The 53,621-nt window shown below is 73.0% G+C and carries 58 protein-coding genes and 1 pseudogene (2 of these 59 running past the window's edge); 36 read left to right on the forward strand and 23 right to left on the reverse strand.

Features of this window, described 5'->3' with window-relative positions; translation table 11 throughout:
• From fdh to ABLE53_RS06055, 4 genes and pseudogenes are all read right to left on the reverse strand, one after another.
• Positions 1 to 1,883: pseudogene (fdh, locus tag ABLE53_RS06045) on the reverse strand (formate dehydrogenase); its annotated part reaches 799 nt to the left of the window's first position; the annotation flags it as partial.
• A gap of 12 nt (positions 1,884 to 1,895) precedes the next feature.
• The gene (locus tag ABLE53_RS24895) at positions 1,896 to 2,462 is read right to left on the reverse strand and encodes a hypothetical protein (RefSeq protein ID WP_484555210.1); all 567 of its coding nucleotides are present in this window, start codon (positions 2,460 to 2,462) and stop codon (positions 1,896 to 1,898) included.
• Complete coding sequence (locus tag ABLE53_RS06050) at positions 2,462 to 3,487, reverse strand: hemerythrin domain-containing protein (RefSeq protein WP_348857836.1); 1,026 nt, start codon at positions 3,485 to 3,487, stop codon at positions 2,462 to 2,464. Before ABLE53_RS06050 ends, ABLE53_RS24895 begins: the two co-directional genes overlap by 1 nt.
• A 114-nt stretch (positions 3,488 to 3,601) precedes the next feature.
• Entirely contained in the window at positions 3,602 to 4,087 is a 486-nt protein-coding gene (locus tag ABLE53_RS06055; RefSeq protein WP_348857837.1) for a MarR family winged helix-turn-helix transcriptional regulator, read from the reverse strand.
• 198 nt (positions 4,088 to 4,285) lie between these two features.
• On the opposite strand from ABLE53_RS06055, the gene ABLE53_RS06060 reads away from it, so the two are divergent.
• A complete protein-coding gene (locus tag ABLE53_RS06060) occupies positions 4,286 to 4,945 on the forward strand; it encodes an acetate uptake transporter family protein (protein WP_348857838.1) in 660 nt (219 codons plus the stop codon).
• 123 nt (positions 4,946 to 5,068) lie between these two features.
• Positions 5,069 to 5,953: a sigma-70 family RNA polymerase sigma factor gene (locus tag ABLE53_RS06065; RefSeq protein ID WP_348857839.1), complete on the forward strand. Its 885-nt coding sequence runs from the start codon at positions 5,069 to 5,071 to the stop codon at positions 5,951 to 5,953.
• A 46-nt stretch (positions 5,954 to 5,999) separates the two neighbouring features.
• On the opposite strand, the gene ABLE53_RS06070 is transcribed toward ABLE53_RS06065, so the two are convergent.
• Positions 6,000 to 6,380, reverse strand: coding sequence for a YciI family protein (locus ABLE53_RS06070; protein ID WP_348857840.1), 381 nt, complete (start codon positions 6,378 to 6,380; stop codon positions 6,000 to 6,002).
• Positions 6,381 to 6,666: 286 nt separating this feature from the next.
• Here ABLE53_RS06070 and ABLE53_RS06075 point away from each other — a divergent pair, with 286 nt between their 5' ends.
• From ABLE53_RS06075 to ABLE53_RS06135, 13 genes are all read left to right on the forward strand, one after another.
• Positions 6,667 to 8,073, forward strand: coding sequence for a DNA-binding protein (locus ABLE53_RS06075; RefSeq protein WP_348857841.1), 1,407 nt, complete (start codon positions 6,667 to 6,669; stop codon positions 8,071 to 8,073).
• A 27-nt stretch (positions 8,074 to 8,100) separates the two neighbouring features.
• Positions 8,101 to 10,338, forward strand: a complete 2,238-nt coding sequence (gene katG / locus ABLE53_RS06080) for a catalase/peroxidase HPI (RefSeq protein WP_348857842.1) — start codon at positions 8,101 to 8,103, stop codon at positions 10,336 to 10,338.
• 182 nt (positions 10,339 to 10,520) lie between these two features.
• Positions 10,521 to 10,982, forward strand: a complete 462-nt coding sequence (locus ABLE53_RS06085) for an MSMEG_3727 family PQQ-associated protein (RefSeq protein ID WP_348857843.1) — start codon at positions 10,521 to 10,523, stop codon at positions 10,980 to 10,982.
• Between the two features lie 13 nt (positions 10,983 to 10,995).
• Entirely contained in the window at positions 10,996 to 12,684 is a 1,689-nt protein-coding gene (locus ABLE53_RS06090; RefSeq protein WP_348857844.1) for a PQQ-dependent dehydrogenase, methanol/ethanol family, read from the forward strand.
• A 32-nt stretch (positions 12,685 to 12,716) separates the two neighbouring features.
• Entirely contained in the window at positions 12,717 to 13,229 is a 513-nt protein-coding gene (locus ABLE53_RS06095; RefSeq protein WP_348857845.1) for a hypothetical protein, read from the forward strand.
• A gap of 40 nt (positions 13,230 to 13,269) precedes the next feature.
• Complete coding sequence (gene pqqA, locus ABLE53_RS06100) at positions 13,270 to 13,398, forward strand: pyrroloquinoline quinone precursor peptide PqqA (protein WP_348857846.1); 129 nt, start codon at positions 13,270 to 13,272, stop codon at positions 13,396 to 13,398.
• 64 nt (positions 13,399 to 13,462) lie between these two features.
• On the forward strand, positions 13,463 to 14,371 hold the full coding sequence (gene pqqB / locus ABLE53_RS06105) for a pyrroloquinoline quinone biosynthesis protein PqqB (protein WP_348857847.1): 909 nt from the start codon (positions 13,463 to 13,465) through the stop codon (positions 14,369 to 14,371).
• Positions 14,372 to 14,380: 9 nt separating this feature from the next.
• Positions 14,381 to 15,115, forward strand: coding sequence for a pyrroloquinoline-quinone synthase PqqC (pqqC, locus tag ABLE53_RS06110; protein WP_348857848.1), 735 nt, complete (start codon positions 14,381 to 14,383; stop codon positions 15,113 to 15,115).
• Positions 15,102 to 15,380 (forward strand): pyrroloquinoline quinone biosynthesis peptide chaperone PqqD, encoded by a 279-nt coding sequence (pqqD, locus tag ABLE53_RS06115; RefSeq protein WP_348857849.1) that lies wholly within the window; start codon positions 15,102 to 15,104, stop codon positions 15,378 to 15,380. Before pqqC ends, pqqD begins: the two co-directional genes overlap by 14 nt.
• Positions 15,373 to 16,539 (forward strand): pyrroloquinoline quinone biosynthesis protein PqqE, encoded by a 1,167-nt coding sequence (pqqE, locus tag ABLE53_RS06120; protein ID WP_348857850.1) that lies wholly within the window; start codon positions 15,373 to 15,375, stop codon positions 16,537 to 16,539. Before pqqD ends, pqqE begins: the two co-directional genes overlap by 8 nt.
• A 333-nt stretch (positions 16,540 to 16,872) precedes the next feature.
• The gene (locus tag ABLE53_RS06125) at positions 16,873 to 18,279 is read left to right on the forward strand and encodes a phospholipase D-like domain-containing protein (RefSeq protein WP_348857851.1); all 1,407 of its coding nucleotides are present in this window, start codon (positions 16,873 to 16,875) and stop codon (positions 18,277 to 18,279) included.
• Positions 18,280 to 18,364: 85 nt separating this feature from the next.
• Complete coding sequence (locus ABLE53_RS06130; protein ID WP_348857852.1) at positions 18,365 to 19,138, forward strand: alpha/beta fold hydrolase; 774 nt, start codon at positions 18,365 to 18,367, stop codon at positions 19,136 to 19,138.
• A complete protein-coding gene (locus tag ABLE53_RS06135; RefSeq protein WP_348857853.1) occupies positions 19,135 to 20,466 on the forward strand; it encodes a cytochrome P450 in 1,332 nt (443 codons plus the stop codon). Before ABLE53_RS06130 ends, ABLE53_RS06135 begins: the two co-directional genes overlap by 4 nt.
• A 15-nt stretch (positions 20,467 to 20,481) precedes the next feature.
• Here ABLE53_RS06135 and ABLE53_RS06140 read toward each other — a convergent pair whose 3' ends face one another.
• The gene (locus ABLE53_RS06140; RefSeq protein WP_348857854.1) at positions 20,482 to 21,345 is read right to left on the reverse strand and encodes a helix-turn-helix domain-containing protein; all 864 of its coding nucleotides are present in this window, start codon (positions 21,343 to 21,345) and stop codon (positions 20,482 to 20,484) included.
• Positions 21,346 to 21,445: 100 nt separating this feature from the next.
• Between ABLE53_RS06140 and ABLE53_RS06145 the strand changes: the two genes are divergently transcribed.
• Positions 21,446 to 22,156, forward strand: a complete 711-nt coding sequence (locus ABLE53_RS06145) for an SDR family NAD(P)-dependent oxidoreductase (RefSeq protein WP_348857855.1) — start codon at positions 21,446 to 21,448, stop codon at positions 22,154 to 22,156.
• Positions 22,157 to 22,181: 25 nt separating this feature from the next.
• A complete protein-coding gene (locus ABLE53_RS06150) occupies positions 22,182 to 23,060 on the forward strand; it encodes an LLM class flavin-dependent oxidoreductase (protein WP_348857856.1) in 879 nt (292 codons plus the stop codon).
• A gap of 6 nt (positions 23,061 to 23,066) precedes the next feature.
• On the opposite strand, the gene ABLE53_RS06155 is transcribed toward ABLE53_RS06150, so the two are convergent.
• The gene (locus tag ABLE53_RS06155) at positions 23,067 to 24,167 is read right to left on the reverse strand and encodes an esterase-like activity of phytase family protein (RefSeq protein ID WP_348857857.1); all 1,101 of its coding nucleotides are present in this window, start codon (positions 24,165 to 24,167) and stop codon (positions 23,067 to 23,069) included.
• Between the two features lie 120 nt (positions 24,168 to 24,287).
• Here ABLE53_RS06155 and ABLE53_RS06160 point away from each other — a divergent pair, with 120 nt between their 5' ends.
• Complete coding sequence (locus ABLE53_RS06160; protein WP_348857859.1) at positions 24,288 to 25,139, forward strand: oxygenase MpaB family protein; 852 nt, start codon at positions 24,288 to 24,290, stop codon at positions 25,137 to 25,139.
• A gap of 35 nt (positions 25,140 to 25,174) precedes the next feature.
• Here the strand turns inward: ABLE53_RS06160 and ABLE53_RS06165 are convergent, their stop codons facing one another.
• Both ABLE53_RS06165 and ABLE53_RS06170 read right to left on the reverse strand, forming a co-directional pair.
• The gene (locus ABLE53_RS06165) at positions 25,175 to 26,404 is read right to left on the reverse strand and encodes an HNH endonuclease signature motif containing protein (RefSeq protein WP_348857860.1); all 1,230 of its coding nucleotides are present in this window, start codon (positions 26,402 to 26,404) and stop codon (positions 25,175 to 25,177) included.
• 133 nt (positions 26,405 to 26,537) lie between these two features.
• Positions 26,538 to 26,990, reverse strand: coding sequence for a GNAT family N-acetyltransferase (locus tag ABLE53_RS06170; RefSeq protein ID WP_348857861.1), 453 nt, complete (start codon positions 26,988 to 26,990; stop codon positions 26,538 to 26,540).
• Between ABLE53_RS06170 and ABLE53_RS06175 the strand changes: the two genes are divergently transcribed.
• Positions 26,989 to 28,038 carry a phosphotransferase gene (locus ABLE53_RS06175; RefSeq protein WP_348857862.1) on the forward strand — a complete coding sequence of 350 codons (1,050 nt, stop codon included), beginning with the start codon at positions 26,989 to 26,991 and terminating at the stop codon, positions 28,036 to 28,038. The two genes, ABLE53_RS06170 and ABLE53_RS06175, sit on opposite strands and share 2 nt — an antisense overlap.
• Here ABLE53_RS06175 and ABLE53_RS06180 read toward each other — a convergent pair.
• Complete coding sequence (locus ABLE53_RS06180) at positions 28,027 to 29,220, reverse strand: MFS transporter (protein ID WP_348857863.1); 1,194 nt, start codon at positions 29,218 to 29,220, stop codon at positions 28,027 to 28,029. The two genes, ABLE53_RS06175 and ABLE53_RS06180, sit on opposite strands and share 12 nt — an antisense overlap.
• Before the next feature lie 107 nt (positions 29,221 to 29,327).
• On the opposite strand from ABLE53_RS06180, the gene ABLE53_RS06185 reads away from it, so the two are divergent.
• The 3 genes from ABLE53_RS06185 to ABLE53_RS06195 all read left to right on the forward strand — a co-directional run bounded on the left by ABLE53_RS06185 (position 29,328) and on the right by ABLE53_RS06195 (position 31,743).
• The gene (locus ABLE53_RS06185; protein WP_348857864.1) at positions 29,328 to 29,705 is read left to right on the forward strand and encodes a YciI family protein; all 378 of its coding nucleotides are present in this window, start codon (positions 29,328 to 29,330) and stop codon (positions 29,703 to 29,705) included.
• A gap of 4 nt (positions 29,706 to 29,709) precedes the next feature.
• The gene (locus tag ABLE53_RS06190; protein WP_348857865.1) at positions 29,710 to 30,945 is read left to right on the forward strand and encodes an RNA polymerase sigma factor; all 1,236 of its coding nucleotides are present in this window, start codon (positions 29,710 to 29,712) and stop codon (positions 30,943 to 30,945) included.
• 84 nt (positions 30,946 to 31,029) lie between these two features.
• Complete coding sequence (locus ABLE53_RS06195) at positions 31,030 to 31,743, forward strand: HAD family hydrolase (RefSeq protein ID WP_348857866.1); 714 nt, start codon at positions 31,030 to 31,032, stop codon at positions 31,741 to 31,743.
• A gap of 44 nt (positions 31,744 to 31,787) precedes the next feature.
• Here the strand turns inward: ABLE53_RS06195 and ABLE53_RS06200 are convergent, their stop codons facing one another.
• Positions 31,788 to 32,129 carry a TraR/DksA family transcriptional regulator gene (locus ABLE53_RS06200; RefSeq protein WP_348857868.1) on the reverse strand — a complete coding sequence of 114 codons (342 nt, stop codon included), beginning with the start codon at positions 32,127 to 32,129 and terminating at the stop codon, positions 31,788 to 31,790.
• A 63-nt stretch (positions 32,130 to 32,192) separates the two neighbouring features.
• Between ABLE53_RS06200 and ABLE53_RS06205 the strand changes: the two genes are divergently transcribed.
• Positions 32,193 to 33,209 carry an acetamidase/formamidase family protein gene (locus ABLE53_RS06205; protein WP_348857870.1) on the forward strand — a complete coding sequence of 339 codons (1,017 nt, stop codon included), beginning with the start codon at positions 32,193 to 32,195 and terminating at the stop codon, positions 33,207 to 33,209.
• A gap of 104 nt (positions 33,210 to 33,313) precedes the next feature.
• On the opposite strand, the gene ABLE53_RS06210 is transcribed toward ABLE53_RS06205, so the two are convergent.
• The 3 genes from ABLE53_RS06210 to ABLE53_RS06220 form a co-directional block, all read right to left on the reverse strand.
• On the reverse strand, positions 33,314 to 34,162 hold the full coding sequence (locus tag ABLE53_RS06210; RefSeq protein WP_348857871.1) for an alpha/beta fold hydrolase: 849 nt from the start codon (positions 34,160 to 34,162) through the stop codon (positions 33,314 to 33,316).
• Positions 34,163 to 34,205: 43 nt separating this feature from the next.
• Positions 34,206 to 34,559 (reverse strand): nuclear transport factor 2 family protein, encoded by a 354-nt coding sequence (locus tag ABLE53_RS06215; protein WP_348857873.1) that lies wholly within the window; start codon positions 34,557 to 34,559, stop codon positions 34,206 to 34,208.
• Positions 34,560 to 34,646: 87 nt separating this feature from the next.
• The gene (locus ABLE53_RS06220; RefSeq protein ID WP_348857874.1) at positions 34,647 to 35,873 is read right to left on the reverse strand and encodes an MFS transporter; all 1,227 of its coding nucleotides are present in this window, start codon (positions 35,871 to 35,873) and stop codon (positions 34,647 to 34,649) included.
• A gap of 61 nt (positions 35,874 to 35,934) precedes the next feature.
• Here ABLE53_RS06220 and ABLE53_RS06225 point away from each other — a divergent pair, with 61 nt between their 5' ends.
• Positions 35,935 to 36,306 carry a MerR family transcriptional regulator gene (locus ABLE53_RS06225; protein ID WP_348857875.1) on the forward strand — a complete coding sequence of 124 codons (372 nt, stop codon included), beginning with the start codon at positions 35,935 to 35,937 and terminating at the stop codon, positions 36,304 to 36,306.
• Positions 36,307 to 36,354: 48 nt separating this feature from the next.
• Here ABLE53_RS06225 and ABLE53_RS06230 read toward each other — a convergent pair whose 3' ends face one another.
• The 3 genes from ABLE53_RS06230 to ABLE53_RS06240 are packed head-to-tail and all read right to left on the reverse strand — an operon-like array spanning position 36,355 to position 38,290.
• Complete coding sequence (locus tag ABLE53_RS06230) at positions 36,355 to 37,023, reverse strand: response regulator (protein WP_348857876.1); 669 nt, start codon at positions 37,021 to 37,023, stop codon at positions 36,355 to 36,357.
• An 8-nt stretch (positions 37,024 to 37,031) separates the two neighbouring features.
• Positions 37,032 to 38,156 carry a sensor histidine kinase gene (locus ABLE53_RS06235; protein ID WP_348857877.1) on the reverse strand — a complete coding sequence of 375 codons (1,125 nt, stop codon included), beginning with the start codon at positions 38,154 to 38,156 and terminating at the stop codon, positions 37,032 to 37,034.
• A complete protein-coding gene (locus tag ABLE53_RS06240; protein WP_348857878.1) occupies positions 38,153 to 38,290 on the reverse strand; it encodes a hypothetical protein in 138 nt (45 codons plus the stop codon). Before ABLE53_RS06240 ends, ABLE53_RS06235 begins: the two co-directional genes overlap by 4 nt.
• Between ABLE53_RS06240 and ABLE53_RS06245 the strand changes: the two genes are divergently transcribed.
• The 5 genes from ABLE53_RS06245 (at position 38,289) to ABLE53_RS06265 (ending at position 42,612) form a co-directional block, all read left to right on the forward strand.
• A complete protein-coding gene (locus tag ABLE53_RS06245; RefSeq protein ID WP_348857879.1) occupies positions 38,289 to 39,239 on the forward strand; it encodes an ATP-binding cassette domain-containing protein in 951 nt (316 codons plus the stop codon). The two genes, ABLE53_RS06240 and ABLE53_RS06245, sit on opposite strands and share 2 nt — an antisense overlap.
• A complete protein-coding gene (locus ABLE53_RS06250; protein ID WP_348857880.1) occupies positions 39,236 to 40,090 on the forward strand; it encodes an ABC transporter permease in 855 nt (284 codons plus the stop codon). The genes ABLE53_RS06245 and ABLE53_RS06250 overlap by 4 nt, the downstream gene beginning before the upstream one ends.
• A gap of 32 nt (positions 40,091 to 40,122) precedes the next feature.
• Positions 40,123 to 40,857 carry a VOC family protein gene (locus tag ABLE53_RS06255; protein WP_348857881.1) on the forward strand — a complete coding sequence of 245 codons (735 nt, stop codon included), beginning with the start codon at positions 40,123 to 40,125 and terminating at the stop codon, positions 40,855 to 40,857.
• A gap of 68 nt (positions 40,858 to 40,925) precedes the next feature.
• The gene (locus ABLE53_RS06260; protein WP_348857882.1) at positions 40,926 to 41,144 is read left to right on the forward strand and encodes a hypothetical protein; all 219 of its coding nucleotides are present in this window, start codon (positions 40,926 to 40,928) and stop codon (positions 41,142 to 41,144) included.
• 103 nt (positions 41,145 to 41,247) lie between these two features.
• Positions 41,248 to 42,612 carry a cytochrome P450 gene (locus ABLE53_RS06265; RefSeq protein WP_348857883.1) on the forward strand — a complete coding sequence of 455 codons (1,365 nt, stop codon included), beginning with the start codon at positions 41,248 to 41,250 and terminating at the stop codon, positions 42,610 to 42,612.
• Here ABLE53_RS06265 and ABLE53_RS06270 read toward each other — a convergent pair.
• Positions 42,579 to 43,574, reverse strand: coding sequence for a helix-turn-helix transcriptional regulator (locus tag ABLE53_RS06270; RefSeq protein WP_348857884.1), 996 nt, complete (start codon positions 43,572 to 43,574; stop codon positions 42,579 to 42,581). The genes ABLE53_RS06265 and ABLE53_RS06270 overlap by 34 nt on opposite strands.
• Before the next feature lie 88 nt (positions 43,575 to 43,662).
• Between ABLE53_RS06270 and ABLE53_RS06275 the strand changes: the two genes are divergently transcribed.
• From ABLE53_RS06275 to chrA, 5 genes are all read left to right on the forward strand, one after another.
• Positions 43,663 to 44,346, forward strand: a complete 684-nt coding sequence (locus tag ABLE53_RS06275; protein ID WP_348857885.1) for a histidine phosphatase family protein — start codon at positions 43,663 to 43,665, stop codon at positions 44,344 to 44,346.
• A gap of 72 nt (positions 44,347 to 44,418) precedes the next feature.
• Positions 44,419 to 45,672: an L-2-hydroxyglutarate oxidase gene (lhgO, locus tag ABLE53_RS06280; protein WP_348857886.1), complete on the forward strand. Its 1,254-nt coding sequence runs from the start codon at positions 44,419 to 44,421 to the stop codon at positions 45,670 to 45,672.
• 149 nt (positions 45,673 to 45,821) lie between these two features.
• On the forward strand, positions 45,822 to 46,451 hold the full coding sequence (locus ABLE53_RS06285) for an NUDIX hydrolase (protein WP_348857887.1): 630 nt from the start codon (positions 45,822 to 45,824) through the stop codon (positions 46,449 to 46,451).
• Between the two features lie 71 nt (positions 46,452 to 46,522).
• Positions 46,523 to 47,167, forward strand: coding sequence for a LysE family translocator (locus ABLE53_RS06290; RefSeq protein WP_348857888.1), 645 nt, complete (start codon positions 46,523 to 46,525; stop codon positions 47,165 to 47,167).
• A gap of 157 nt (positions 47,168 to 47,324) precedes the next feature.
• The gene (gene chrA, locus ABLE53_RS06295) at positions 47,325 to 48,470 is read left to right on the forward strand and encodes a chromate efflux transporter (protein ID WP_348857889.1); all 1,146 of its coding nucleotides are present in this window, start codon (positions 47,325 to 47,327) and stop codon (positions 48,468 to 48,470) included.
• A gap of 1 nt (position 48,471) precedes the next feature.
• Here chrA and cynS read toward each other — a convergent pair whose 3' ends face one another.
• From cynS to mobA, 5 genes are read right to left on the reverse strand one after another with little or no spacing between them, the layout of a single operon-like run.
• Positions 48,472 to 48,930 (reverse strand): cyanase, encoded by a 459-nt coding sequence (gene cynS, locus ABLE53_RS06300; RefSeq protein WP_348857891.1) that lies wholly within the window; start codon positions 48,928 to 48,930, stop codon positions 48,472 to 48,474.
• 42 nt (positions 48,931 to 48,972) lie between these two features.
• Positions 48,973 to 49,557, reverse strand: a complete 585-nt coding sequence (locus tag ABLE53_RS06305; RefSeq protein WP_348857892.1) for a bacterial proteasome activator family protein — start codon at positions 49,555 to 49,557, stop codon at positions 48,973 to 48,975.
• Between the two features lie 10 nt (positions 49,558 to 49,567).
• Positions 49,568 to 50,551, reverse strand: a complete 984-nt coding sequence (locus ABLE53_RS06310; RefSeq protein WP_348857893.1) for an NAD(P)H-quinone oxidoreductase — start codon at positions 50,549 to 50,551, stop codon at positions 49,568 to 49,570.
• A 53-nt stretch (positions 50,552 to 50,604) separates the two neighbouring features.
• Positions 50,605 to 50,955 carry a DUF6457 domain-containing protein gene (locus tag ABLE53_RS06315; RefSeq protein ID WP_348857894.1) on the reverse strand — a complete coding sequence of 117 codons (351 nt, stop codon included), beginning with the start codon at positions 50,953 to 50,955 and terminating at the stop codon, positions 50,605 to 50,607.
• Between the two features lies 1 nt (position 50,956).
• Entirely contained in the window at positions 50,957 to 51,535 is a 579-nt protein-coding gene (mobA, locus tag ABLE53_RS06320; RefSeq protein ID WP_348857896.1) for a molybdenum cofactor guanylyltransferase, read from the reverse strand.
• Positions 51,536 to 51,593: 58 nt separating this feature from the next.
• Here mobA and ABLE53_RS06325 point away from each other — a divergent pair, with 58 nt between their 5' ends.
• Entirely contained in the window at positions 51,594 to 52,364 is a 771-nt protein-coding gene (locus tag ABLE53_RS06325) for a carbon-nitrogen hydrolase family protein (protein ID WP_348857898.1), read from the forward strand.
• Positions 52,365 to 52,390: 26 nt separating this feature from the next.
• Positions 52,391 to 53,621 carry the 5' portion of a hypothetical protein gene (locus tag ABLE53_RS06330; RefSeq protein ID WP_348857899.1) on the forward strand. The gene runs 266 nt beyond the window's last position, so the window shows 1,231 of its 1,497 coding nt (coding positions 1-1,231); the start codon lies at positions 52,391 to 52,393; its stop codon lies beyond the right edge, outside the window.

Genomic DNA, 53,621 nt, shown 5'->3' on the forward strand with positions numbered 1-53,621 from the left:
CACCAGACGTAGGCCTTGCGCTCGCTCCACGGCTTGCCGTCGGGATCGGCCGAGGCGCGGTTGTAGAGCAACCGTCGGTTGGCCGGCCAGGCCCAGCCCCACTCGGGAGCGACCCAGCTCTGCTCGCCGGCGGGCTTGCGTCGGGCCGCTTGGTTGACGCCGTCGCTGTAGACGCCGCAGTAGATCCAGCAGCCGCACGCGGTCGAGCCGTCCTCGTTGAGCTGCTCGTAGCTGGACAGCGGGTCGCCGTTGGCGTCCCAGCCGTTGATCTCGGCGACGACCGCCTCGGCCTCGGGCTCGGCGTGCCGCCCCTTGGTCGGGTAGTCCCAGGTCAGATCGAGGATCGGCCGGTCGCGGGGGTCGGTCGACGCGGCCAGCTTCTCCCGGATCCGCCGGCCGAGGTGGAAGGTGAACCACAGGTCGCTGCGGGCGTCGCCCTCGGGCTCGACCGCCTGGTGGTGGAACTGCAGCAGCCGCTGGGTGTTGGTGAAGCTGCCGTCCTTCTCCGTGTGCGCCGCGGCCGGCAGGAAGAAGACCTCGGTCCCGATGTCCTCCGTGCGCAGCTCGCCGGTCTCGATCTCCGGGCCGTCCTTCCACCAGGTCGCGCTCTCGATGAGGGAGAAGTCGCGGACGACGAGCCAGTCGAGCTTCGCCATCGCCAGCCGCTGCAGCTTGGCGTTCGCGGAGCCGACCGCAGGGTTCTCGCCGATCAGGAGGTAGCCGTTGGTCTCCCCAGCAAGCTGCGCCATGACCGTGTCGTACGTCGACGCGCTGCCGGTCAGCCGCGGCAGGTAGTCGAAGCAGAAGTCGTTCTCCTCGGTCGCGGCCCCTCCCCACCACGCCTTGAGCAGGCTGACCATGTAGGACCGGCTCTCCGCCCCGTAGCCCTTCTCGGTCGAGTCGGCCTCGATGTAGGCGTCGAGGTCCTCGTGCTCGTGGGCGTGCGGCATCGGCAGGTAGCCGGGCAGCAGGTTGTAGAGCGTCGGGATGTCGGTCGAGCCCTGGATGCTGGCGTGGCCGCGTAGCGCCAGGATGCCGCCGCCGGGCCGGCCGATGTTGCCGAGCAGGCTCTGCAGGATCGCCGCCGCGCGGATGTACTGCACCCCGACGGTGTGCTGGGTCCAGCCGACGGCGTAGCAGAACGCGCTGGTCCGGTCGCGACCGGAGTTCGCGACCAGCGCGTCGGCGACCTTGCCGAAGAGGTCCTGCGGGATGCCGCAGATCTCCTCGACCGCCTCGGGGGTGTAGCGGGCGTAGTGCCGCTTGAGCACCTGGAAGACGCAGCGCGGGTGCTGCAGCGTCTCGTCGTACTCGATGTCTCCGCTGATCGAGGCACCGCCCGAGCCGTGCGCCTCGCCCCGACCGGCCTTGCGTACGCCGCTCTTCTGGCCCGAGCCGGCGCGGTCCTCGTACTGCTGGTCGCGCTGGCCCGACGCCGCCTGGACCTCCGCGCCCTCGTACTGCCAGGTGTGGAAGTCGTAGCTGCGGTCGTCGGGGTCGAAGCCGGAGAAGACACCGTCGTTGTCCTCTGCGTCCACATAGTCCTCGGTGAGGATGGTGGCGGCGTTGGTGTAGGCGACGACGTACTCCTTGAAGTAGGCGTCGTTCTGCAGCACGTGGTTGATCAGGCCGCCGAGGAACGCGATGTCGGTTCCGGCCCGGATCGGGACGTGCAGGTCTGCCAGTGCGCTGGTCCGGGTGAAGCGAGGGTCGACGTGGATGATCGTGGCCCCACGCGCCTTGGCCTCCATCACCCACTGGAACCCGACCGGGTGGCACTCGGCCATGTTCGAGCCCTCGATCACGATGCAGTCAGCGTTCTGCAGGTCCTGCTGGAAGGTGGTGGCCCCTCCCCGGCCGAACGAGGTCCCCAAACTGGGGACCGTGGAGGAGTGTCATATCCGCGCCTGGTTCTCGATCTGGATCGCGCCCAGCGCGGTGAACAGCTTCTTGATGAGGTAGTTCTCCTCGTTGTCGAGGGTCGCCCCCCCGAGGGTCGCGAAGCCCATCGTCCGGCTGACCTTGGTGCCGCCCACCTCGTCCTGCCAGTACGTCCGCCGGCTCTCGATCACCCGGTCGGCGATCATGTCCATCGCCGTGTCCAGGTCCAGCCGCTCCCAGTCGGTGGCGTGGGGGCGCCGGTAGAGCACCTGGTGCAGCCGGGACGAGCCGGTGGTCAGCTGGAGGCTGGCCGCGCCCTTCGGGCAGAGCCGACCCCGGCTCACCGGGGAGTCGGGGTCACCCTCGATCTGGGTGACGCGCCCGTCCTCGACGTACACGTTCTGGCCGCAGCCCACTGCGCAGTAGGGGCAGATCGACTTCACGACCTTCTCGGCGCCGGCCACCCGCGGCCGCAACTCGTCGCTGTGCCGGGACTTCGCCGCCGGCCCCCGCCCGGTCGGGTCCTCGCCCTTCAGCTGGCGGTAGACCGGCCAGCCCTCGATGAAGGTGCGGACTCCCATCAGTCACCGTCCTCTGTGTCGGGACCCCCGTCGTCGGATCCCCCGTCGGACCCCGCGTCGGACCCCGCGTCGGTACGTCGCTCCGCCTCCGCCGTCGGTCGGCCGCGACGGTCCGCGGGCCGTTCGCCCAGCGCGTCGCGGACGCGGTCCATGGCGGTGCCGGCGGCGCCGGCGACGTCGACGGCCGGTGGCTGAGCGGGCGCGTGCGGGTGCGGCCTGGTGGGGGCGTGCCGGCGCGCGCGGTCGAGCGCCCGGCCGAGCTCGATCAGCTCCTCTCCCGGCACCTGGTCGCGCAGCCGGAGGAAGACCTTCTCCTCGAAGGCGACGTGCTTGCGGCACGTGGCGGAGAGGTCCTCGACCAGGTCGTCGAAACGCTCTCCGTCGTCCGCACTCTCGCCGTCGAGCCGGGCGAGCTCCTGCAGCACGTCCTTGCCGTGCTGCTCCTGCTCCAGGGCTTGGTCGGCGAGGTCGTCGCCGTCCGGCAGCACACGCCTGACGGCGGGCCAGAGCTCCTGCTCCTCGGCCGCCTCGTGGCGCGAGAGCGCGACGGTCACCAGGTCGACGATCGATGCCCTGCTCGACCGCTGCGCCGGCGTACCGTCCTTCTTCGCCCCCGGGATCGTCGCCAGCTGCTTGAGCATCGCGGTCAACTGGTTGTGGTCGCGCATCAGCACGTCGACCGCGTCGAGGGGTTGGTCGGCGATCGGTCGCTGGGGCGGTACGGCGTCGCGGGCCGCCGCGGCCGCCCGCATCGCCGGGTCGGCATCGACACGATCGTGGACCCACCGGCGCACCGTCTCGCGGGAGGTGACGTTCTCCGCGGGCTCCGGGTTCGCGAGGTGCTGGCTGGTGCCGAGGAAGCCGGGGCGGTCGTGCGCCTGAGCCGAGGGTGCGTCTGCGCCGTCGGCCGGCAGCCCGGTGCCGATCAGATAGGCGAGGCCGGGCGTCGTGCCGGTCCGTGCGGCGATCTGCTGGTAGTCGAGCCCCTCGCGTACCAGTGCCTGCACCTGTTCCCGTCTGGGCATCGCCACCTCCTCCGGCCTTCGCGATCGGGTACCGCTGACCGGCACTGCTCAAACGTCACCGGTCGAACGTCACCGGTCCGAATCGACCCGATCGGCCGTCGCCTCACGGCGGGATCACCGCGGCGGCACCTCCACGCTGGCCAGCTCACCGGCCGCCCGGTTGAACGCGGTGAAGACGGTGTCGGCCGTCCCGAGCAGGTCAGCGGGCAGCCTGGCGAGGAGCTGGGTGAGCTCCCGGCGCCGAGCCTCGTCGACCGCCTCCAGGACGCCGCGGCCCGCTGCCGTCAGTCTCACCTCCACGGCACGCCCGTCCGTGTCGGAGCGGCGGCGTGTGACCAGGCCGGAGTCCTCGAGGTTGGCGCAGTGTCGGCTGGCATTGGACTGGTTGATGCCGAGCAGGTCGGCCAGCTCGTTGATCTTCAGCACATCCCGGGCGGCGAGGAGGACGAGGACCCGGTGCTGGATCACCGTGACCTCCACCGGCGCGGCCTCCACGCTGCGGACGGCGATCGCGACCATCGCCCTGCCCGCGGTGAGCACGGTGTCGACGAGCGAGGGGTCCGGCACTCGGCCGGGCGAGGTCTCGGACTCGGCGCCCATGTCCTCATCCTCCCGAGTCGTGCCGCTGGGTCGTGCCCCTGAGTCGTGCCGCGGAGCGGCGCTTCGGCCCAGGCTAACGACTGCGCCGCAGACGCCACCGCCGCGGCGATATGTGCGCTGGCGCATACGTCCGTGGGAGGCCGGGTACGGCGCCGTGAACGGTTCGCGACACGAGTACGCGATGGGGAAGGAGAGCCGATGGGTGTCTCCAGCCGGTCCGCTCCGTCGGACGGCGAGGCTGCCCCGGCGCGGGTGGTGCTCCGGCCGCTGGCGACCCCGCTGCCGCTCGGCTTCCTCGGTCAGGCGGTCGCGTCCTGGGCGTTCGGGTGCCTGCAGCTGTCCTGGATCGGCCAGGGCCAAGGACACACCATCGCGCTCGGCGTCGTGGCCTTCACGGTGCCGCTCCAGCTGGTCGCCGCCGTGCTCGGGTTCCTGGCGCGCGACCCGGTGGCGGGGACGGGCACCGCCCTGCTCGCCGGCGGCTGGGCGGTCCTCGCTGCCGCGACCCTCACCTCTCCGCCCGGCGCGACGAGCAGCGGTCTCGGCGTGCTTCTCCTCGGGGTGGCCGCCGCTCTGCTCGTCCCTGCAGCGGTGTCGGCGACCCGGCTCGCCGCCTGCGCCGTCCTGACGCTGAGCGTGGTGCGCTTCGCGGTCACCGCGGTCGCGGAGCTGACCGGAGGTCAGGGTTGGCTCCACGCGGCCGGCTGGGTCGGTGTCGTGCTCGCCGCGACGAGCCTCTACGCCGCCGCGGCGTTCGAGCTGGAGGCGATCGCCGGTCGACGGCTGCTGCCGCTGGGCCGGGTGGCCGGCCGGGCTGTCCCGTTGCACCAGGAACCCGGCGTACGCCCGATGCCGTGAGCGGCACCTGCTGGCGCCCACGGGTTGCATGCGGTCTCGCATGTGTCGGCGAGGGATCGGGTATCGCCGCTCGTCGGCCCTCCACGGGAGGCCGGCGGACCATGACCGCAGAGAGGACGAGCGATGGGCGAGGTTGACGGCACCGCGCCGCCTCGGCTCGGCGCCTGGGAGGACCCGTCCGTGCCCGCTCCGGACGGGCCCGGGCCCGCCGCCCTCGCCGCCTGCATCGCCTCCGCGGGCCTCGACGACGCGACCAGGCGACACATCACGGACGAGTGCCTGCACGCCGCGGACCGGGCCCCGTCACCAGAGGTACGACGCGACCTGTTGGACCGGGTGGTGGTGGTGAACCTGCACGTCGCGCACGCCGTCGCGATGCGCTACCGCGGCCGGGGCGTAGCCACCGAGGACCTCGAGCAGATCGCCGACATGGCGCTGGTCCAGGCCTCCCGCTCGTTCGAGCCCGCGCGCGGCCACGACTTCCTGACGTACGCCGTCCCCACGATCCGGGGTGCGATCCTGCACCACTTCCGCGACCAGGCCTGGGCCGTCCGTCCGCCCGGCCCGGTCCGCGACCTGCAGCTGCGGGCGCTCGACGCCGCCGACGTGCTCGAAGCACGGCGGGGCGAGGCCACGGTCGTCGCGATCGCGTGCCATCTCGGCGAGCCGGTCCCGGACGTCGCAGAGGCGCTCGCGGCGCGCGGGTGCTTCCGGCCGAGCTCGCTCGATGCGCCGCGGGGCGAGGGCGGCATCGCCCTCGCCGACCTGCAGAGCGCCGACAGTCGCGACCTGGAGCGGGTCGAGGCCCGCCTGACCCTCGCCGCCGCGGTGCACGGCCTCGAGGACCGGGCCAAGCGGATCCTCTACCTGCGCTTCTTCGAGGGCCGGACGCAGCAGGAGATCGGTGAGGACGTCGGCATCTCGCAGATGCAGGTCTCGCGGGAGCTGCGGCGGATCCTGACCCTGCTGCGGGACGCCATCGAGGCCGACCTCGGCGAAGCGGTCTGAGCCCACCGGCGCCACTGCCTGGTCCACGCCGATCCCGCCGGGCACATCACGCGTCGCCGGGACGTGACCGTCGGAGAGCTGACTCGCGGAGCATCGCGTCGTGCTGCGGGTCGGATCCGAGCTCCCAGAGCTCCTGGTCGCAGCGGCAGGCGGCGGCCCACTTGGCGGCCCACGCGAGCGCCTCCTCGCGTGACGGCACCTCGAACACCGTGAGTCCTCCGACGGGGACCGGCCGGCCGTCGGAGACGGTCCCGTCGGCGGCGATGATGCGCGCGGTCTGTTCCTCCAGGCCGCTGCCGCACACCCGCACACCGGCGTCCATCGCCTCCTGGGTGACCGCGTGCGCGGCACTGGCGACGTCCGGCATGTCTGTGTCAGGGACATGGTCCATCGCGTGAACGTCCATCACCATCACGAACTGAGGCATCGCCAGACTCCTTCCTGGACCCGAACCGCTCCGTCTGAGCGGCGTCCACCTGTTCCACGAACGGTAGGCCCACGATCCGACACCTGGCCTGACCGCGAGGGGACGCTGCGTGCCTACCACCGGGTGGAACTGTCTGGTCCTTTACTTGCCGAGAGGCCCTCGCCGTGTGAATCTGTGAAGAGCGTCACAGTGCAACGCCGTCGGTGGAGACACGCTCGAGAGTGACCCCACATTCGGGCCGCCGGGATGTCGTCCATCGAGCCGAGCAGACCAAAGGCGATCTCTCATGACTGATGTCCGTCATCTGGAATCGGTAGTCCACGCCACAAGCACGGCGCCGGTCTACGGCGCGTGGGAGCGGTTCGTGCAGGGCGAGGACGACCTCCGCGGCGTACGTCCGGAGGTGGCGATCTCCTGGCATCGATGTCGGGACCAGTACCGCGTCGACCCCTACCTGCCGGCGGCACCCGCGGCGGTCGCCGAGGTGCACCACGGGCTCGAGCATGACGTGGTCTTCACGGAGCTGGGGTTCCGCGCGGGCGCCGTGGCGCACGAGGTCGCGAACGTCGGCGGAATCGTCACCGTCACCGACGCCGCCGGCAGGATCCTGGCCGAGTGGGGCGACAAGGAGACCAGCTCGGTCGCGGCGCAGGCGGGCCTCGCACCGCTCTTCTGCTGGTCGGAGAGCGCGGTCGGCACCAACGGCATGGGCACCGCGCTCGGGACGCAGACCCCGGTCGTGATCCGCCGCGAGGAGCACTGGTGCCAGGCCTTCCACGAATGGAGCTGCGCGGGGGTCGCGGTGCGGGACGTGGTGAGCAAGGAGCCGATCGCGGTCCTGAACATCTCCTGCTGGCGCAGTGAGCTCCCCGGGTCCGCGCGCGGCTGGCTGGCCAACGCCGCCGCCCACACCCAGAGCACGCTGCGCATGCGCGCGCGTGACCGCGGCGCCGAGCTGCTCGCCGAGTTCCACCACGCCCGGGCGCGGTCGTCCGCTCCGCTCGCCGCCGTCGACACCGCGGGCAAGGTGGTGATCGCCGACGACCTGGCGAGCGTGCTCCTCGGCGTACCCGGGAACACCCCTGCGGTCGACCCGGCGGTGCGCTGGACCCCGCAGCTGCCGGCGTTCATCGAGGCCGCGAGGTACGCCACCAGACAGGCGAGCCACAACCACGACTGGATGGGCTCGACCCAGATCCTCACCCACCTCGCCGACGAGCCGTCGCCGATCGGCATCCGCCCGCTGTTCCTCTACGGCAACCTGGTCGGGCACCTGATCTCCTTCGGGACTGCCGACGGCGAGCGAGTGCCGCACAGCGAGGCCAGCCCGCAGCCGCAGCAGCCGCACGAGGCACACCCCGGCCGGGTCGTCGGCGTCCGGGGTAACCGCACCGTGCTGCTCCGGGTGCCGGAGGTGTCGTTCGCCGAGTCGGACGGCAACGACGTGTGGCTGTCCACCGACCAGGGCAGGCTGCGGGCCGCCTCCTCGGGACTGGACAGGCTCGACCACGAGCTCGCCCCTGCCGGGTTCCTCCGGGTCCACCGCCAGTACGTCGTGAACCTCAGCCGCGTCCGCGAGGTCGAGCGGCGCGACAAGGGGGAGCTGGTCCTGGTCATGGACGACCACGACAACACGATGGTGCCGGTGTCGCGGCGCAACTCGCGTGCCGTGCGTCGGGCGCTGGGGATCTGAGGCCGGAGAGCCGTCGGAAGGAGTGTCATGCCGGGGAGTCCCGACGCCTACGTCAACAGGACCTACGACCAGGCCGCGGTCGGCCGCCGAGCGTCCGGCGTACGTCCTCGTCCCGAGGCGGGCGGGGACCAGCGCGACTGGTGGCCGGCCCGGCTCGACCTCGAGGCCCTCGCGCGCCCGCACGCCGCCGCCGACCCGTACGGCGAGGACTTCGACTACGCCACGGCGTTCCTCTCGCTGGACCTCGACGAGCTCGCGCGCGACGTCGACGCGGTGCTCACGACGCCACAGGACTGGTGGCCGGCCGACTTCGGCCACTACGGACCGCTCGTCCTCCGGATGGCCTGGCACTCGGCCGGCACCTACCGCGTCGCCGACGGGCGGGGCGGCGCGGCTGCTGGGATGCAGCGCTTCGCCCCGCTGAACAGCTGGCCGGACAACCGCAACCTCGACAAGGCACGCCGGCTGCTGTGGCCGGTCAAGAGGAAGTACGGCCGCAGGATCTCGTGGGCGGACCTGATGGTGTTCGCCGGCAACCGGGCGCTGGAGTCGATGGGATTCCGGACGTTCGGGTACGCCGGCGGCCGGCCGGAGGTCTGGGAGGCCGACGACACCTACTGGGGCCCGGAGGACACCTGGTTCGCCGACGACCGGCACAGCGGCGTACGAGACCTGGACGAGCCGCTGGCGGCGAGCGAGATGGGGCTGATCTACGTCGACCCCCAGGGCCCGGCGACGGTGCCCGACCCGGTGGCGGCCGCGCGCGACATCCGGGACACGTTCCGCCGGATGGGGTTCGACGACGAGGAGACGGTCGCGCTCATCGCCGGCGGCCACACCTTCGGCAAGTCGCACGGGAAGGCCGACCCCGGCCGCGTCCTCGGCCCCGGCCCGGAAGGGGCGCCGCTCGAGGCCCAGGGCCTCGGCTGGGCGAACAGCCACGGGACGGGCAACGGTCCTGACACCGTCGGCAGCGGGCTGGAGGGGACCTGGACCCCGACGCCGACGCGGTGGGACAGCGGCTTCCTGGAGACCCTCTTCGCCTACGGCTGGGACGTGGAGCTCAGCCCGGCGGGGATGTGGCAGTGGGTCCCGAGCGACGGCGCGGGCGCCGGCACCGTGCCGGACCCGTTCGATCCGGCCGTGACCCACCACCCCACGATGCTGACCACCGACCTCGCACTCCGCGACGACCCGATCTACGAGCCGATCGCGCGAGGCTTCCTCGAGCACCCGGACCGGCTCGCGGACGCCTTCGCGCGCGCCTGGTTCAAGCTCACCCACCTCGACATGGGGCCGATCGAGCGCTACCTCGGCCCGCTCGTCCCGACCGAGCGGCTGATCTGGCAGGACCCGGTGGCCGAGGTCGACCACGACCTCGTCGATGGCGACGACGTCGCCGCGCTCAAGACCGCGCTCCTCGGGTCCGGTCTGTCGGTGACGCAGCTCGTCCTCACCGCCTGGGCCTCCGCCTCGACGTTCCGCACCAGCGACAAGCGCGGCGGCGCGAACGGCGCCCGCATCCGCCTCGAGCCACAGTGCCGGTGGGAGGTCAACGAGCCCGACGAGCTGGCGGCCGTGCTGGCCACGCTGGAGCAGGTCCGGACGCGGTTCAACGAGTCGCAGCGCGGCGCCAAGGCGATCTCGCTCGCCGACCTGATCGTGCTCGGCGGATGCGCGGCCGTCGAGCACGCCGCCGCGGCCGCGGGCCACCACGTCGAGGTCCCGTTCCGACCGGGACGCACCGACGCGAGCCAGGAGTGGACCGACCCGGCCTGGTTCGCCTGGCTCGAGCCGACCGCCGACGGGTTCCGCAACTACGTCGGCAAGGGCGCCGGTCTCCCGCCCGAGCGGCTGCTCGTCGACCGCGCCAGCCAGCTCACCCTGACCGCCCCCGAGATGACGGCGCTGGTCGGTGGCCTGCGCGTGCTCGGCGCCAATCACGGGCGCTCGCCGCTCGGCGTACTCACGCGACGGCCCGGCTCGTTGACCAACGACTTCTTCGTCAACCTGCTCGACACCGGGACCGAGTGGGTGCCGAGCGAGGGGGAGCAGGGCGTGCAGCCGACGTACGCCGGCCGCGACCGCTCCACCGGCGAGATCAGGTGGACCGCCAGCCGCGTCGACCTCGTCTTCGGTGCCCACTCCGAGCTGCGCGCGCTGGCGGAGGTCTACGCGAGCGACGACGCCGAGGAGAAGCTCGTTCGTGACTTCGTGACCGCGTGGGACAAGGTCATGACCCTCGACCTGTTCGCTCGGCCCTGACCCTGGGCCCGGAGCTTCCAGGGGCCGCGACCGCCCGCCACGAGCGGCACCGTCCTGCGGGTGAACGGCGGCCTGCGACGGCCCAGCGGTCGTGCCTGTTCGGGGGGTGGAGGCGGGCATAGCGTGCGAGGCCGGAAGCTCCCCGGCTTCCGCACGCTCAACGACGAGGAGATGAGGTCCCCATGACCTTGGCTCATGAACGACCCGAGCAGCTGAAGGAGCTCGGCCTGGACGTACAGAACAAGGCGTCCATCGGCCACGTGCTCGGCACAGGCTCCATCGGCATGGCCACCGAGCGCCCCGACGGCACGATGGAGGCCACGATCACCATCCGGGAGGACGCGATCGCCTGGGATCCGGAGATCCTGGTCCTGCCCCACGGCGGTGATCTCGTGCTGACCGTCATCAACGACGACACGAACACGCACTCCGCGCTGTTCCCGAGCAATGGCGACAAGAAGTTCCTGTGGCTGCTGAACCACTCGAAGGGGACGGCGAGGCTCAACCTCGACGGTCCCGGCTACTACTGGTACAGCTCGCCCGGAGGCAACGACGAGGGCCGCGGCCTGACCGCCGCCATCGTCGTCGAGGGCGAAGTGCCGCCGGAGGCCCGTCTCGACCGTCCCGACCAGCCCCGCCCGTAGGAGGGATCGAACGATGACGACAGTCGACTATGCGGACGCCGGCGAGGCGATCGACTTCGGAGCGCTGACCGCGATCTCCGGAACGGCACCGGACGTGGCGCGGAGCGTCAACTCCGACCGCCTCCTCACCGCCCGCTCGGAGTCCCAGAACTGGCTCACCTACTACGGTGCCTACGACGGCCAGCGCTACAGCCTGCTGGACCAGATCAACACCGACAACGTGAGCAGGATGGGTCCGGTCTGGATGTTCCAGGCGGGGGCCTACGGCCAGATCGCCGGCACCGGGACGTACGCCTTCGAGGCGACCCCCCTGGTCGTCGACGGGGTGATGTACGTGACCGGCTGGGACGGCCAGATCTGGGCCCTCGACGCCAAGACCGGCCAGCAGCTGTGGCGCTACAAGCACGCGGTGCCCTTCGACGTGTCGCTGTGCTGCGGCAATGTCAACCGCGGCTGCGCGGTGGCCAACGGCAAGGTCTACTTCATGACACCGAACGCCCACCTGCTGGCGCTGGACGCCACCACGGGCAAGACGGTCTGGACCAAGACCTCGGGCGACGTACGTGCGGGCGAGAGCGCCTCGATGGCTCCCCTCGTCGTCAAGGACACGCTGATCACCGGCAGCGCCGGCGGCGAGTTCGGCACGCGCGGCCACATCGACTGCTGGGACCTCGAGACCGGTGAGCACCGCTGGCGCACCTACACAGTGCCCAAGCCCGGGGAGCCGGGGTCCGAGACCTGGCCCGCCGACGGCGAGGCCTGGGCGCGGGGCGGCGCGAACTCGTGGATCACCGGGACGTACGACCCGGAGACGAACCTGTACTACGCGGGGACCGGCAACCCGGCGCCCGACTTCGACGGTGCGGTCCGTGAGGGCGACAACCTCTACACCGACAGCGTCGTCGCGGTGGACGTCGACTCCGGTGAGATCCGCTGGCACTACCAGTTCACGCCCCACGACCTGTGGGACTACGACTCCACGATGGAGAACATCCTCTTCGACCACGACGGGAAGAAGCTGCTCGGCCACTTCGACAAGAACGGCTACTTCTTCGTGCTCGACCGGACCAACGGCGAGCTGCAGCACGTCACCCCCTTCGTGGACCGGATCGACTGGGGCGTCATCACCCGCGACGGCAAGGTGACCCCGCGGAAGTACCCGGACAAGGAGGGTGAGCCGGTCCACTTCTACCCCGGCCCCGCCGGCGCGAAGGAGTGGACGCACGCGGCGTACAACCAGCAGACCGAGATGTTCTACGTCCCGGTCGCCGACGTCGGCGCCACCGCCACCAGACGACGCCGGGAGTTCAAGGAGGGCCAGCCCTACTGGGGCGCCGCGGTCCAGGTCGACATCGACGACATGGCCGGCTCGATCAGCGCCTTCGACACCAACGGCGAGGAGAAGTGGCGCTGGCGCAACAACTACCCGATGGCCTCCTCGGTGTGCACGACCGCGGGGAACCTGGTGTTCGCCGGCACCCCGACGGGCGAGTTCGTCGCGCTCGACGCCCGCACCGGTGACGAGCTGTGGAAGTTCCAGTGCGGCAGCGGCCACCACGGCAGCCCGATGACCTACAGCATCGACGGCAAGCAGTACGTCGCGGTGCCGGTCGGCTGGGGCGGGTGGCTCGAGGGGATCATCCCCGGGATGCTCGGTGCCGGCCACGGCGACGCGCTGATCGTGTTCGCGCTGCCCGACTGATCGACCGACTGACTGACGAAGAGAGGTTCGAGATGAGTTTTCTGCTTCTTGGGATCGACAGCCTGATCGCGTGCTTCGCGGTCGGCGCACTGGTCGGCCGCCGGTCGCGGCTGCCGTACGCCGCCCTGTTCGGCGTGTGCGACGCAGGTGCGTTCCTGCTCGGGACGGCCCTGCACTGGACCATGCCGGAGGCCACGGCCCAGGTCGTGTCGACAGCCGCCCTGGTGGGGCTCGGTCTCTACCTGGTGGTCGTCGCGATCGGGGCGCAGAAGGTCGCCGACACCCGCTGGGTGTGGGCCCTTCCGGCCCTGCTGACGCTCGACAACATCGGCTTCGGCCTGATCGACCACTCGTGGTCCACGGCGGTGCCCGTCGAGGCCGCGGAGCAGGCGCTGTCGAGCATCCTGCTCGCGGCGGTCGGCCTCGCGGCCAGTGCCGCCGTCGTACGCGCGATCCCGCAGGTGCACCGCAACCGCGTGCTCACGGCCGGGATCGCCGGGGCCGCGATGGTCGTCGCGGGGCCGCTGCTGCTGGCCCTCGACTGATCGACACCGACGAGACGACACGAGAGAAAGGGAGAACACCATGGAGCGACAGATCGCCGACACGAATCTGCCGAAGAGTGGGGGCACCTGGGAGCCGCCCACCGTCACCGAGATCCGGGTGTCGGCCGAGGTGACCGCCTACGCGGGCATCTGGGCCGAGGCCGAGTAGCGATCGCGACCGGGCGCCGGGCCGGCCGGTCCGGCGCCCGTCGGTGACCCGAGGGGAGTGATCGGTGGTGTGGTTGCGCGTGCTGGGCTCGGCGGCGGGCGGAGGCTTCCCGCAGTGGAACTGCACCTGTCCGTGCTGCCGCGCGGTGCGGACCGGGTCGCGCCCGTGTGCCCCGCGCTCGGAGTCGTCGATCGCGGTGAGCGCCGACCGGGAGCAGTGGTTCCTGGTCAACGCCTCGCCGGACGTCCGGGCGCAGATCGAGTCGTTCCCGGCCCTCCACCCCGCCGACCACTGGGACGAGGGACGGCTGGTCCGACCCCAGGCCGTGCTGCTCACCGACGCCGAGCTCGACCACACCCTCGGCCTGCTCCTGATGCGGGAGGGACGAGGCCTGGAGGTGCATGCGACCGAGTCGGTGCACGAGACCCTGACCTCCGGGACCGGGGTGCTCCGGACCCTGGAGGCGTACTGCCCGGTCAAGTGGCAGCCGGTCGTCCCCGGTGCCGACGTGTCCCTCGGCGACGGGCTGTCGTACCGCGCGTTCGACGCTCCGACCGAGAAGCGGATGCGGTTCGTCGGAGCGATCGCGTACGGCCGGGTCGTGGGCTACCGCGTCACCGACACCCGGAGCGGCCGGAGCCTGGTCTTCCTGCCGTGCGTGCAACGGCTCACCCCCGAGGTGCTCGAGGAGCTGGCCGGCTGCTCCGCGCTGCTGGTCGACGGCACCTGCTGGAGCGACGACGAGCTCCCGGCCCTCGGCCTGGCCGGCAAGACCTCACGCGAGATGGGGCACATCCCCATCGACGGGCCGGGCGGCAGCCTCGAGGCGCTCGCGCCCCTGCCGGCGGGCCGCAAGGTCTACACCCACATCAACAACACCAACCCGATCCTGCTCGAGGACTCCCCGGAGCGCGCGGTCCTCGACCGGTACGGCCTCGAGGTCGCGACCGACGGCCTCGAGCTGGAGATCTGAGGAGCGAGGATGACCGCAGCACCGGCCCCAGCACTGGCCCCCGACGACTTCGAGGAGGCCCTCCGGGCGCACGCGAAGCACTACCACAGCCAGCACCCGTTCCATCAGCGGATGAACGCCGGCGGATCCAGCCGGGAGGAGATCCGGGGCTGGGTCGCCAACCGCTTCTACTACCAGGTGAACATCCCCCGCAAGGACGGCGCGATCCTCAGCAGCTGCCCGGACCGTGACGTACGCCGGCGCTGGGTCCAGCGCGTCATCGACCACGACGGCGCGACCGAGGGCGCTCTGTCGATGGCCTCGGGCTCCGCTTCGGCAGGTGGGATCGAGTCGTGGCTGCGCCTCGGCGAGGCCGTCGGTCTGGCCCGGGAGGAGCTGGAGGACGAGCGCCACCTGCTGCCGGGCGTGCGCTTCGCCGTCGACGCCTACGTCACGTTCGCGCGGACCCGGCCGTGGGTCGAGGCGGTGGCGTCCTCGCTGACCGAGCTGTTCGCGCCGGACCTGATGGCCGAGCGGCTCGCCGCGTTCGAGCGCCACTACACCTGGATCGACCCCGACGGACTGGCCTACTTCCGGTCCCGGCTCACCCAGGCCCCCCGGGACTCCGAGCACGGTCTCGAGGTGGTGCGCGCGCACTGCACCACGCCGGAGACGCAGGCAGGTGCGCTCGCGGCCCTGTCCTTCAAGTGCGACGTGCTCTGGAGCATGCTCGATGCCATCGACCGGGCCTATGGCGGCCGTTGACGCCGCCGTCCGGCCACGGCTGGCACCGCACGTGCGGATGAGGTACGACGGCACGCGCGGGCAGCACGTGCTGCTGTCCCCGGAGACGGTCTGGGTGATCAACGAGACCGGTGCCGCCATCGTGGAGCTGTGCGACGGCCGGCGTACGGTCGCCGAGATCGAGGCCGAGCTGCAGGACCGGTACGACGGCGTCGCCGACGGCGACGTACGACGCTTCCTCACCGATCTCGTCGCCAGGCGAGGGCTGGAGGTCGACCATGACTGAGCCGATCGGGACGGCGTCGGCGGCGGCGCCCTTCGCGCTGCTCGCCGAGCTCACCTATGCGTGTCCGCTGCACTGCCCGTACTGCTCCAACCCGCTCGCGCTCGACGACTACCGCGACGAGCTGACCACCGCGGAGTGGCAGCGGGTGCTGACGGAGGCGGCCGAGCTGGGCGTGCTCCAGGTGCACCTCTCCGGCGGCGAGCCGATGCAGCGCCGCGACATCGTCGACCTGGTGCGGTGCGCGAGCGGGCTCGGTCTCTACACCAATCTGATCACCAGCGGGCTCGGCCTCTCCGAGCGTCGTGCCGAACAGCTCCGCGACGCGGGCCTCGACCACGTGCAGATCAGCATCCAGGCCGACGAGCAGACGCCCTCCGACCGGATCGCCGGCACGCCGTCGTACGAGCGCAAGCGGGAGGCGGCTGCACTCGTCAAACGGCTGGGGTGGCCGCTCACCCTCAACATCGTGCTGCACCGGCAGAACCTCGACCGGATCCGCGGCATCCTCGACCTCGCCGAGGAGATGGGAGCCGACCGGATCGAGCTCGCCAACACCCAGTACTACGGCTGGGCCGGCCTCAACCGCACCGAGCTGCTGCCGAGCCGGGACCAGCTCGAGCGGGCGGAGGCCGTCGTACGCGAGGCCCGGGAACGGCTCGCGGGGCGGATGGAGATCATCTACGTGATCCCCGACTACTACAGCCGCTACCCCAAGCCCTGCATGGACGGCTGGGCCCGCCGCCAGCTCACCGTGGTGCCCAACGGCGACGCCCTGCCGTGTCCGGCGGCCCAGGAGCTGGGCCGCGGACTCGACCTGCCGCGTGCCAACGTGCGCGAGCACCCCCTGGCGTGGATCTGGCAGGAGTCGCCGCTCTTCCAGCGCTTCCGCGGGGAGGAGTGGATGCCGGACCCGTGCCGCAGCTGCGAGCGGCGCGGGCTCGACTTCGGCGGCTGCCGCTGCCAGGCCTTCGCGCTCACCGGCGACGCCGCTCGCACCGACCCGGTCTGCCACCTCGCGCCGGACCACGAGATCGTCACGGCCGCCGTGGCTGCGGCCAACGATCCTGCCCGGCCGCGCGACGGCGCACTCACCCCCCGGCCGCAGCTGGGCCGGGCTCGCTCGCTGGTCGCGGCGGCGACCCCGGCGGTGCGACAGTGAGCACGCCGGACCGGGCAGGGATCGCGCGCCCGCCGTGCTACCACTGTGGACAGCCGTACGGTGCCTCCGACGCCGGCCGCCACACGGACCCGGTCGACTGCGACGTGTGCCCCCGGTGTCGCGGCATGCCGGCGTGCTACACGTGTCGGAACATGTACTGCGGCTGCGAGGTGCACCAGCACTGAGGACCGGCAGACCCAGACACCCCGGGGCGGATAGCGGTTTGCGTTTCGCTTCCTTGGGTAAAGTCGCCGGGTCGCCACCACTCCGGTGCATCGCCGGGGGTGGCTCGGAAGACCAGACGATGATGTCCGGACGGTTGGAGCGGGTGCAATGGTGAAGAGTCGGCGGGTGGTGCAGGCGAGCGTGCTCGCGGTGCTGAGCGTGTTGGTTGCCGGTCTGGTGTGGAACGGCTCCACGGGCGTGGCGTACGCCGCGAAGAAGGGCTACCACGTGACCAGGGGGCCGGTCTTCAACAGCGCCGTGGGACCGAACAGCGCGAAGTTCGCCATCAACAACCACATCAAGGCCGCGATCCGGCACTCCCCGCGCGGGAGCACGATCCGGATCATGTCGTGGAACATCCACAGCTCCGCGATGACCGACCTGCTCCTGCGTGCCCAGAGGCGCGGCGTACGCGTCCGTGTGCTGATGGACGCCACGAACTGGAGCAAGGAGGTCCCGAACCGCAACTTCAAGCGCCTCAAGGCCGGTCTGGCCAAGGGCAACAAGGGCCGCAAGCCGAGCCGCCGGAGCGCTGCGAAGGTCTGCCACGGCTCCTGCCGCGGCAAGTCCGGCTCCGCGCACTCGAAGTTCTTCCTGTTCTCCTGGTCCGGCAAGAGCCCCCGGGTCGTGATGGAGGGCTCCGCCAACATCACCCTCGCCGCGGCGACGAACCAGTGGAACGACCTCTTCACCTGGGTCAACAACCGCAAGCTCTACAACTTCGCGGTCACCGTCTTCGCCCAGATGTGGCGGGACAAGAGGGTCGCCAACCCCTGGACGTACACGTCGTCGCCGCCTTTCACCCTCGCGTTCTCCCCGGAGCAGGGCAAGCGATACAGCGGTGACCCGATGATGAACGCGCTGAACCGGACGAAGTGCAAAGGCGCCAAGAACGGCAACGCCAGCCACCACACGGTCGTCCGGCTCTTCCCCGACGTCATGCGCGGCAAGCGCGGGCTGGCCATGGCGAAGCGGGTCAAGGCCCTGTGGAACCGCGGCTGCGACGTGCGGGTCGGCTACACCGTCCTCAGCTACCAGGCCCACGCCGTCCTCACGAGCGGCGGCAAGCGCGGCCGGGTCCCGCTGCGTCACATGGCGAAGGACACCAACGGCGACGGCCAGTTCGACAAGTACTTCCACATCAAGGCGCTGGCGATCAACGGCGTCATCGGCTCGAACCGGTCCGCGTTCCGGCTGGTCCAGGGCTCGGCCAACGCCTCCGGGCTCTCGGCGATCTCCGACGAGAACATCGGGATCATCACCAAGACCCGCGCGGTGCGCCGCTACATCCAGCACCTGACCTACTGGTTCAACCACTCGGGTCGGGTCGGCCGGCCCGTCGTCGGGACCGCTGGCCGCACGACCCTGGGCGACGACGCCACGATCGCCCGGCTGCGTACGCCGCAGGGGACGCGCGCCGCCGCCTCCGACGGCTACATCGCCCCGGGCACGAAGGTGATCGACCCGAAGACCGGCAAGGTCGTCGACCCGTACGCGCTGATCGACATGGACTGACCCGAAGGGACCCCGCCGGGGGCCCGTCCGGCGCCGTACCGCTGTCCCGCAGCGGCGTGCGGGTGTAGACAGGAGCCCCACGTCGGTGGCTGCTGCGGAGGCGCTCATGGTCAGGAAGGTCGGGTCGGGGGAGCACCACGTGCTCTGCCTGCACGGGTGGTTCGGGTCCGGCGGGGGCTGGGGCTACTGGCCCGAGGTGGCCGACCGGTCGCGCTACACGTGGTGGTTCCCGGACATGCGGGGCTACGGCGAGCGGATGGCCGAGAGCGGCGACTTCACGATGAGGGAGTACGCCGCCGACGTACTCGCCCTTGCTGACGACGAGGGCCTCGACCGGTTCTCGATCGTGGGGCACTCGATGGGCGGCAAGGCCGGCGCGTCGCTGCTGGCCCAGGCCGGCCCGCAGCGGGTCCGCGCGCTCGTCGGGATCTCGCCGGTCGCCCCGGCGCCGGCCCCGATGGACGCCGAGGGCGAGGCGCTCTTCTTCGGCGCACCCGACAAGGACGAGAACCGCCGCGCGATCATCGACTTCACCACGGGCGGCCGCAACAGCCCGGCCTGGGTGGACGACATGGTCGCCTTCTCCCGCACGCACTCGACGCCCGAGGCCTTCAAGGGGGCTGTGCAGTCGTGGGTGCGGGACGACTACCTTGCGGAGGTCGGACGGCCGGAGACGCCGGTGGCGGTGATCGTGGGCGAGCACGACCCGGCCCTCTCCGCGGAGGCGATGCGGCAGAGCTGGCTGCAGATCTACCCGAACGCCGAGCTGATCGAGCTGCCCGCCTGCGGCCACTACGCCATGCACGAGGCGCCGGTCGTGCTGGCGACGTACGTCGAGAAGTTCCTCGCCGACAAGTGACGCGGACCGCTACCCCGGGCACCGAGGTCATCCACGACCCGGAGACGTACGTCGCCGGCGCGCCGCTCGCCGTCCTCGATGGGCTCCGCGAGACGGGTGGCGGCGTCCACTGGGTCGAGGAGCCGCCGATCGGCGGCCTGCCGGGCGGGCCGGGCTACTGGCTGGTGACGAGGTACGACGACGTGCGGGCTGTCCTGCGCGATCCTGCCACGTTCTCGTCGTACGCCGGCGCGACCCAGGTGCGGGACCCGGCCACGCCGGCGGACCTGGCGTATGTCCGCCGGATGATGCTCAACATGGACCCGCCCGAGCACACCCGGCTGCGCCGGCCGATGGCCGGGTCGTTCACGATGCGCGCGGTGGCCCGGCTCGAGGAGCAGGTCGCCGGCCACGTACGCGCCATCCTCGAGCGTGCCCTCACCGAGCCGGGGGTCCTCGACTTCGCCAAGGAGGTGGCCGCCGACCTCCCGCTGCTCACTCTCGCCGACGTGCTGGGCGTGCCGGCGCAGGACCGGATGCTGCTCTTCGACTGGTCCAACCGGGTGATCGGCTTCCAGGACCCCGACTACGCCACCAGCGCCGCCTTCGACCCGGCCACTGGCACCGAGCTCGCCCGGCGGGCGATGGCGCTGCGGCCCGCGCCGGACGCCGACGGCCGGATGCCTGACCCGCGCAGCCGGACCGGGATGCCCGACCTCTACGCCTACGCCCACCTGCTCGCCGAGCGGAGGCGGCACGAGCCCGGCGATGACGTCATGTCGATCTGGCTGCGCGAGGGGCTCGACGGCGGCGACGAGGTCTCGAACGAGGAGTTCGAGAACATGTTCTGGCTCTTCGCGGTCGCCGGCAACGAGACCCTGCGCAACGGGCTTCCGGGCGGGATGCACGCGCTCATCACCCACCCCGAGGCGCAGCATCGCCTGCGCGCGGAACCCGAGCTGCTCGAGACCGCCGTCGACGAGCTGCTGCGGTGGTGGACGCCGGTGATGGTCTTCCGGCGTACGGCGACGGCCGACTGCACCCTCGGCGACCAGCCCGTCGCGGTCGGCGACAAGGTCGTGGTCAGCTTCCTCGCGGCCAACCGCGACCCGCGGGTCTTCGAGGCGCCCGGCGAGCTGCGCGTCGACCGTCGCGGCCGCCAGCACCTCGTCTTCGGCCACGGCCCCCACCTGTGCCTCGGCGCCCATCTGGCGCGAGTCCAGATGCGGGCGATGTTCGGCGAGCTCCTGCGGCGTACGTCGTGGATCGAGCCGGCCGGCGAGCCGGTGCTGCTCCGGTCCTCGTTCCAGCGCGGCGTCAAGCGGCTGCCTGTGCGCTGGTCGGCGTGAGCGGCTGACAGGTCGTCAGTCGGCCACGAGGTCCTGCGTGCCGACCACGCGCAGCAGGGCGAGCGCCTCGGCTTCGCGCGTGCCCGGCGGCGCGGAGTAGACGACGACGGCCTGGTCCACGTCGGGGACGTGGAGCGTGTCGCAGTCGAGGGTGAGCGGCCCGAGGCTCGGGTGTACGAGGGTCTTGCTGTGGCTGCGCCACGCGCCGGCGGGCGCCTGGTCCCACAGCTCGCGGAAGAGGGCCGACCCGGTGACGAGCCGCCTGATCAGCCGGGTCAGGTCGGTGTCGTGGGGGTAGCGGGCGACCGCCGAGCGCAGGCTCGCCACCGTCTGCTCGTCGGTGCGCCGGCGCTCCTCCGGAGTGTTGCTCACGCTGCTGCGCGGCGGGTCGGCCGGGTCGGGGAGGAAGCGCAGGACGGCGAGGTTGCGCCGCTCGACCGGCAGGGCCGACCAGTCGCCGCTGAGCGCGCTCGACATCGAGTTCCACGCCAGGATGTCGCTCTTCGCGCTCATCACGACCGCAGGCAGGTCGGTGAAGCGGTCGATGAGCCGCAGCACGCTCGGGCGCACGTGCATCTCGATCGTCCCCGGCGCCGGTGGCGCCGCCCCGGCGAGGTAGAACAGCTCGTCCCGCCCCGACGGGTCCAGCCGGAGCGCGCGGGCGAGCGCGGTCAGCACCTGCGCCGAGGGCTGCGGCCCGCGCCCCTGCTCGAGGCGTACGACGTAGTCCACGCTGATCCCGGCCAGCAGGGCGAGCTCCTCGCGACGCAGGCCGGGGACCCGACGGTGAAGCCCGGCCGGGAGCCCCACGTCGGCCGGCCGCACCCGCTCGCGGGCACGGCGGATCGAGCGGGCCAGGCCGTCGCGGTCGATGCTCACCCCACGAGTCTCCCCCGCGGCCCCGGCGGCAGGGTAGGACCGCTGGTACCACGACAGCCCGTGCCTCCCGCGCCGCTGCCGACGCGGGCAGCGTGGCGGCATGACCACTGCACTGATCACCGGGGCCACCCGCGGCCTCGGCCTCGAGACCACCCACCACCTCGCCGCCCTCGGCTGGACCGTCTGGCTCGGCGCCCGCGACGCCGCGCGCGGCCACGACGTGGCCGAGAAGATCCGCGTCGACGACCCGGCCGCCGACGTACGCGTCCTGACGCTCGACGTCACCTCCGACGAGTCGGTCGCCGCGGCGGCAGCCACCGTCGCGGAGGCGGACACGGGGCTCGACGTCCTCGTCAACAACGCCGGCATCGCCGGCACCCACGCCGGTCCGCAGGACACGGTGCCCGCCGACTTCCTGCCGGTGTACGCCGTCAACCTGCTCGGTCCCGTCCGGGTCAGCCACGCCTTCCTGCCGCTGCTCCGCCGGTCGGACGATCCGCGGCTCGTGATGGTGTCCAGCGGCCTCGGCTCCTTCGGGCGTACGGCGGACCCCGACCGGGTCGAGTCGACGATCTGGGGGATCGTCTATCCGTCCTCGAAGGCGGCGCTCAACATGGTGACGACGATGTACGCCAAGGCGCTCCCCGATGTACGCGTCGTCGCCGTCGACCCCGGCTACACCGCCACCGGCCTCAACGGCTTCACCGGAACCCAGACGATCGAGGAGGGCGCCGAGGCGATCGTCGCCGCGTGCACGGCGGAGGTGCTCGCGGGGCCGTTCATCGACCGCCGTGGCGCCGTGCCGTGGTGATGCCGGGTCCCTCTACAGTCTGAGCGTGAGGTTCTCGCTCTGGCCCGACAACGACCGCGCTCCCGCCGACGTCCTCGAGGAGGCCCGGGCGGCCGACGCCGCCGGCTGGCACGGGCTGTGGCTGGCCGACCACTACATGCCCAACACCGGCAGCGAGATGCCGGCACGCGGCGACACCTACGAGTGCTGGGGCCTGCTCCCCGCGATCGCCGCCGTCACCGAACGGGTCCGGATCGGGACACTGGTCTCGCCGACGTCGGTCCACCACCCGGCGGTGCTCGCGAAGCGCGCCGCGACGATCGACCACCTCTCCGGCGGCCGGATGGTGCTCGGGATCGGGGCCGGCTGGCAGGTCAACGAGCATCACGCCTACGGCATCGAGCTCGGGCCGCCCGGACTGCGGGTGAGCCGGTTCGAGGAGGCGATCCGGGTCGTGCGGTCGCTGCTCCGCGACGACCACACCACCTTCGACGGTGCGTTCTTCCAGGTCGTCGACGCGCCGGCCGACCCGAAGCCGGTGCAGCAGCCGCTGCCGATCCTGGTCGGCACCCGGGGCCCGAGGATGCTCCGGATCACCGCGCGGTACGCCGAGGAGTGGAACACCTGGGGCGATCCGGAGCAGGCCGCCGCCCGGCGTGCCGACCTCCTCGCCGCCTGCGAGAAGGTCGGCCGGGACCCGGCGACGCTGCGCACCTCGGTCAACGCGCTCGTCGACCTCGACGGCACCACCACCGGGCGGGCGGTCATCACCGGGTCGACCCAGCAGCTCGTCGACCAGGTCGGGACGTACGCCGAGCTCGGCTTCGACGAGTTCGTCGTCCCGGACTGGAACCTCGGCGCCGACAGCGGCCAACGCGCCGACCGGATCGCGCAGATCAAGACCGAGATCCTCGACCGGGTCTGACCACCCTCAGGGCAGCCGGGCCACCAGGTTCAGGAACCGGGTCCACTGGGCCTCGCCGAAGTTGTCGTCGCTCAGCAGTGTGACGGCGTACGACCCGTGCCCGAGGGGCCTCGTCGTCATCCCCTCGTAGTTGTCCATCAGCGGGTTGGCCTGGGTCTCCTTCGCCGTGGCGCCGAGGTCGGGGCAGGCGGTCACGTCGGCGACGAGCGTCTTGTGCATCACTGTCTGCGGCGCGGTGGCGAGGTCGGTGATCCGGCTGACGTCGCGTGCGCGGGTGAGGTCGACGGCGTACAGCATGATCTCGTTGCCGACGTCCTCGCTCCACGACGCCTCCATGACGAGCAGCCTGCCGGGGGCGTACTCCTGGATCTCCGGGATCCGCATCCCGTCGTCGACCCGGTAGGCGACCTGCCTGGTGAGCCGGTAGCCGCCGTGGCTCTTGCTGTAGACCAGCAGCCGCCGGAAGGTGCCGTCACCGGTGTCGCCCGAGAGCGTGCCCTCCATCGAGACGACGATCTGCCGGCCTCCCCTGCCGACGGTGAGCCCCTCGAACGTGGCGTTTCCGGTGGACTCGCCCGCCGGCTCGACCGCGAACCGGGCGGGCACCGGGAGCGAGGCCTTCTGGACACCGTCGTGCCCGAAGATCCGGATCGACGGCTCGACCTCGGAGCTGACCACGAAGTCGCCGTTCGGCAGGACCCCGAGTCCCTCGTCGTCGGCCGTCTCGCCGTCGTACGGCGTCCCGTCGGGCTTCTTCAGGACCAGCGGATCGCCGACGATGGTGGGGTCGGACAGGTCGCGGTAGAACCAGAGCCTCGAGGGGTCGTCGGCGTGGTTGTCGACGCTCGAGACGTAGCTGCGGGTGCGCGGGTCGTAGGCGATGTCGGACAGCCCGCCGATCTCCGCGCCGTCGACGATCTTCTTGTCCAGCGCGTCGCTGTAGCTCACCGCCGAGGCCGAGGGCGGGCAGGTGGTAGACCGGTCGGGGTGCGCCGTACGGGCGGCCGCCGGACCGGCGAGCCCCAGTCCCGTCAGGCCGGTCGCCAATGTCGCGGCGACGGCCGCGGTCGCGGCGGTGATCCCCAGGGTGCGGTGTGTCCTGAGCATGCGTGTCCTCTCCTCGTCGTAGCTGCCTCGTCAGGCTAGCGGCGGTCGTCGGAGCCGGGGAGGACGCGACGGTGAAGAGCGGGTGTCGTCGACGGGACGGGTGGGGCATGATGCCGAGGCATGGGCAAGGGCAGCCGGAGCGCCGGACTCGACCCCGAGGTCGACTACAAGTCGATCTACCGCAACCTCGCGCTCTACGAGTTCCCCTGGGACCTCAACCAGTCGCTGAGCTTCGCCCTCTTCCGGACCTACGCCGTCCCCAGCATCGGCCGGCTGCTGGACGAGACCGGCGAGTTCGAGCGCCGCACCCAGAAGCGGTACGACGACACCGCGCTGCTCCTCGAGGTGCCGCTGGTCGAGGGCACGGAGAGCCCGGAGGGACGCGCGGCGGTGCGGCGGATCAACCAGATGCACCACAGGTACGACATCTCGAACGACGACCTGCGCTACGTGCTGGCGACGTTCGTGGTCGTCCCGAAGCGCTGGCTCGACGACTACGGCTGGCGGCCGCTCACCGATGCCGAGGTGGTCGCCTCGGTGCGCTACTACCAGGACCTCGGCCGGCATATGGGGATCAAGGAGATCCCGGAGAGCTTCGAGGCGTTCTCGGACTTCACGGATGCCTATGAGCGGGAGCACTTCGCCTTCGACCCGGGCGCGCGGCGGGTGGCCGACTCGACGCTCCACCTGCTCACCACGTTCTACCCGCGACCCGGCCGCCGCCTGGTCGAGGTGTTCAGCCGGGCGATCATGGACGAGCCGCTGCTCGCGGCGTTCCGGTTCGACGAGCCGGGCCCGCGCGCCCGGGCGGTCTCCGCCGCCGCGCTGCGGGCGCGGGCCCGCGTCGTACGCCTCCTCCCGCCGCGGCGGAAGCCGAAGTACGTCCGCACCATGCACCGCATCCGCTCCTATCCGAGCGGCTTCGACATCGCGCAGCTCGGCACGTTCGCGCCGCCCGCTCGCGTGCGGTAGCCGGCCGCCTCGCCGGTCCGCGCTCCGGTCGGCTCTCACGTCCGTCGGTGGAGTCTGATGCTGCCGTCGGGGTGTCTTGTGAGGGCGTAGTTGGGGTTGTGGGCGAGTCGGTGGTGGTGTCGGCAGAAGAGCACGGCGTTGTTCATGTCCGTGCCGCCGCCGTCTGCCCAGGGGTGGAGGTGGTGGGCGTCGGTCCAGGGGGCGGGGACCTCGCAGCCGTCGACCGCGCAGGTCGGGTATCTGATTCGGAGGGCTTTGCGTTGGGCTGGGGTGAAGAGCCGGGTCTTGCGGCCGAGGTCGAGGACCTCGCTGTGGGTGTTGAGGACGGCGGGGATGATGCCGGCCTGGCAGGCGAGTCGGCGGGCCTCGGCCGCGGAGATCTCTCCTCCGTCTGCCCGTGAGGCGGTGCCGAGCTCGCTGGTCAGCTGGTCGACCGGGATTGTGACGATGAGGGTGGTGGTGTCGCCGCCGTGGTGCGGGAGCCGGTCGGGGTCGATCCGCTCGAGCATCTGCCCGAACGCGTGGCCGAGGAGCCGGTCGTAGGGGATCGTCTTGCCGCGTTCGGCGAACTGGGCGAGGCGGGGTTGGGTGAAGGCGTCGAGGTAGGTCCTCAACCGGACCCCGGTGGCCCTGGGCAGCCGGGCTCGCAGGAACATCGTCCCGTCGCCGGGGTCGGTGATGGTCAGGGAGGTCCGCCGGTGGGCTCTCTCCTCCTGGGCGAGGAGTCTCTTGCCGAGGACCTCCTCGGCGCGGTGGGGGTCGAGGACCTCGAGCAGGTGGGCCCCGACCCTGCGGAGCCGGGCCGGGTCGAGCCGTGCGGCCTCCTCGACCATCACCTGCTCGGCCTTCGCGACATCGCCGGGGGTGAGGTCGTCGGGCAGCGCCTGGAGGGCTCGGGCGATCACGCGGGCCTGGTCGACCGAGACGGTGCCGTCGGCCAGCGCGGCGGCCAGCACCACGTAGCGGTCGAGTGCTTTGGCGAGCTTGAGGTCGGCGCGCGCGGCGCGGTGGTCGGCGCGCAGGGCGTCGGCCCACCAGGTGCCGATGTCGCGGGCGCCGGTCTGCTCGGCGACCGGCCCGGCCGACGCCATCACCCGCAGCCGGAGCGCGGTGGTCTGGGCCTCGAGGGCGGCCAGCTCCCGCAGTGTCGCCTCGACCTCGTCGGGCCGCGGGAACAGTCCGGTGAGGTGGCTGGCGCGGGCGATCTCGCGGCGGGCGTGCCGCACCGAGGCGAGCACCGCCGGCACCGGCGTCAGCTCGGTCATGACACACCTCCTCGACCACGAGACCGGTTTCGATCTGGTGTTCCCAAAGCTAGCCGCGACCACCGACAGTCTCGCGCCGAATCCGGACATCTGTGCACAGAGCGGCAGCCCACCCGGTCCGCGCAGCTCCGGCTCAGAGCCGCTTCTCGTAGTACACGCGCGACCAGGGACCCTCGGTGCTGCGACGGGTCTCGACGTAGCCGACCCGCTCGTAGAGCCGCTGGTTCTCGACCATCGTGACGTGGGTGAAGAGCCGGAGGACGGGGAGGCCGAGCGCCGCTGCGCGCTCCTCGGCCAGCCCGAGCAGCCGCCGCCCGAGCCCGGTGCCCTGATGGTCGGGGTCGACCGCGACGTTCTCGACCAGCACGTGGTCGGCGCCGGGCGCGAGCACCAGCACCCCGGCGAGCCGGCCGCCGGCGTACGCCACCCACACCTCGTCCGCCGCGATGACCTCGGTGTAGTCGGCGTCCATCGGCGCCGGCCGGACCGACATCCGCGGGAGGTGGACGGCGTACGCCCGCTGGACGAGGTCGTGACACGCCTCCGCGTCCTCGGCGGTGGCGCGGCGGATCGTCGGGGCGGCCATGCCGACCATCCTGCGGCATGATCGCTGCGTGCTGCGCGCGCCGAGGTCCTGGGAGGAGCTGACGCCGGCGTGGCTTACCGAGGCGCTGTCACGGTCGTTCCCGGGCGCCGTCGTGAAGGAGGCGTACGTCGGCGGGGTGGCCCACGGCACCAACGACCGGGCGCACGTGCGGCTGACCTACGCCGCCGGGGCGGGCCCGGAGCGGGTCTTCGTGAAGCGGGAGGGCAGCCTGCTGAACCGGCTCGCACTGACCGCACTCGGCGCACGGGAGGCCGAGGCCGACCTGGCACTGGCCGACGCCGAGCTCCCCCTGGAGCGCCCGACGTTCTACGCCGCCGCGGTCGATCGCCGCCGGCTGGCCGCGGTCACGGTCATGGAGGACGTGACCCTGCGTGACGCCCGGCCGCACAGCGCGATCACACCGCTCACGCTCGACCAGGTGGCGAGCGGGCTGCGCGGGCTGGCGCGGCTGCACGCGACCTACCGGGAGCGACCACTGCCGGCGTTCGTGAGGCCCTGGCGGCTGCCTCGCGCGTGGGCGCCCGTGTCCGGTGCCAGCCTGGCTAATGCGCGGCGGAGGCTGCGGGCGCTCGGCCACGCCGACCTCCTCCCGGACACCGTCGCCGCGATCGACCGGGGCTTCCGGGCCTGGCCGGCGGTGGCGGCGGCCGGGCCGCAGACGCTGCTCCACGGCGACCCGCACCCCGGCAACACCTATGCGCTGCCCGACGGCACGACCGGCTTCTACGACTGGCAGCTGGTCAGGTCGGGGAGCTGGGTGCACGACGTCGGCTACTTCGTCGTCTCCGGTCTCAGCGTCGCCGACCGCCGGGTGCACGAGCGCGACCTGCTCGCGCTCTACCTGGCCGAGCGCGGGGGTGATGAGCCGGACGCGTGGGACCTCTACCGGCGTACGCCCGTCTTCGGCCTCGGCTCCTGGCTCCACACCCTCTCCGGCGGCGGCTTCCAGCCGGTCGACGTCTGTCTCGCGACGATCGAGCGGTTCGCGGCGGCGTACGCCGACCACGCATCGCGCTCACGCACGTAGACGCGAGGCCGCGAGCAGGCCGAGCGCGGCCACCTGGATCGCGACCGCGACGCCGGCGAGCAGGCCGACCGAGACGTCGTACAGCGCACCCAGCAGCGCACCACCCGCGAGCGAGGCGCCGCCGATGACCCCCGCATAGATGCCGTACGCCGTCGCCCGGCGACCCACCGGCACCAGGTCCGCGACGTTGGCGCGCAGCGTCGACTCCTGGATCCCGGTGGCGCAGCCCCAGACCAGTGCGCCGACGACCGCGACCGCGGTCGATCCGGTGAAGGCGAGGAGCGCGGTCGCGGCCGACAGCACGGGCAGGGCGGCCAGCACCCGCGGCCCGACCCGGTCGTAGACCCAGCCGGTCGCGAGGGCGGCGAGCGCGTCGGCGACCATCGCGGCGGCGTACACCAGCGGCACCGCCGCGGTCGGCAGAAGGTCCTGCTCGACGAGGTGGAACGAGACCAGCCCGAACGTGGCGAAGCCGGCCGTGGTGGCGGCCGTGAAGGCGGCGTACACCCAGAAGGCGCGCGGCAGCCGCCCCTCCGCCGGGGGTGAGGGCGCCGCCTGCGCGTCCGAGGGCGCCGTCTCGTACGCCGCGGGCTCCCGCACCCGCGCGCGAAGCCACAGCAGCAGCACGATCGCCGCGACCGCGGGTGCGGCGAGCACGCCGAGCGCCGGAGCGTAGTCGTCGCGGCTGAGCGCGAGCACACCGGCCACGGTCAGCGGTCCTAGGAGCGCCCCGATCTGGTCGAGCGCCTCGGAGACGGCGAACCCCTTGCCGCGGCCGGTGACCGCGGTGGCGTGGGAGACCAGGGTGTCCTTGGCGGGCGAGCGGACCGCCTTGCCGACCCGCTCGGCGACGACGAGCGCGCAGGCGACCCAGAGGACCCCGGACAGGCCGAGCACCGGCACCGAGACCGCCGTGAGGAGGTAGCCGCCGATGGTCCACGCCCAGAACCGCTGCGTACGGTCGGCCAGCGGCCCCGACACGAGGCGCAGTCCGAGCGCCGCGGCCTCGCCGGCGCCGGTGACGACGCCCACCACGGCACCGGACGCCCCGAGGCTCGCCAGAAGCGGACCGGTCACCGACCGCGCGCCCTCGTAGACCCAGTCCATCAACAGGCTGACGACGCCGAACACGGCGATGAACCGCCAGGCGCCGAGCCGCGGTGGCGGAGCAGGAGAGGGCACGACTGGCATCCTGCCGTGCCGCGCTGAAGGAACCCTTGCGAAAATGTCGAACACGCCGGGGCCGGCTCCGACGTACCGCTGTCCACCACACGACACCGGAGGCAGTCATGAAGTACGTCATCCTCATCCACTCCAACCCGCAGCCGTGGGGGCACCCGACGAGCGACTACATCCCCGAGTTCCAGGCCCTGCCGCAGGAGCAGAGGGACCGGCTCGGGGCCGCCTTCGAGGAGGTCCTCGAAGAGATGCAGGCCAACGGCGAGTGGGTGACCGCGCAGGCGCTCGCCGACCCGACGTCCTCGAAGCTCTACCGCTGGGAGGCGGGTGAGCAGGTCGTCACCGACGGTCCGTACTCAGAGGCCAAGGAGCACCTCGCCGGCTTCTTCCTCATCGACGTCGACTCGCAAGAGCGTGCCGAGCAGGTGGCCGCGAGGTTCAACGGCCCCGGCGAGACGGTCGAGCTGCGGCCGGTCATGGAGATGTGACGCGATGACCGACGGCGTGCTGGGGGACGTGTGGCGGCGGGAGTCCGCCCACGTCCTCGGCGCGCTGCTCCGCACGCATCCCGACCTCGCCGACTGCGAGGACGCCGCCCAGGAGGCGCTGCTCGCCGCTGCCCAGCAGTGGGAGTACGACGGCGTGCCGGCCGACCCACGGGCATGGCTGATCCGGGTCGCACGGCGCAGGCTGATCGACCAGCACCGCGGCGGCTCGGCCCGGGCGCGCCGGGAGACAGCGGACGCGATCGCCCGGCGGCTCGACGATCCGGTCGAGGAGGCCGACGGCACGTCGGCGTACGACGACTCGATGCAGCTGCTGCTGCTCTGCTGCCACGGGAGCCTGAGCCGGTCCTCGCAGGTCGCCCTGACGCTGCGCTGCGTCGCAGGGCTGACGACGGAGGAGATCGCGGCGGCCTACCTCGTGCCCGCCTCGACGATGGGGCAGCGGCTCTCCCGGGCACGGGCGACGCTGCGCGACGCGCTCCGGGACACACCGTTCGCGCCCCCGACGCCGGACGAGTTTCCCGACCGGGTCGCGTCAGTCCTCGACGTCTGCCACCTGGTCTTCAACGAGGGCCACACCCGCACCGCCGGTGAGGAGCTCGTCGGCGTCGAGCTGGCCGAGGAGGCGATCCGGCTGACCCGCCTGCTGCGCGCCGCGTGCCCCGACAACGACGAGGTCACCGGCGCGCTCGCGCTCATGCTGCTCACCCACGCCCGCGCGCCGGCGCGCATCGACGACGCCGGCGACCTGGTCCCGCTCGACGAGCAGGACCGCAGCCGCTGGGATCCCGACCTCATCGCGGAGGGCACGTCGCTGCTCGAGCGCGTCCTGCCGCACGGGCACGTCGGCCGCTACCAGCTGCAGGCCGCCATCGCGGCGGTCCACGCCGAGGCACCGACGTACGCCGACACCGACTGGCTGCAGATCTGCCTGCTCTACGGGATGCTGCACCAGGTCGCGCCGTCACCGGCGGTGACGCTCAACCGGGCGGTCGCTGTCGCGATGACGCTCGGGCCGGACCACGGCGTCGCCATCGTCCGCGACCTGCTCGAGCACCCGGCGATGCAGCGCCACCACCGGGCCCACGCCGTCCTCGCCCATCTCCTCGAGCAGCTCGGCGACCGCGACGGCGCGCGCGAGCACTACGCCCTCGCCGCCCGGCTCACTCGGAGTGCGCCCGAGCAGCGGTATCTCAACCGGCGGCTCGCGGCGCTGGGGTAGTCCGGGACGAAACGGTCGGTTACTCGCGAGTAGAACGACCGTCTCGTCCCGGAGTACCCCGCCCGGGTGCGCCATGATGAGCGCGTGACCACGCCTCGCGCGGTGCTCTTCGACCTCTTCAACACCCTCGTGCCCGGCGGCAGCCGGGCCGAGCGGGACGCGGTGTCACACGCGATGGCCGCCGACCTGGGGGTCGACCCCCAGGCGTTCGTGGAGCTGTACGCCGCCACCTTCGACGACCGGGTGCGCGGGCGCCTCGGTGATCTCGGGGAGACGATCCGCACCCTCGCGCGCAGACTCGGCGCCGAGCCGGCGGCGTACGACGTCGCGGCGGCCGCGCAGCGCAGGCTCGACTTCACCCTCTCGCTGCACGCCGGCACCTGGGCGCTGCCGGCGCTGCGGGAGCTGCGGGCGGAGGGCTACCGGATCGGGCTGGTCACCGACTGCACCGCGGAGACGCCGGCGATCTGGCCGGACAGCCCGCTCGCGGGGTACGTCGAGACCACGTCGTTCTCCTGTGTCACCGGGCTGCGCAAGCCGGCCGCCGGCGCCTACCGGGTGGCGATGACGGGGCTGCGGGTGACGCCGGCCGAGTGCGTGTACGTCGGTGACGGCGGCAGCCGCGAGCTCACCGGCGCCGAGGCGCTGCGGATGCGCGCCATCCGCTTCCGGCCCAGCGGCGAGGACCTCGGCGGCGTCGACGACCCGGACCTCGACTGGGCGGGTCAGGAGATCGACGACCTCGCCGAGCTGCCGGGGCTGCTCGTCACGCCGGATCCCGCGACCGACAGCGCCTGAGCCCGTCGGCCGGGTGCACAGCCGACCTGGCCGGCACGCCGCGGTCAGCCCGCACAGGCGACACAGGTGCGCGCCGCCGGCCTCGCCTCGAGCCGCCCGGGAGCGATAGGCGAGCCGCACCGCTCGCAGACGCCGTATGTCCCGTCCGCCAGCCGGGCGAGCGCCGCGTCCACCTCGCGCAGGTGCGCGTCGGCGTCGCGGACGAGCGTGGCGACCTGGGAGCGCTCGAAGGCGATGGTCGCGCCCTCGGGGTCGTGCTCGTCGTCGGCGTTCGTGTCGCGGGAGGCGTCGACGAAGCCCCGCAGGTCGCCGGTGTGCTCGGCGCGCCGGCGTAGCCACCGGTCCCGCTCGGCCTCCAGTCGCTCCCGGATCTCCGCCTCGTCCATTCCTCGATCATCGCTCGCGGGTCGTCGCGACGACGAAACACGGAGCCGACACAATCGCGGCACATGAGCACCGTGGAGTTCCGCCCAGGCCCTGACCAGCTCGCCTACACCTTCGGTGGCGCGGAGCCGGTGATGCGGATCGAACCGGGGACGGTGCTGACGCTCTGGACCCAGGACGCGTACGGCGGCCTCGTCTCCTCCACCAAGGACCTCCCCAGCGTCGCGCTCGCGAACGCCGCCGGCCTCAACCCGCAGACCGGGCCGTTCTGGGTCGAGGGCGCGGAGCCGGGCGACACCCTCGCCGTCCACATCGTCGACCTCACGCCCGCGCGCGACTGGGGCGCGTCCTCGACCATCCCGTTCTTCGGCGGCCTCACGAGCACGCCGCTGGACCCGACGCTGCAGCCGGCGCTGGAGGAGCGGACCTGGATCTACCAGTACGACAGCGCCACGGACACGGTGGCGTTCGAGGCCCAGGCGAGCGAGTTCTCGGTCGCGCTGCCCGCCAGCCCGATGCTTGGCACCGTCGGCGTGGCGCCCGCCCAGCGGGAGGTGCGTACGTCGCTGGTGCCCGACTACTTCGGCGGCAACATGGACACGCCCGACATGAGGGCCGGTACGACGGCGTACTTCGGTGTGAACGTCGAGGGAGCGCTCTTCTCGCTCGGCGACGGGCACTACCGGCAGGGCGAGGGCGAATCGTGCGGCACCGCCGTCGAGGGCGCCATGAACGTCACCGTGATCGTCGATCTCGTCAAGGGCGGCGGACCGGGCTGGCCGCGGCTGGAGAGCGACACCCACCTGATGACGGTCGGCTCCGCGCGGCCGCTCGAGAACGCCTGGAAGGCCGGACAGGTCGAGATGATCGGCTGGCTCGGCGACCTCCACGGCCTCGACCCGCTCGACGCCTACCAGCTGCTCACCCAGATCTCCGAGGCACCGCTCGCCAACGTGGTCGACACCAACTTCAGCTCCCTGACCAAGGTCGACAAGCGGCTGCTGCCGGTCTCGCCCGCGTTCGGCGGCCTGCACGCCGACCTGACGACGCGGGCCGCGGCGCTCGGGACCATCACCTACTAGCCGGTCGTCCCGACTGGCATAGCACCCTCGACGGGCCCGTGGTCGGCGGTCGTGAGCGTGGTCCGCCGCCTCCCGGTCGGCCCTATGCCAGTTGGAGCGACCACCTATCCGAGCCAGTCGGTCAGGGTCGCGACCACCGCCTCGGGCGAGCGCGCCCAGCGGAAGTGGTCGATGCCGTCGACGTCGAGGTGGATCCGGGTGAGATCGGCCGACGGCATCATCGCGGCCAGCCCGTCGACGGACCGGCGGGGCGCGAGGCCGTCGCCCTCGATCGAGACGGCGAGCAGCGGCATCGTAAGCCGTCGCAGCGCCGGGCCGTGGTCGACGGGAGGACTCCCGAACCGCAGCCGGCCGGTGCGGGCGAACCGGGCCCAGTCGGTCATCACTCCGCGCGCCTCGCGGCCCGCGAAGCCGACCCGTGTGCCGGGGAAGTGGCCGACCACCCGCGCCAGCAGCCCCATGCCCTGGCTCATCGCCAGGAAGCCGGCGCCCCACGGGCGCCAGTGCACCGACCCCGCCGCCACGAGGGCGAGACCGGCGAGCCGGTCGGGGTTGGTCGCGGCGTACACGCTGCCCACCTGGCCGCCGAGGCTGTGCCCGAGGAGGTACGCCGGCGCGGCCGGTGCGACCTCGCCGAGCAGGTCGACCGCCTGGCCGATGTCGTCGACGAGATCGGCGTAGCCGAAGTCGTGCCGCCAGCCGGGGCGGCTGCCGCCGGCCGCCTCGTGGCCGCGCTGCTCCATGACCGCCGCCCCGAGCCCGGCGTCGGCCAGCGCGGTGAGGAGCTTGCCGTAGTAGCCGGCCGGCATGCCCATCGCGGGTACGACGAGGACGACCGGCGCGCCGGCAGGCCCCGGACGGTGGGTGACGGCGAAGGTGGTCCCGTCGGCCCGGGCGACGACATGCCGCTCGGGCTCGACGGGACGCGGCTCGTCGGGGCTCAGCTCGGCCATGGCCCCAGTCTGCCGGTGACCGGCGGCCGCCCGGCGAGCGGGCTCATGCCGGCACCTTGTCGAGGAATCCGACCACGGAGCTGATCCGGCCCTCGCCGTCGGTGCTCACGACGTCGAACCCGACCACGAGCGGCTCGCCGCCCTCGGGGCCGAGTCCCCAGCCGAAGCGGGCGACGCCGTGGTGGGCGTCCACCTCACCGACCGGGGTGAAGACGAAGCCGGGGAACTGCTCGTGCACGGCCCCGATCGTCGCCGTGAGGGCGTCGAACCCCGCGACGTCGACGAGCGGGTCGACGTACGTCGCGTCGGGGGCCCAGGTGCGCACGATCAGGTCGGCACGGACCTCGGGGTCGGTGGCGTTCCAGCAGTCGAGGTAGCGGTCGCGCAGATCGGACATCGATGGCTCCTTCGTCGGTGGTGGTGTGACGCCGACGATCGTGGGCCGCGCTACGTGGCACCGTCGATTCCCTCGGAGGTAAGGGCGTCAGCCCCCCGACCGGCGTCGCCCCTCCCGGCCGACCACCGCGAGCGCTGCGGCGGCGACCATGGCGAGGACGGCTCCGAAGAGCGGCAGCGGGCCGGCGCCGTACACGTCGTGGAGGCCGCTGCCCGCCGCGCCGCCCGAGGCCACGCCGAGGTTGAAGGCGACCACGATCACCGCCCCCGCGGTGGGCCGGAACCGCTCGGACGCCAGCGCGAGCAGCCGGGTCTGGAACACCACCGGAACGGCACCGATCACCACGCCCCAGGCGCCGACGGCGGCGAGGACGAGCGCATCGGCCCCGCCGGACGCGCGTACGGCGAGCAGCGCGAGCGCGAGCCCGGCGCCCGAGATCGGCAGGGAGGCCGCCGGGACCCGGCGTACGAGCCACGGGGCGGCGACGAGGCCGAGCACCCCGGTGCTCCCGAAGACGAGCAGCGCGAGGCTGACCTGGCCCCGCGACAGGCCGCCGGGGCCGGTGAGGAGCGGCGCGACGAAGGTGTAGGCCAGGAAGTGGGCCACCAGCAGCAGCGCCCCGAGCAGCGCGACCGCGACGACCCGGCGCACCGAGGCGTCGCGGCGGGCCGGCTCCGGCCGAGGCGGTGGCGCCATCGCCGGCAGCGCCGCGACGACGAGCGCCCCGCCGACGACGGTGAGCAGGCCGACGAGGCCGAACGCGACCCGCCAGCCGACGGCCTCGCCGAGCGCGGTGGCGGCCGGGATCGCGACGACGGCCGCGACGGTGGGTCCGGCGACCATGACGGCGACCGCTCGCTCGACCTGGCCGGGCCGCACCAGCGACGTACCCGCGACCACCACCAGCGCCCAGAACAGCCCGTGGGCCGCGGCGGCCAGGAGACGGGCGCCGACGAGGAGGGGGTACGACGGCGCGAGGGCGGTCAGCACGGTCGCCGTACCCGTCACCGCGAGACTGCCGGCGAGCAGCACCCGCTGGTCGAGCCGGGACGTGGCCCGCGCCAGCGGCAGGCTGACGACGGCGATCGCCAGGCCCCAGACCGTGACCAGCAGCCCGACGGCGCCGGAGCTCACGCCGAGGTCGGCGGCGATGTCGAGGAGGAGCCCCGCGGGGAGCATCTCCGCGGTGACGGTGAGGAAGGTCCCGCCCGTGAGGGCCAGGATCGCCGGCCACGGGAACGGCGTCGTCGCGGTCGTCCGCGCGGTCGTCGTGGGTCCGCAGGCGGGGACCTCGCACAGCGCTTGATCAGTCACTCCTCGACGGTAAGGATTGACATCAGTGTGAAGGTCAAGCCCGATGGTCAGGCGGTGTGGATTGAGGATCGGCGACCTCGCGGAGCGGACCGGCGTACCCGCCCGGATGCTCCGCTACTACGAGGGCCAGGGCCTGCTGCGGCCCGAGCGACGGGACAACGGCTACCGGGAGTACGCCGACGGTGACGTCGAGCTGGTCCACCAGATCAGGAGCCTGATCTCCGCCGGCGTACCCACGCGGCTGGTGCGGATCGTCCTGGAGATGCGCGAGCCGACCTGGACACGGCAGTGCAGCCGCGACTTCGCCGAGCAGCTCGAGGGCGAGCTCGCCACGCTCGACGACAAGATCGCCTGCCTGACGGCCAGCAGGCGTACGCTCGCCGACTACCTCGAGCAGGCGCGCGTCGACGGCGAGCCGGCGCGCCGGAACTGACGACTCGACGCGCCACAAGTGGCGACTCGACCGACCAGAACTGGCGACTCAACCGTCGTCGGGCTCGAGACCGGAGCGGATCCCGATGACGGCGAGCTGGGCGCGGTCGCGGGCGCCGAGCTTGAGCATCGCCCGGCTGACGTGGGTACGGACGGTGTCGGGGCTGAGGTAGAGCCGTCCGGCGATCTCCTGGTTGGACAGGCCGGTGGCGACCCAGCCGACGATCTCGCGCTCGCGGTCGGTGAGCTGGTCGAGCAGCGGATGGGGCTCGGCCGGCGCACGCGCCTTGCCGAAGTGCTCGATCACCCGGCGCGTCACCGACGGCGCCAGCAGCGAGCCGCCGTCGGCGACGACCCGGACCGCGTCGAGCAGGGCGGAGGGCTCGGCGTCCTTGAGCAGGAAGCCGCTGGCGCCCGAGCGGAGAGCCTCGAAGACGTACTCGTCGAGCTCGAAGGTCGTCAGCATCACCACGCGTACGCCGGAGAGCGCCTCCTCGGCGGTGACCTCCGCGAGCAGCGCGAGCCCGTCCGTGCCGGGCATCCGGATGTCGCAGAGGACGACGTCCGGCTTGTAGGTCCGGATCAGCCGCAGCCCGGACGCGCCGTCGCCGGCCTCGCCGACCAGCTCGAGATCGTCCTCGGCGCCGATGAGCGTGCGCAGCCCGGTGCGCACGAGCGCCTGGTCGTCGATGACCGCGACGCGGATCGGCGCACTCATCGGCGCGCTCATCGCTGCGCTCCGTCCAGGGGGATCCAGGCGCGTACGGCGAACCCGCTGTCGACCGGGCCCGCCTCGAGCGTGCCGCCCAGCCGCTCGACCCGGGCGCGCATGCCCGGGATGCCGAGCCCGCTGCCGTGCTCGCCGGCGGACCGACCGTCCACGGCTCCACCCCGCCCGTCGTCGCGGACGCCGACCAGCAGCCCGCCGCCGTCCTCTCCGAGGCGGACCTGCGCAGTCGAGGCAGCCGCGTGGCGGAGCACGTTGGTGAGCGCCTCCTGGACGACGGCGTACGCCGTCTCGCCGACCTCGCCTGACGCGCCCGCGGCCAGGCCGGGGTCGATGTCGGCGGTGACGTCGAGCCCGCCGGCGCGCACGCGGGCGAGGAGCACGTCGAGGTCGTCGAGCCCGTGCCGCGGCGAGCGCGGCGCGGCCTCGGCGGCCCCGGACGGCGCCAGCCGGCTCAACGACGAGCGCAGCACCTCGAGGGACTCCCTGCTCGTGTCGCGGATCGCCTCGAGCGAGGCGCGGACGGCCGAGGGGTCCTTCTCCAGGACGTGGAGCGCCACCCCGGCCTGCATCGCGATGACGGCGAGCCCGTGGCCGACGCCGTCGTGGAGGTCCTCCGCCATCCGCAGCCGCTCCTCGGTCGCCGCCCGCGCGGCCCGCTCCCGCCGGGTCTCGCCCCGGCCGCGCATCGCGCTGCCGACCGCCAGGGAGGCCGCCAGCAGCGCGAGGAACCAGCTCGACCTCAGCGTCACCGTGGTCGAGCTCGCGTGGTCCGCGGCCCAGTGCCCCGCCATGCCCGCGACCGGCACGGCGTACGCCAGGACGTAGGGCCACCAGCGGGCGGCCGGGCACCGGACAGCGAGCGCGTAGGCGGCGAAGAAGATGCTCAGGTAGACCGGCCCGGCGGCGTACTCGAGCCCGAAGTAGGCCCCCGTCGCGGCCGCGTTGACGAGCACCGTCGCCTCGGGCCGCTCGGCGCGCAGGAGCAGGGCGAGCACCGCGACGCCGGCGAGCGCCGCCGCTACCGGCGGGTGGCCGGTCTCGCGGCCGAGCGTGCCCGCGAGGGTGATCGCGAGCAGCACGAGCACCCACCAGTGCAGACGCAGCCACTCCTCGACTCTCACGGTGACGAATCTAGGTCCCCGCGCGCCCCCGGGCGTACGGCGCGGCGCGTGGCCGGCGTACGCAGGACGGCGTACGCCGCGGCCTCCCCGCCGCGGACGCGCTCCGGCCGCGGCCCGAGGAGGGTGGTCGGCATGAACGCACACGACACGGTCGACGGCGCACCCGAGCTGGTGGTGCAGACCCACGACCTGACCAAGCGGTACGGCGACCGGCTGGCCGTCGACGCGGTGAGCATGACGGTGCGGCGGGGTGAGGTGTACGGCTTCCTGGGACCCAACGGAGCCGGCAAGACGACCACGCTGCGGATGGTGCTCGGCCTGATCCGGCCGACATCCGGGTCCGCCTCGGTGCTCGGCCGACCGGCCGGCGCCGCGGACGTGACCGCCCGGACCGGGGCCCTCATCGAGGGACCCGGCTTCTTCCCCTACCTGACCGGCCGGGCGAACCTGCAGGTGCTCGCACGGATGCAGGGCCTGTCGGACACCGCCGTCGACGAGGCCCTCGACCGGGTCGGCCTCGGCGGCCGCTCCCGGGACCGGTTCAAGGCCTACTCGCTCGGCATGAAGCAGCGCCTCGGCGTCGCCGCAGCGCTGCTGGGCGACCCGGAGCTGATCGTGCTCGACGAGCCGACCAACGGCCTCGACCCCGGCGGCATGGCCGACATGCGGGCGCTGGTCACCGACCTCGCCCGCGGCGGCCAGGCGGTGCTCCTCTCGAGCCACCTGCTGGCCGAGGTCGAGGAGATCTGCGACCGCGTCGGCGTCATCGCCGGCGGTCGCCTCCTCACCGAGTCGACCGTCGCCGAGCTGCGCGGCGGGCGGCGGCTGCGGGTCGTGGCCGGCCCGCTCGACCGCGCCCTCGCCGTCGCGATGCGGGCGGCCGGCGACGACGGCGTACGCGTCGAGCGCTCCGACGACGGCGATGCCCTGCTCCTCGAGGTCGGTGACGACGGCGTACCCGACCTCGTCCGCGCCCTCGTCGCCGAGGGCGTCGACGTCCACGAGATCACCCAGACCGAGCGGACCCTCGAGGAGGTCTTCTTCGAGATGACCGCTGACAAGACCCTGGAGGCAGTCCGATGAGTACGACGACCCCTGTCCTGCGCGCGACCCGCGCCGACCTGCTCCGTGCGCGGCGCTGGTCGGCGGTGTGGATCGTGATCGGCGCGTGGCTGTTCCTCAACGCGCTGTTCGGCTACGTCTTCGACTACGTCACCTATGCCAGCGGCGACGAGAGCTTCTCCAACGAGGGGCAGAGCCGCGCGGAACTGCTCGCAGGCATCCTCCCGCAGGGCGTGCCCGACCACCTGGTCCAGGGCATGCCGCTGTTCGGCGGTGCGCTCATGATGGTGCTCGGCGCCCTCCTGGCCGGCAGCGGCTTCGGCTGGGGGACCTGGAAGACGGCGTACACCCAGGGCCCGTCGCGTACGGCGACCGCGGTGGGCTCCCTCACGTCGCTGACCGTCGTCGTGGCCGGGGTCGTGCTCGTCACCCTGGCCTGCGACCTCGCGATGTCGCTCGGCGTCGCCGCCCTGCAGTCCCACGACGTGGTGTGGCCGGCCCTCGGCGACCTCGCGAAGATGACGGGCGTCGCCTTCCTGGTCATGGAGATGTGGGCGCTGATCGGCTACCTGCTCGGTGTGCTCGCCCGCGGCCCCGCCGTCTCGGTCGGCCTGGCGCTGGTCTGGGCGCTCGTGGTCGAGAACCTGCTGCGCGGCGTCGGTGCCTCGCTCGGTGCGGTCGAGGCCTTCGCGAAGCTGCTGCCGGGCACGAACGCCGGCTCGCTCGTCGGCGGCATCACCGGCACGACGGGTGACAACCCGGGCGTCATCGACACCGTCGACACCACCCGGGCGCTGGTCACCGTGGTCGTCTACCTGGTCGTGGCGCCGCTGGTCGCCCTCGCCCTCGTACGCCGCCGCGACGTCACATGATCGCTCACCCGCTCCGTGGCAGGCTCGGGGCCGTGGACCCGGAGTGGCTGACGATCTACCTCGACCTCGCGCCGGAGGAGCACGCCGCCGGTCTCGCCTTCTGGGAGGGCGTCACCGGCTGGCCGGTCTCCCAGGCGCGGGGCGAGCACGGCGAGTTCGCAACCCTCGTGCCGCCGGCCGGCGACCCGCACCTGCGGGTCCAGCGCCTCGACGCGGGGCCGTCCGGCGTCCACCTCGACATCCACGTCGACGACCTCGACGCAGCCCTGGCCCGGGCCGAGGGGCTCGGCGCCCGGCTGGTCGCCCGGCCGGGCCACGCGGTGCTGCGCTCGCCGGCCGGCTTCCCGTTCTGCCTCGTCCGTGAGCGGCTGGCGGAGCCGGCCGGCCCTTCTGTGTGGCCGGACGGGCACCGCTCGCTGGCCGACCAGCTCTGCCTCGACGTCCCGCCGGCGGCGTACGACGCGGAGTGCGCCTTCTGGGCGGCGCTGCTCGGCGTCGAGGTGCTCGACACGACCGGCTCCGAGTTCCGCCGGCTGGACGTGCCCGGGCCGGTCCAGGTGCTCGTCCAGCGGCTCGACGAGGACGAGCCGGTGGCCCGCGGCCACGTCGACGTCGCCTCGGACGACCGCGCCGCGGAGGTCGCCCGGCTGGCCGCGCTCGGGGCCCGCGACGCCGGTGTCGGCGACGACTGGACGGTCCTCGACCCGCCCGCCGGGCCGGTCCTCTGCGTCACCGACCGGGACCCCGCCAGCGGCAGACACCGGTAGCCGCAGAGGTAGAAGGTCCCTGTCCGGGGCGCCGGTCCGGTGGTAGACCGGCAGTGGAGGTGACCCGCATGTCGTCCGCTGGATATCTGATCTGGTTCGTCGCGACGACCGTCATGGTGGTCGTCGTCATGGGAGTCGGGATCGCCGGTGCCGCCGGCGCGTTCGACCGACAGGACCGTGCCCGCCGGCAGGCCCTCCGCGCGGAGAGCCGCCGGATCGAGATCCCCGCACCCCGCGAGGAGTCCCCGGCCGCCGAGCATCGCCGGCCCGAGCACGAGCGCCGCTGAGGCCCGGCGACCGATCTGACCCGACAGTCAGTTAGCCCTGTCATCCCACGGGCCGACGTCGTACTGTGCGGGAGGTGAGCCCGATCACGGAAGGTGCCCTGGGATGTCGATGGTGAAGCTCTCTCCCACGCGCGGACTGCCGCGACCGGACCGCGCGGTGGGCAGACGCGTCGAGGAGAGGGTCAAGCCGTTCGTCCGCTGGGGCCTCGGCCACGGCCTGCCGCGCCTGGTGATCCGCAAGGCCGACCGGAAGGACGACCTGCAGGGCCGGCTGATCATGACGTCGACCGGGTCGCACACGTTCGACGTCGTCCCGCACTTCGACGAGCTGCGCCGGCGCGGGCCGGTCGTGAAGGGCGCGTTCAGCTACATGAGCGGATCCCACCCGCTCGTACGCGACGTGCTCGGCGGCAGCGACTTCCGCACCGGGATCGGCACCGGTGCGGGCGGGTGGACCGACCGGCTCTACGGGTGGGCCGCCACCGAGCTGTTCAGCCCGGTGGAGCCGCCGTCGCTCCTGGTGACCGAGCCGCCCGACCACACCCGCTACCGCAAGCTTGTCACCCGGGTCTTCACGGCCCGTGCGGTCGAGGGGCTGCGCGAGCGCGCCCAGCAGGTCGCCGACGAGCTGCTCGACGCCATCGACCCGAGGGACCCCGTCGACCTGGTCGAGGCCTACTGCGGCCTGCTCCCCGTCACCGTCATCTCGGAGATCCTCGGCGTCCCGACGGCGGAGCGGACCAGGATCCTGGAGCTCGGCGCCGGAGCCGCGGCCAGCCTCGACCTGGGACTGTCGTGGCGGCAGTTCCGGGACGTGGAGGCGTCGCTGCACGAGTTCGACGCCTGGCTGACCGACCACCTCGAGGACCTGCGCCGCCAGCCGGGCGACAACCTCCTGAGCCAGCTCATCGCCGTACGCGACGAGGAGGGCGGGCTGTCCGAGCTCGAGCTCAAGGCGACCGCCGGCCTCGTGCTGGCCGCCGGCTTCGAGACCACTGTCAACCTGCTCAGCAACGGCATCGCGCTGCTCTGCGAGCACCCCGACCAGCTCGCCCTGCTGCGCGAGCGGCCCGAGCTGTGGGGCAACGCCGTCGACGAGGCGCTCCGCTTCGACCCGCCGGTCCTGCTGACCGGCCGTGTCGCCGAGCGGGAGACCGAGCTGGCCGGCGTACGCATCCCGGCGGGCGCCGTCGTCACGACCGTCCTCGCGGCCGCTAACCGAGACCCGGACGTCTTCGCCGACCCCGGACGGTTCGACGTCACCCGCGAGAACGCCCGCGACCACGTGTCCTTCTCGTCGGGGCGGCACTACTGCCTCGGCGCCTCGCTGGCCCGGATGGAGGGCGAGATCGGTCTGCGCACCCTCTTCGACCGCTTCCCCGACCTCGCGCTCAGGCCCGGCGCCACCCGGCGGCCGACCCGCATCCTCCGCGGCTACGAGACCCTGCCGGCCTCCCTCCGCGGCTGAGGGACGCCGGCGTCGGCGCCGGCCGCGAGCAGCCGCCGGCCGAGCTGCGCGACGGCCTCCCGGACCTCGTCGCCGGCGGTCACCCGGAACGGCACGGGTGAGAGGGCCAGCCACTCGGCGTAGGAGTCCGGCGAGTCGGTGCTGCCGACCAGCCGGGTCCGCCCGTCCTCGGTCTCCTCGAGCCGGCCGACGTGGCGCGGGAGGCAGCGGGCCACCCGGTCGAGCGGGCCGTCGAAGAGCGCCTCGACGGCGTAGGTCCAGCCCTCGCCGAGGTGCTCCTCGACCGTGGACACCGGGTCGATCGCGGGCGGCTCGAACGACTCCTCGAGCACGTCGACCGAGGCCACCCGGTCCACGCGCAGGACCCGCCGGGCGTCGACGGTGTGGGACCAGCACAGGAGGTACCACTTCGCGTGGCGCACGACCACCGCCCACGGGTCCACCAGCATCTCGCGCTCGCGGTCGGGCCGGGTGAGGTAGCCCAGCCGGACCCGGCGCCCGGCGACGCAGGCCTGCACCAGCGCGGTCGTGATGTCGGTGTCGGGGCGGGCCGCCGAGCGGTCGGGCGCGGCCGAGGTGACCCGCCGGACCGCCTCGACGGTGCGGGCCACCGACTCCGGCAGGACCCGGGTGATCTTCCCGATGGCGCTGCCGACGGGGTGGGTCGGGTCGGCGATGTCGTGGTGGCCGTCGAGCACCGCCATCACCAGGCCGAGCGCCTCCGCCGTCGTGAACATCAGCGGCGGCGTGCGGACGCCGCGGCCGAGGCGGTAGCCGCCGTACGGCCCGCGGACGGAGACGACCGGCAGTCCGGCCTCGCGCAGGATCCCGACGTAGCGGCGCGCGGCCCGCTCGGTCACGCCGAGCTTGTCGCCGAGTCGCTCGGCGGTGATGCCGGGCACCGCCGAGATCAGCTCGAGCGCCATCAGCGCGCGGGCGGTCGGGCTCTCGTCGTACGCCATGGAGAATCCTCTGAACCGGAAGGGGAGCGTCCGGAACGGACTCTAGCGCCGGGGTGGGACAACCCCGGGACTGACAAGATGGGGGCCGATGAGACTCCTGCTGATCCGCCACGGCCAGACCCCCAACAACGTCGCCGGCGCGCTCGACACCGCCCGGCCCGGAGCCGGCCTCACCCCGCTCGGCGAGGCGCAGGCGGGCGCGATCCCGGTGGCCCTCGCCGAGGAGGAGATCGCCGCGGTCTACGCCTCGGTGCTCGTGCGGACCCAGCTCACCGCGGCACCGCTCGCGGCCGCCCGCGGGCTGGAGGTCCGTGTCGTGGAGGGGCTCGAGGAGATCGCCGCCGGCGACCTCGAGATGCACACCGAGAAGGAGTCGGTGAAGGCGTACGTCGACAGCCTCGGCCGGTGGGCCCACGGCGACCTCGGCCACGCGATGCCGGGCGGGCCGGACGGGCACGCCTTCTTCGAGAGGTACGACGCCGCGATCCGCGACATCCACGCGGCCCACCCCGACGACACCGTCGTGGCGGTCAGCCACGGCGCCGCCATCCGGCTCTGGACGGCGACCCGGGCCGTCAACGTCGGCCCCGAGCACGCCATCGAGCAGCGGCTCATGAACACCGGCCTCGCCGTACTCGAGGGCTCGCCCGACGACGGCTGGACCCTCGTGCGCTGGCAGAGCGAGCCGCTCGGCGGCCTCGACCTCGAGGACCTCGCCGCCCACGACGTGACCGGCGAGCCGGGGGACGAGGCGGTGGCCGAGGCGGAGTAGGCCGTCCCCCGTTCGGGGTAGGAGCCGGGAGTCCGGCCGCGCGCGTCCGCGCGGGCGGGAGAGGATGGGGCCATGCCCTCATCCGGATCCGCGCGCGAGATCGTCGTCATCGGCGGCGGGATCGTCGGCCTCGCGACCGCCCGGGCGCTCACCGAGGTGCTGCCCGACGCGCCCGTCACGGTGCTCGAGGCGGAGGACCGCTGGGGCGCCCACCAGTCCGGCCACAACAGCAACGTGGTCCACAGCGGTCTCTACTACCCACCCGGGTCTCTCAAGGCCCGACTCGCGCGGCATGGCGGCGAGCTCGTCATCGAGTACTGCGAGAAGCAGGGACTGCCGGTCGAGCGGCGCGGCAAGCTCGTGGTCGCGACCGCCGAGTCGCAGCTGGCCCCGATGGCCGAGCTCGCCCGGCGCGGCCGCGCCAACGGCGTGACCCTGCGCGAGATCAGCGGTGCGGAGGTCCGCGAGCTCGAGCCCGACGTCGCCGCGATCGCCGCGCTCGACATCCGCGACACCGCGATCACCGACTTCGCCGCGGTCACCACGGCGTACGCCGACGACCTGGCCCTCGCCGGCGTCGCCCTGCGCCTCGGGGCACGGGTGACGGCCGTCGACCCGCACCCACGCGGCGCCGTCGTACACACGACGGAGGGGGAGTACGACGCCGCGGTGGTCGTCAACTGCGCCGGGCTCTTCTCCGACCGGGTCGCGCGGATGTGCGGCACCGACCCGGGGGTCAGGGTGCAGCCGTTCCGCGGCGAGTACTCCGCGCTCGCCCAGCACGCCGGCACCACCGTCCACCGGCCGATCTACCCGGTGCCCGACCCCGAGCTGCCGTTCCTCGGCGTCCACGTCACGCCCGGTGTCGACGGGACCGTCCACGTGGGCCCGAACGCGGTGCCGGCGTTCTCCCGCACCGGCTACCGCTGGCGCGACGTCGACGCCTCGACCATCTCCGCCTGGTGGCGCGACCCCGGGATGCGGAGGCTCGCCCGCTCCTACTGGCGCGACGGGGCCCGCGAAGTCATGCGCTCGCTCACCAAGCCGTTGCTGGTCGCCGACGTACGCCGCATGCTCCCGGGGGTCCACGGCTCCGACCTGCGCCGCGCCGGCGCCGGCGTACGCGCCCAGGCCGTCGACGACCAGGGCCGCCTCGTCGACGACTTCGTCATCAAGACCTCGCCACGCGCCGTGCACGTCCTCAACGCCCCGTCACCGGCTGCCACCTCGAGCCTGCTCATCGGGAGGTACGTCGCCGGGCTCGCCCGGGAGGCGTACGACGGCACCCCGGCGCCCGACGTCGCCGCCGTCGTCGAGCGGGGGTGAGCGGGGGTGAGCGGGGTGGCGGGACCCCAGGTTTCCCCGGCCGGCCGGGGAAACCTGACCTTGTCGGCCATCTGAACACCCCACAACATCGGATTTCCCCTGACAACCTCCGGCGGGTCGGTCTCCAGCCGTCCGGTTCAATGGCAGGCGTGAAGGACCTCAGCCCCGACCAGGTGGCGCGACTCCGCGCCGCGCAGGAGGCCGATCCGACCTCGGTGCGGACGTTCGTGCCGGTGCCGCCGGAGGAGCGACCGCGTCGGACCCGGCGTACGGCGCGCGTCCTCGTCGTCGACGACCGCGACCGGATCCTGCTCTTCGCCGACAGCGATCCGGGGATGCCGGGACGGCACTGGTGGATGACCCCGGGCGGCGGCATCGACCCCGGCGAGAGCGACCTCGAGGCGGCGGTGCGGGAGGTCGGCGAGGAGACCGGGCTGGAGCTCGAGCCGGGCGCGCTGCTCGGGCCGATCATGGCGCGACAGGTCGTCCACGGCTACACCGACGTGGTCATCGACCAGGAGGACGTCTTCTTCGCCTGCTGGGTACCGGCGTTCGAGGTCTCCGACGCCGGTCACACCGAGGAGGAGAAGCTCACCCTCGCCCAGCACCGCTGGTGGTCGCGCGACGAGCTCCTCAGGACCGACGAGGAGATCTGGCCGGCCGCGCTGCCGCAGATGTGGGCAGACGCCGACGTACGCCGCCGTGCGGCTGCCGCCGGTGAGCCGGCCGCGCCCCCGGCCGACGGCGGCCGGGTCGAGGAGTCGACGGTCCCCGCCTGAGCCGCCCGCCGGGGTCGCCCAGGAGCGGAATGGGGGTGCGCGGCCGGGCCCGGTGCCCGCAGAATCGCGTCGTGCCCTCCCTCAGCCAGCTGCTCGTCTTCGTCGTCACCTCGATCGTGCTGATCGAGATCCCCGGCCCGAGCCTGCTCTTCGCGATCGGCCGCGCGCTCACCGTCGGCCGGCGCGACGCGGTGCTCTCCGTCGTCGGCAACGGGCTGGGGCTGCTGGTGCAGGTGCTCGCGGTCGCGGCCGGGCTGGGCGCGGTCGTCGCCGCCTCCGCGACCGCATTCACCGCGCTCAAGCTGGTCGGCGCGGCGTACGTCCTCTACCTCGGCGTCCAGGCCATCCGGCACCGCGCCGACGCACGGGTCGCACTCGAGGAGCGGGTCGCCGCCCGGCGTACGACCTCGGGCTGGGGCGCCGTCCGCACCGGCGTCGCCGTCGGCGTCACCAACCCGAAGACGATCGTCTTCTTCGTGGCGTTCCTGCCGCAGTTCGTCGACGACGGCGCGCCCGCGGCGCCGCAGCTGGTGCTGCTCGGGATCCTCTTCGCGGTGCTCGCGGTGGCGTCCGACTCCTGCTGGGTGTTCGCGGCCGGACGGGCGCGGGAGTGGTTCGGCCGGCGGCCCGAGCGACTCGACAAGCTCGGCGCCACCGGCGGGGTCATGATGATCGGCCTCGGCGCCACGCTCGCGGTGTCGGGCAACAGCGGCTGAGGTGGGGTAGTCCGGGACGAAACGGTCGCTCTACTCGCGAGTAACCGACCGTTTCGTCCCGGACTACCCCGCCCGCGCCCGCACTCACCGCATGACCGCGACCCGCGGGCACGGCGCGTTCACCCGCGGGCGCGGCGCAATGGCTACGCTCCGCGCCATGGAGCGGCCGGGCATCGGCGAGGTGCTGCGTGAGTGGGGCCGGATCGGCTGCCTCGGCTTCGGCGGCCCACCCGCCCACATCAGGCTCCTGCGCGAGCTGTGCGTCGAGCGCCGCGGCTGGATCGGGGAGGCGGAGTTCGAGGACGCGATCGCCGCGTGCAACCTGCTGCCGGGGCCCTCGTCGACGCAGCTGGCGATCTTCTCCGCCTGGCGCGTCCGCGGCGCGGTGGGCGCGGTCGCGGGCGGCCTCGCCTTCATCGTCCCGGGCCTGGTGCTCATCCTGGCGCTGGCGGCGCTCTTCCTGGGCGACCCGCCGGACTGGGTGCTCGGCGCCGGGGCCGGCGCGGGCGCGGCGGTCGCCGCGGTCGCCGTCCAGGCCGGCTGGGCGCTCGCCCCCTCGTCCTGGCGGCGTACGCCGGCGCGCCCGCGCTGGATCGCGTACGCCGCCGCGGGGATCCTGGCGGCCGCGACCCTCGGACCCTGGGTGGTGCTCGTGCTCGTCGGGTGCGGCCTGGTCGAGCTCGCCTGGCAGCACCCGGGCCACCGGCGTTCAGACCAGCCGCTCGCCGTCGCGGTCTGGCCACTGCTCGCGACGGGCACGCTCGGCGCCGGGGTCGCGCTGCCGCTCGCCTGGACGGCGCTGAAGGTCGGCGCGCTTTCGTACGGCGGCGGGTTCGTGATCATCCCGCTCATGCAGGGCGACGCCGTCGACGAGCGGCACTGGCTCACGTCGGCGGAGTTCCTCAACGCGGTCGCGCTGGGCCAGGTCACCCCGGGTCCGGTCGTGCACACCGTGGCCGTGGTCGGCTACGCGGCCGCCGGGCTGCTCGGCGGGCTGCTCGCCGCGGTGGTGGCGTTCGGCCCGTCGTTCGCGTTCGTGCTCGGCGGTGGCCGTCACTTCGACCGACTCCGCGCCTCCCCGCTCGCGCGCGCCTTCCTCGACGGCGCCGGCCCGGCTGCGATCGGCGCGATCCTCGGCTCGGCCGTCCCGCTCGCCCGGGCGATCGAGGAGCCGTGGCAGTGGGTCGTCCTGGCCGCGGCCGGCGTGCTCCTCCTCGTCCTCCGCCGCGGCGTCGTCCTCACCCTGCTGCTGGCCGGGACCGCGGGGCTCGTGGTCGCCCTCGCCGGGGGACCACTGCCCTGACTCACCAGTGGTAGTCGAGGAACTTCCCGTCGAAGGTCACGACCACACGGTCGCCGCTGGGGTCGGGGCGGCGGGCGATGTCGACCTTGAAGTTGATCGCCGACATGATCCCGTCGCCGAACTCCTCGTGGATCAGCGCCTTGAGCGCCGGGCCGTAGACGGCGAGGGCCTCGGTGAACCGGTAGATCGTCGGGTCGCTCGCGAGCGCCGGGTCGAGCCCCCGGGCGGGCTGCTGCTGGAGCGCCTCGACGACCGCCTCGGAGAGCCCGAGGAGCGAGCCGACGGTGGCCGCGTCCTCGGCGCTCATCGGCTGCTGTCCGAGCAGCGCCGAGGTCGTCCAGACGAGCGGCCTGTCGATCGCCGTCGCCAGCTCGGCCCAGGTCCTGCCCTGGCGGATCCGCGCCGAGTCGACGTACGCCGCCGCCTCGGCCTTGCTCATGATCGGGGTCGCGTCAGCCATGGCCCGATCCTGCCGGGACCAGATGACGCGGGCGTAACGCCGCTACAGATACATCCCGCCGGAGTCGCCGCGGCGCCCCTCCTCGGGCGGCTGCCCGCCGGGCTGACCGGGCTGGCCCGGCTGACCGGGCGCGATCTGGACGCCGGGCGGCAGCGCGCGTCGGATCTGCTCGAACTGCGCCCGGGCCGCCACCTGCTGGGCGTAGATCGCGGTCTGGATGCCGTGGAAGAGGCCCTCGAGCCAGCCGACCAGCTGGGCCTGGGCGATCCGGAGCTCTCCCTCCGACGGCGTCTGCTCCTCGGTGAAGGGCAGCGAGAGCCGCTCGAGCTCCTCGACGAGCTCGGGCGCGAGGCCGGACTCCAGCTCCTTGATGGAGGCCTCGTGGATCTCCTTGAGCCGGTTGCGTGAGGCCTCGTCGAGCGGCGCGGCCTTCACCTCCTCGAGGAGCTGCCGGATCATCGAGCCGATCCGCATGACCTTCGCCGGCTGCTCGACCAGCTCGGTGACGTCGCGGTCGTCGCTCTCCCCGTCCTGCGGCCCGCTCTCGGGCTGAGGCGGGAGGCCGATGGGCTGCCCGTCGGGGCCGATGACGACGACCTGTCCTGGCTGGGGCTGCTGCTCCGTCATGCCTCCCACCCTAGCCAGCCGGTCGCAGCAGGATCTTGCCGCTGTGCTCGCCGGACTCCATGAGCCGGTGCGCTTCGGCGGCCCGGTCGAGCGGGAGCACGTCGTGGACGATCGGGCGTACGTCGCCGGAGGCGACCAGCGGCCAGACGTTCTCGACGACGGAGCGGCAGATCGCGGTCTTCCCCTCGACGGGCCGGCCGCGGAGGTTGGTGGCGATGACCGCGGCGCGCTTGCGCAGCAGCTTGTTGATGTCGAGCTCGGCCTTGGTGCCGCCCTGCAGGCCGATGATGACGAGCCGGCCCTCGACGGCGAGGGCGTCGATGTTGCGGTCGAGGTAGGCCGCGCCCATGTTGTCGAGCACCACGTCGACCCCGCGGCCCTCGGTCTGGTCGGCGACGACCCGGACGAAGTCCTCCTCGTGGTAGTCGATCACCACGTCGGCGCCCAGCTCGGCGCAGAGCGCCGCCTTCTCGGGCGTGCCGGCGGTCGTGAACACCCGCGAGCCGAGCGCGTGGGCGAGCTGGATGGCCATCGAGCCGATCCCGCCGGCGCCGCCGTGGGCGAGCACCGACTCCGAGGACTGCAGTCCTCCGATCATGAACACGTTCGACCAGACCGTGCACGCCACCTCGGGCAGCGCCGCCGCGGTCACCAGGTCGACCCCCTCGGGCACCGGCATCACCTGGCCGGCGGGCACCGCGACCTTCTCGGCGTACCCGCCGCCGGCGAGCAGCGCGCACACCTCGTCGCCGACCTTCCAGTCGGTGACGTCGGCGCCGACCACGCTGACCGTGCCGCTGCACTCCATCCCGATGATGTCCGAGGCGCCGGGCGGGGGCGGGTAGAAGCCCTGCCGCTGCAGGAGGTCGGCGCGGTTCAGCCCGGCGGCGGCGACGTCGATCACGACCTCGTCGTCGCGGGGCTCGGGGTCGGGCACCTCGGTGACGGTGAGGACTTCGGGCTTTCCCGGCTGTTCGGCGATGACGGCACGCATGGCACCCAGCCTAGGGAGGCCGCGGCGGTGGGCTCCGCCGGCCTCACCCGGCGTCAGTCCACCTCCGCATCCTCGAGCTCCTCCTCGAAGTCGTGCATGACGTCCTCCGGGACGTCGTCCTCGCTGTCGTCGTCGGCGGCTCGCGGCTCGGGGGCGCGTACGTCGGCGGGCCGGTCCCAGCCCTCCGCGAGGGTCTGGACGCGCGCGGCCAGGCGCTCGACCCCGTCGGGGTCGGAGTCGGTGACCCCGGCGGCGTAGCCGAGGAGGTACGCCGTCACGGGAGCCGCCGGCCGCTGCACGTTGTCCGCGACCGTCTTGGTCAGGTCAAGCACGAGGCCCTCGTCGATCTCAGCCTCGATGTCGAGGGAGTCGCATACCTCGTCGATCCAGTCGTGCAGATTCACGTCACCCAATGTCGCGCAGATCGGTCCACGTGTCGATGTCCTTGTGCTCGTCCGCCACAGCGGCCACATCAGCCACGTCGAGGGGGTCGAGAAATACCCGCAGCGGCATCCCGTGCTGGCCTTCGTGGTCGGGCCGCACCCGCTGGACGGCGGCGGTCTCCAGGACCAGCGCGAGCTGGCGCCGGCCGTCCGGCCCGACCAACGCGGCACCGTCCCGCCCGCGCGCCCCGGCCCGGAGACGGCGGAACGTGTCGGGTGTCAGATGTGGCATGTCGACGGCCACCACGGCGACGTACGCCGTCGGGCTCCTCAGCGCGTCGAACCCGGTGAGCAGCGCCGCCACGGGGCCACCGTGCCGCGGGTCCTCGCGGGTGAACGTCACCGGCCGTTCGGTCGGGACCTGGTCGCCGACGACGACGACCTCGGAGGCGTCCACGACGGCGTCCAGCGCCCAGGCCAGCAGGGTCCGACCGTGGAGCTCGACGCCGGCCTTGTCGACCCCGTCGAGCCGGGCGGCGCGACCCCCGGCGAGCACGATCGCGGTCCACGGCGTCCACTCCGGATCCAGCCCTGAAGTCACGGCGGACATCGTGCCACGCCCTGTCGACGCTCCGGGCTTCCGTGGCAGGGTGGGAGGCGTGACCTGGGACAGCCTCCGGATCGGACTCGTGCAGCAGGCGTCCGGCCTTGAGCCGGACGTCAACACCAAGCTGCTCGACGAGCTCGCGCCGCGCGACGCGGACCTAATCGTCTTCCCGGAGGTGTTCCAGCGCGACTTCGGCAAGGCCGGCTCCGACATCTCGCCGTACGCCGAACCGCTCGACGGACCGTTCGCGACCGAGGTCGCCCGGGTCGCCTCCGACCGCGGCGCGACCATCGTGGCCGGGATGGTCGAGCCCTCTGATGACCCGGCGCGGCCCTACAACACCCTCGTCATACGCGGTGCCGTGGAGGCGTCCTACCGCAAGATCCACCTCTACGACTCGTTCGGCTACAAGGAGTCCGACAACCTCTGCGGCGGACCGCTGGAGCCGGTCGTGATCGACGTTGAGGGCGTCCCCGTCGGGCTCATGACCTGCTACGACCTGCGCTTCCCGGAGCTCGCCCGGGCGCTCGTCGACCGCGGCGCCGAGGTGCTGCTGGTCCCGGCAGCCTGGGTCGCCGGCCCGCGGAAGGTCGACCACTGGCGGACGCTGCTGCGCGCCCGGGCGATCGAGAACACCGTGTACGTCGCCGCGGCGGGTCAGTCCGCGCCGAGGTACTCCGGTCACTCCATGGCCGTCGACCCCCTCGGCGACGTCCTCGTGGAGGCGGGCGACGACGACGAGGTCGTCACCGCGACGATCGAGCGCGAGCGGCTGGAGAAGGCGCGCAGCCTGAACCCGTCGCTCGCCAATCGTCGGCTCTGATCCCCGATGGCCTACCCTTCGGACCCATGAGTCGAGCCGCCCCCCGACGCCGCGCGGAGAAGCAGCGGCGGGGTCGACGGGCTGCTCAGCCGGTCAAGGCGTACGTCGATCCTGGCTCGCCCGACGCCGTCACCCGGTTCTCCGGCTGGCCGGCCGAGTCCGTCGCGACCCCGGACGGGACGGATCGGGCCGAGGAGCGTACGACCGGCACGGGCCGGCGCGCCGCTCGACGCGTCAAGGGCCATGACCGCGGGCACGACCACGCGAACGGCGCGGTCGGCAACCAGGTCAACGGCCACCCGACCGGCCACGGGACCGGCCACGTCGTCGACGGCGATGCCTACGAGACCGCGCGTACCCAGGTGCCCGAGGTGCCCGAGGTGCCCGAGGCGCCCGAGGCGCCCGGGTCGCCCGAGTCGCGCCGACCGAGCGCCGGGAGCAGCCCGCTGCGCACGACGGCGTACCTCCGGACGCGGACGACCACGACACCCCTCGAGCCGCAGCCTGGGATCGCCGGCCGGATCGGCCTGGCCGCGCTGACGCTGCTCTGGCTCGCGGTGGTCGGCGCCGGCCTCGCCGGGCTCGCGGCGAACGCCCTCGACCTCGGGCCCGAGCTGCTCGGTGGCGCCGGCGCGGTCGCCGTCGCCACGGCGTACACCTGGTTCCTCGCCGCACGCACCGGTGGCCGGCCGCTGATCTTCGCGGGCCTCGCCCTGGCCGTCGGCGCCGCCGTCCTCGCCCTCGACCGCGACGAGCTGCGCAGCGGAGCCGCCGTCGTGACGGCAGCGATCGCCGCCGTGCTCGGCGTGATGGCCACGGTGCCGGCGAGACGCTTCCCGCAGGTCGTGCGGGAGACCGTCGTCGCGGTCGTGATCGCCGCGATCGGGACGGTCGCCGCGCTCGGCTTCGAGCCGGTGGTGACGGTGTCGCGCTTCCAGTACGCCGTCCTCGCCTGCTCCCTGGTCTGCGCGTTCTTCCTCGTCTACCGTCTCGGCGCCGGTCTGCACGGCCTGGGCCGGCGGGGTGTGATCGTGGTGGTCGTCGGTGGCGTGATGCTGGCCGTGACGCTGCTGTACGCCGAGATGATCAGGCGGTACGGCGCCCCCGGGCTGGTCGTCTCGCTCCACGACGGCGTCGCGTGGTGCCGCGACCACCTCGGTGGCTACCCGCGGCCGATCGAGGCCCTGCTCGGCATCCCGGCGCTCGCGTGGGGCACGCACATGCGAGCCCGGCGGCGGCAGGGCTGGTGGGTGTGCG

The organism is Nocardioides asiaticus (assembly GCF_040049175.1).
GTDB lineage: Bacteria > Actinomycetota > Actinomycetes > Propionibacteriales > Nocardioidaceae > Nocardioides > Nocardioides cheoyonin.

Bases quoted from the DNA above. Each gene is read 5' to 3' on its own strand.
- ABLE53_RS24895 (WP_484555210.1), bottom strand. From the start codon at position 2,462: ATGGGAGTCCGCACCTTCATCGAGGGCTGGCCGGTCTACCGCCAGCTG.
- ABLE53_RS06050 (WP_348857836.1), bottom strand. From the start codon at position 3,487: ATGCCCAGACGGGAACAGGTGCAGGCACTGGTACGCGAGGGGCTCGAC.
- ABLE53_RS06055 (WP_348857837.1), bottom strand. From the start codon at position 4,087: ATGGGCGCCGAGTCCGAGACCTCGCCCGGCCGAGTGCCGGACCCCTCG.
- ABLE53_RS06060 (WP_348857838.1), top strand. From the start codon at position 4,286: ATGGGTGTCTCCAGCCGGTCCGCTCCGTCGGACGGCGAGGCTGCCCCG.
- ABLE53_RS06065 (WP_348857839.1), top strand. From the start codon at position 5,069: ATGGGCGAGGTTGACGGCACCGCGCCGCCTCGGCTCGGCGCCTGGGAG.
- ABLE53_RS06070 (WP_348857840.1), bottom strand. From the start codon at position 6,380: ATGCCTCAGTTCGTGATGGTGATGGACGTTCACGCGATGGACCATGTC.
- ABLE53_RS06075 (WP_348857841.1), top strand. From the start codon at position 6,667: ATGACTGATGTCCGTCATCTGGAATCGGTAGTCCACGCCACAAGCACG.
- katG (WP_348857842.1), top strand. From the start codon at position 8,101: ATGCCGGGGAGTCCCGACGCCTACGTCAACAGGACCTACGACCAGGCC.
- ABLE53_RS06085 (WP_348857843.1), top strand. From the start codon at position 10,521: ATGACCTTGGCTCATGAACGACCCGAGCAGCTGAAGGAGCTCGGCCTG.
- ABLE53_RS06090 (WP_348857844.1), top strand. From the start codon at position 10,996: ATGACGACAGTCGACTATGCGGACGCCGGCGAGGCGATCGACTTCGGA.
- ABLE53_RS06095 (WP_348857845.1), top strand. From the start codon at position 12,717: ATGAGTTTTCTGCTTCTTGGGATCGACAGCCTGATCGCGTGCTTCGCG.
- pqqA (WP_348857846.1), top strand. From the start codon at position 13,270: ATGGAGCGACAGATCGCCGACACGAATCTGCCGAAGAGTGGGGGCACC.
- pqqC (WP_348857848.1), top strand. From the start codon at position 14,381: ATGACCGCAGCACCGGCCCCAGCACTGGCCCCCGACGACTTCGAGGAG.
- pqqD (WP_348857849.1), top strand. From the start codon at position 15,102: ATGGCGGCCGTTGACGCCGCCGTCCGGCCACGGCTGGCACCGCACGTG.
- pqqE (WP_348857850.1), top strand. From the start codon at position 15,373: ATGACTGAGCCGATCGGGACGGCGTCGGCGGCGGCGCCCTTCGCGCTG.
- ABLE53_RS06125 (WP_348857851.1), top strand. From the start codon at position 16,873: ATGGTGAAGAGTCGGCGGGTGGTGCAGGCGAGCGTGCTCGCGGTGCTG.
- ABLE53_RS06145 (WP_348857855.1), top strand. From the start codon at position 21,446: ATGACCACTGCACTGATCACCGGGGCCACCCGCGGCCTCGGCCTCGAG.
- ABLE53_RS06155 (WP_348857857.1), bottom strand. From the start codon at position 24,167: ATGCTCAGGACACACCGCACCCTGGGGATCACCGCCGCGACCGCGGCC.
- ABLE53_RS06160 (WP_348857859.1), top strand. From the start codon at position 24,288: ATGGGCAAGGGCAGCCGGAGCGCCGGACTCGACCCCGAGGTCGACTAC.
- ABLE53_RS06165 (WP_348857860.1), bottom strand. From the start codon at position 26,404: ATGACCGAGCTGACGCCGGTGCCGGCGGTGCTCGCCTCGGTGCGGCAC.
- ABLE53_RS06175 (WP_348857862.1), top strand. From the start codon at position 26,989: ATGCCGACCATCCTGCGGCATGATCGCTGCGTGCTGCGCGCGCCGAGG.
- ABLE53_RS06170 (WP_348857861.1), bottom strand. From the start codon at position 26,990: ATGGCCGCCCCGACGATCCGCCGCGCCACCGCCGAGGACGCGGAGGCG.
- ABLE53_RS06185 (WP_348857864.1), top strand. From the start codon at position 29,328: ATGAAGTACGTCATCCTCATCCACTCCAACCCGCAGCCGTGGGGGCAC.
- ABLE53_RS06190 (WP_348857865.1), top strand. From the start codon at position 29,710: ATGACCGACGGCGTGCTGGGGGACGTGTGGCGGCGGGAGTCCGCCCAC.
- ABLE53_RS06200 (WP_348857868.1), bottom strand. From the start codon at position 32,129: ATGGACGAGGCGGAGATCCGGGAGCGACTGGAGGCCGAGCGGGACCGG.
- ABLE53_RS06205 (WP_348857870.1), top strand. From the start codon at position 32,193: ATGAGCACCGTGGAGTTCCGCCCAGGCCCTGACCAGCTCGCCTACACC.
- ABLE53_RS06210 (WP_348857871.1), bottom strand. From the start codon at position 34,162: ATGGCCGAGCTGAGCCCCGACGAGCCGCGTCCCGTCGAGCCCGAGCGG.
- ABLE53_RS06215 (WP_348857873.1), bottom strand. From the start codon at position 34,559: ATGTCCGATCTGCGCGACCGCTACCTCGACTGCTGGAACGCCACCGAC.
- ABLE53_RS06230 (WP_348857876.1), bottom strand. From the start codon at position 37,023: ATGAGTGCGCCGATCCGCGTCGCGGTCATCGACGACCAGGCGCTCGTG.
- ABLE53_RS06245 (WP_348857879.1), top strand. From the start codon at position 38,289: ATGAACGCACACGACACGGTCGACGGCGCACCCGAGCTGGTGGTGCAG.
- ABLE53_RS06240 (WP_348857878.1), bottom strand. From the start codon at position 38,290: ATGCCGACCACCCTCCTCGGGCCGCGGCCGGAGCGCGTCCGCGGCGGG.
- ABLE53_RS06250 (WP_348857880.1), top strand. From the start codon at position 39,236: ATGAGTACGACGACCCCTGTCCTGCGCGCGACCCGCGCCGACCTGCTC.
- ABLE53_RS06260 (WP_348857882.1), top strand. From the start codon at position 40,926: ATGTCGTCCGCTGGATATCTGATCTGGTTCGTCGCGACGACCGTCATG.
- ABLE53_RS06265 (WP_348857883.1), top strand. From the start codon at position 41,248: ATGTCGATGGTGAAGCTCTCTCCCACGCGCGGACTGCCGCGACCGGAC.
- ABLE53_RS06270 (WP_348857884.1), bottom strand. From the start codon at position 43,574: ATGGCGTACGACGAGAGCCCGACCGCCCGCGCGCTGATGGCGCTCGAG.
- ABLE53_RS06275 (WP_348857885.1), top strand. From the start codon at position 43,663: ATGAGACTCCTGCTGATCCGCCACGGCCAGACCCCCAACAACGTCGCC.
- lhgO (WP_348857886.1), top strand. From the start codon at position 44,419: ATGCCCTCATCCGGATCCGCGCGCGAGATCGTCGTCATCGGCGGCGGG.
- chrA (WP_348857889.1), top strand. From the start codon at position 47,325: ATGGAGCGGCCGGGCATCGGCGAGGTGCTGCGTGAGTGGGGCCGGATC.
- cynS (WP_348857891.1), bottom strand. From the start codon at position 48,930: ATGGCTGACGCGACCCCGATCATGAGCAAGGCCGAGGCGGCGGCGTAC.
- ABLE53_RS06305 (WP_348857892.1), bottom strand. From the start codon at position 49,557: ATGACGGAGCAGCAGCCCCAGCCAGGACAGGTCGTCGTCATCGGCCCC.
- ABLE53_RS06310 (WP_348857893.1), bottom strand. From the start codon at position 50,551: ATGCGTGCCGTCATCGCCGAACAGCCGGGAAAGCCCGAAGTCCTCACC.